This window comes from Dactylosporangium sp. NPDC051541 (genome assembly GCF_044454505.1).
Taxonomy (GTDB): Bacteria; Actinomycetota; Actinomycetes; order Mycobacteriales; family Micromonosporaceae; genus Dactylosporangium.
Window position 1 is genome coordinate 175489 of sequence record NZ_JBITDU010000008.1, and the last position, 56248, is coordinate 231736.

The 56248-nt window shown below is 71.8% G+C and carries 53 protein-coding genes and 1 pseudogene (2 of these 54 running past the window's edge); 28 read left to right on the top strand and 26 right to left on the bottom strand.

Annotated features, from left to right (window positions below; translation table 11 throughout):
• A protein-coding gene (locus ACIA8L_RS32545; protein ID WP_395910423.1) for a nicotinamide riboside transporter PnuC crosses the window boundary here: on the top strand, positions 1 to 294 show its end. The gene continues 426 nt to the left of window position 1, outside the view; 294 of the gene's 720 nt are visible here — the last part of the coding sequence; its start codon lies off the left edge, out of view; its stop codon occupies positions 292 to 294.
• A 16-nt stretch (positions 295 to 310) separates the two neighbouring features.
• Here the strand turns inward: ACIA8L_RS32545 and ACIA8L_RS32550 are convergent, their stop codons facing one another.
• Positions 311 to 1789: a cellulase family glycosylhydrolase gene (locus ACIA8L_RS32550; RefSeq protein WP_395910424.1), complete on the bottom strand. Its 1479-nt coding sequence runs from the start codon at positions 1787 to 1789 to the stop codon at positions 311 to 313.
• Between the two features lie 277 nt (positions 1790 to 2066).
• On the opposite strand from ACIA8L_RS32550, the gene ACIA8L_RS32555 reads away from it, so the two are divergent.
• The gene (locus ACIA8L_RS32555) at positions 2067 to 2525 is read left to right on the top strand and encodes a hypothetical protein (RefSeq protein WP_395910425.1); all 459 of its coding nucleotides are present in this window, start codon (positions 2067 to 2069) and stop codon (positions 2523 to 2525) included.
• Here the strand turns inward: ACIA8L_RS32555 and ACIA8L_RS32560 are convergent.
• Both ACIA8L_RS32560 and ACIA8L_RS32565 read right to left on the bottom strand, forming a co-directional pair.
• Positions 2519 to 3040 (bottom strand): GNAT family N-acetyltransferase, encoded by a 522-nt coding sequence (locus tag ACIA8L_RS32560; RefSeq protein WP_395910426.1) that lies wholly within the window; start codon positions 3038 to 3040, stop codon positions 2519 to 2521. The genes ACIA8L_RS32555 and ACIA8L_RS32560 overlap by 7 nt on opposite strands.
• 10 nt (positions 3041 to 3050) lie before the next feature.
• Positions 3051 to 3539, bottom strand: coding sequence for a molybdenum cofactor biosysynthesis protein (locus ACIA8L_RS32565; RefSeq protein WP_395910427.1), 489 nt, complete (start codon positions 3537 to 3539; stop codon positions 3051 to 3053).
• A 71-nt stretch (positions 3540 to 3610) separates the two neighbouring features.
• On the opposite strand from ACIA8L_RS32565, the gene ACIA8L_RS32570 reads away from it, so the two are divergent.
• Positions 3611 to 4483: a DMT family transporter gene (locus tag ACIA8L_RS32570; RefSeq protein WP_395910428.1), complete on the top strand. Its 873-nt coding sequence runs from the start codon at positions 3611 to 3613 to the stop codon at positions 4481 to 4483.
• Here the strand turns inward: ACIA8L_RS32570 and ACIA8L_RS32575 are convergent.
• From ACIA8L_RS32575 to ACIA8L_RS32585, 3 genes are all read right to left on the bottom strand, one after another.
• Positions 4480 to 5595, bottom strand: a complete 1116-nt coding sequence (locus ACIA8L_RS32575) for a glycosyltransferase (protein ID WP_395910429.1) — start codon at positions 5593 to 5595, stop codon at positions 4480 to 4482. The two genes, ACIA8L_RS32570 and ACIA8L_RS32575, sit on opposite strands and share 4 nt — an antisense overlap.
• Entirely contained in the window at positions 5592 to 6326 is a 735-nt protein-coding gene (locus ACIA8L_RS32580) for a DUF2334 domain-containing protein (protein ID WP_395910430.1), read from the bottom strand. Before ACIA8L_RS32580 ends, ACIA8L_RS32575 begins: the two co-directional genes overlap by 4 nt.
• Positions 6327 to 6572: 246 nt before the next feature.
• Positions 6573 to 8120: a branched-chain amino acid ABC transporter substrate-binding protein gene (locus ACIA8L_RS32585; protein WP_395910431.1), complete on the bottom strand. Its 1548-nt coding sequence runs from the start codon at positions 8118 to 8120 to the stop codon at positions 6573 to 6575.
• Between the two features lie 102 nt (positions 8121 to 8222).
• Between ACIA8L_RS32585 and ACIA8L_RS32590 the strand changes: the two genes are divergently transcribed.
• Positions 8223 to 9080 carry a fumarylacetoacetate hydrolase family protein gene (locus ACIA8L_RS32590; RefSeq protein WP_395910432.1) on the top strand — a complete coding sequence of 286 codons (858 nt, stop codon included), beginning with the start codon at positions 8223 to 8225 and terminating at the stop codon, positions 9078 to 9080.
• Between the two features lie 230 nt (positions 9081 to 9310).
• Here the strand turns inward: ACIA8L_RS32590 and ACIA8L_RS32595 are convergent, their stop codons facing one another.
• Positions 9311 to 9799, bottom strand: a complete 489-nt coding sequence (locus tag ACIA8L_RS32595) for a TetR/AcrR family transcriptional regulator (RefSeq protein WP_395910433.1) — start codon at positions 9797 to 9799, stop codon at positions 9311 to 9313.
• 128 nt (positions 9800 to 9927) lie between these two features.
• Here ACIA8L_RS32595 and ACIA8L_RS32600 point away from each other — a divergent pair, with 128 nt between their 5' ends.
• From ACIA8L_RS32600 to ACIA8L_RS32615, 4 genes are all read left to right on the top strand, one after another.
• Positions 9928 to 11487 carry a CocE/NonD family hydrolase gene (locus ACIA8L_RS32600; protein WP_395910434.1) on the top strand — a complete coding sequence of 520 codons (1560 nt, stop codon included), beginning with the start codon at positions 9928 to 9930 and terminating at the stop codon, positions 11485 to 11487.
• Positions 11488 to 11497: 10 nt separating this feature from the next.
• Positions 11498 to 12766, top strand: a complete 1269-nt coding sequence (locus tag ACIA8L_RS32605; protein ID WP_395910435.1) for an alpha/beta fold hydrolase — start codon at positions 11498 to 11500, stop codon at positions 12764 to 12766.
• A gap of 131 nt (positions 12767 to 12897) precedes the next feature.
• Positions 12898 to 13122, top strand: coding sequence for a hypothetical protein (locus tag ACIA8L_RS32610; protein WP_395910436.1), 225 nt, complete (start codon positions 12898 to 12900; stop codon positions 13120 to 13122).
• Positions 13123 to 13478: 356 nt separating this feature from the next.
• Complete coding sequence (locus ACIA8L_RS32615) at positions 13479 to 14963, top strand: sensor histidine kinase (RefSeq protein WP_395910437.1); 1485 nt, start codon at positions 13479 to 13481, stop codon at positions 14961 to 14963.
• Between the two features lie 91 nt (positions 14964 to 15054).
• Here the strand turns inward: ACIA8L_RS32615 and ACIA8L_RS32620 are convergent, their stop codons facing one another.
• The 5 genes from ACIA8L_RS32620 to chvE all read right to left on the bottom strand — a co-directional run bounded on the left by ACIA8L_RS32620 (position 15055) and on the right by chvE (position 21077).
• Positions 15055 to 15702, bottom strand: coding sequence for a response regulator (locus ACIA8L_RS32620; protein WP_395910933.1), 648 nt, complete (start codon positions 15700 to 15702; stop codon positions 15055 to 15057).
• Positions 15703 to 15781: 79 nt separating this feature from the next.
• A complete protein-coding gene (locus ACIA8L_RS32625) occupies positions 15782 to 17008 on the bottom strand; it encodes an endo-1,4-beta-xylanase (RefSeq protein WP_395910438.1) in 1227 nt (408 codons plus the stop codon).
• 113 nt (positions 17009 to 17121) lie between these two features.
• Positions 17122 to 18342: a multiple monosaccharide ABC transporter permease gene (mmsB, locus tag ACIA8L_RS32630; RefSeq protein ID WP_395910439.1), complete on the bottom strand. Its 1221-nt coding sequence runs from the start codon at positions 18340 to 18342 to the stop codon at positions 17122 to 17124.
• On the bottom strand, positions 18339 to 19880 hold the full coding sequence (gene mmsA, locus ACIA8L_RS32635; RefSeq protein ID WP_395910440.1) for a multiple monosaccharide ABC transporter ATP-binding protein: 1542 nt from the start codon (positions 19878 to 19880) through the stop codon (positions 18339 to 18341). Before mmsA ends, mmsB begins: the two co-directional genes overlap by 4 nt.
• Before the next feature lie 75 nt (positions 19881 to 19955).
• Complete coding sequence (gene chvE / locus ACIA8L_RS32640) at positions 19956 to 21077, bottom strand: multiple monosaccharide ABC transporter substrate-binding protein (protein WP_395910441.1); 1122 nt, start codon at positions 21075 to 21077, stop codon at positions 19956 to 19958.
• Positions 21078 to 21263: 186 nt separating this feature from the next.
• On the opposite strand from chvE, the gene ACIA8L_RS32645 reads away from it, so the two are divergent.
• The 6 genes from ACIA8L_RS32645 to ACIA8L_RS32670 all read left to right on the top strand — a co-directional run bounded on the left by ACIA8L_RS32645 (position 21264) and on the right by ACIA8L_RS32670 (position 27014).
• The gene (locus ACIA8L_RS32645) at positions 21264 to 21704 is read left to right on the top strand and encodes a MarR family winged helix-turn-helix transcriptional regulator (protein ID WP_395910442.1); all 441 of its coding nucleotides are present in this window, start codon (positions 21264 to 21266) and stop codon (positions 21702 to 21704) included.
• Positions 21697 to 22635 (top strand): NADP-dependent oxidoreductase, encoded by a 939-nt coding sequence (locus tag ACIA8L_RS32650; protein WP_395910443.1) that lies wholly within the window; start codon positions 21697 to 21699, stop codon positions 22633 to 22635. Before ACIA8L_RS32645 ends, ACIA8L_RS32650 begins: the two co-directional genes overlap by 8 nt.
• 9 nt (positions 22636 to 22644) lie before the next feature.
• Positions 22645 to 24864, top strand: a complete 2220-nt coding sequence (locus tag ACIA8L_RS32655) for an Hsp70 family protein (protein ID WP_395910444.1) — start codon at positions 22645 to 22647, stop codon at positions 24862 to 24864.
• A gap of 140 nt (positions 24865 to 25004) precedes the next feature.
• A complete protein-coding gene (locus ACIA8L_RS32660; RefSeq protein WP_395910445.1) occupies positions 25005 to 25439 on the top strand; it encodes a DUF6069 family protein in 435 nt (144 codons plus the stop codon).
• Positions 25440 to 25467: 28 nt separating this feature from the next.
• The gene (locus ACIA8L_RS32665; RefSeq protein WP_395910446.1) at positions 25468 to 25827 is read left to right on the top strand and encodes a YciI family protein; all 360 of its coding nucleotides are present in this window, start codon (positions 25468 to 25470) and stop codon (positions 25825 to 25827) included.
• Positions 25828 to 25829: 2 nt separating this feature from the next.
• The gene (locus ACIA8L_RS32670; RefSeq protein WP_395910447.1) at positions 25830 to 27014 is read left to right on the top strand and encodes an RNA polymerase sigma factor; all 1185 of its coding nucleotides are present in this window, start codon (positions 25830 to 25832) and stop codon (positions 27012 to 27014) included.
• Between the two features lie 286 nt (positions 27015 to 27300).
• Here the strand turns inward: ACIA8L_RS32670 and ACIA8L_RS32675 are convergent, their stop codons facing one another.
• Complete coding sequence (locus ACIA8L_RS32675; protein ID WP_395910448.1) at positions 27301 to 27672, bottom strand: DUF4267 domain-containing protein; 372 nt, start codon at positions 27670 to 27672, stop codon at positions 27301 to 27303.
• Positions 27673 to 27748: 76 nt separating this feature from the next.
• Here ACIA8L_RS32675 and ACIA8L_RS32680 point away from each other — a divergent pair, with 76 nt between their 5' ends.
• Positions 27749 to 28336: a TetR/AcrR family transcriptional regulator gene (locus tag ACIA8L_RS32680; protein ID WP_395910449.1), complete on the top strand. Its 588-nt coding sequence runs from the start codon at positions 27749 to 27751 to the stop codon at positions 28334 to 28336.
• A gap of 156 nt (positions 28337 to 28492) precedes the next feature.
• On the opposite strand, the gene ACIA8L_RS32685 is transcribed toward ACIA8L_RS32680, so the two are convergent.
• A complete protein-coding gene (locus ACIA8L_RS32685; protein ID WP_395910450.1) occupies positions 28493 to 29890 on the bottom strand; it encodes a pyridoxal phosphate-dependent decarboxylase family protein in 1398 nt (465 codons plus the stop codon).
• 122 nt (positions 29891 to 30012) lie between these two features.
• Here ACIA8L_RS32685 and ACIA8L_RS32690 point away from each other — a divergent pair, with 122 nt between their 5' ends.
• The 6 genes and pseudogenes from ACIA8L_RS32690 (at position 30013) to ACIA8L_RS32715 (ending at position 37952) form a co-directional block, all read left to right on the top strand.
• Positions 30013 to 30432 (top strand): hemerythrin domain-containing protein, encoded by a 420-nt coding sequence (locus ACIA8L_RS32690; RefSeq protein WP_395910451.1) that lies wholly within the window; start codon positions 30013 to 30015, stop codon positions 30430 to 30432.
• Positions 30433 to 30518: 86 nt separating this feature from the next.
• Positions 30519 to 31214, top strand: a complete 696-nt coding sequence (locus ACIA8L_RS32695) for a hypothetical protein (protein ID WP_395910452.1) — start codon at positions 30519 to 30521, stop codon at positions 31212 to 31214.
• A gap of 149 nt (positions 31215 to 31363) precedes the next feature.
• On the top strand, positions 31364 to 31483 hold the full coding sequence (locus tag ACIA8L_RS32700) for a hypothetical protein (RefSeq protein WP_395910453.1): 120 nt from the start codon (positions 31364 to 31366) through the stop codon (positions 31481 to 31483).
• A gap of 267 nt (positions 31484 to 31750) precedes the next feature.
• Positions 31751 to 33377, top strand: a pseudogene (locus ACIA8L_RS32705) (FAD-binding dehydrogenase).
• Between the two features lie 1707 nt (positions 33378 to 35084).
• Complete coding sequence (locus ACIA8L_RS32710; protein ID WP_395910454.1) at positions 35085 to 36419, top strand: sodium:proton exchanger; 1335 nt, start codon at positions 35085 to 35087, stop codon at positions 36417 to 36419.
• A 27-nt stretch (positions 36420 to 36446) separates the two neighbouring features.
• Positions 36447 to 37952, top strand: a complete 1506-nt coding sequence (locus ACIA8L_RS32715; RefSeq protein ID WP_395910455.1) for an ATP-binding protein — start codon at positions 36447 to 36449, stop codon at positions 37950 to 37952.
• Here the strand turns inward: ACIA8L_RS32715 and ACIA8L_RS32720 are convergent.
• On the bottom strand, positions 37942 to 38859 hold the full coding sequence (locus ACIA8L_RS32720; RefSeq protein WP_395910456.1) for an NADP-dependent oxidoreductase: 918 nt from the start codon (positions 38857 to 38859) through the stop codon (positions 37942 to 37944). The genes ACIA8L_RS32715 and ACIA8L_RS32720 overlap by 11 nt on opposite strands.
• Before the next feature lie 51 nt (positions 38860 to 38910).
• Between ACIA8L_RS32720 and ACIA8L_RS32725 the strand changes: the two genes are divergently transcribed.
• Positions 38911 to 39477, top strand: coding sequence for a helix-turn-helix domain-containing protein (locus ACIA8L_RS32725; protein ID WP_395910457.1), 567 nt, complete (start codon positions 38911 to 38913; stop codon positions 39475 to 39477).
• A gap of 37 nt (positions 39478 to 39514) precedes the next feature.
• Entirely contained in the window at positions 39515 to 40480 is a 966-nt protein-coding gene (locus ACIA8L_RS32730) for a LuxR C-terminal-related transcriptional regulator (protein WP_395910458.1), read from the top strand.
• Positions 40481 to 40483: 3 nt separating this feature from the next.
• Here ACIA8L_RS32730 and ACIA8L_RS32735 read toward each other — a convergent pair whose 3' ends face one another.
• The 3 genes from ACIA8L_RS32735 to ACIA8L_RS32745 form a co-directional block, all read right to left on the bottom strand.
• Positions 40484 to 41407: a hypothetical protein gene (locus ACIA8L_RS32735; RefSeq protein WP_395910459.1), complete on the bottom strand. Its 924-nt coding sequence runs from the start codon at positions 41405 to 41407 to the stop codon at positions 40484 to 40486.
• A gap of 169 nt (positions 41408 to 41576) precedes the next feature.
• Positions 41577 to 42521, bottom strand: coding sequence for an NADPH:quinone oxidoreductase family protein (locus ACIA8L_RS32740; protein ID WP_395910460.1), 945 nt, complete (start codon positions 42519 to 42521; stop codon positions 41577 to 41579).
• A gap of 9 nt (positions 42522 to 42530) precedes the next feature.
• Complete coding sequence (locus ACIA8L_RS32745) at positions 42531 to 42698, bottom strand: hypothetical protein (protein ID WP_395910462.1); 168 nt, start codon at positions 42696 to 42698, stop codon at positions 42531 to 42533.
• Positions 42699 to 42724: 26 nt separating this feature from the next.
• Here ACIA8L_RS32745 and ACIA8L_RS32750 point away from each other — a divergent pair, with 26 nt between their 5' ends.
• Both ACIA8L_RS32750 and ACIA8L_RS32755 read left to right on the top strand, forming a co-directional pair.
• On the top strand, positions 42725 to 43258 hold the full coding sequence (locus ACIA8L_RS32750) for a CGNR zinc finger domain-containing protein (protein WP_395910464.1): 534 nt from the start codon (positions 42725 to 42727) through the stop codon (positions 43256 to 43258).
• Between the two features lies 1 nt (position 43259).
• Positions 43260 to 43406: a hypothetical protein gene (locus tag ACIA8L_RS32755; protein WP_395910465.1), complete on the top strand. Its 147-nt coding sequence runs from the start codon at positions 43260 to 43262 to the stop codon at positions 43404 to 43406.
• A gap of 225 nt (positions 43407 to 43631) precedes the next feature.
• On the opposite strand, the gene ACIA8L_RS32760 is transcribed toward ACIA8L_RS32755, so the two are convergent.
• Both ACIA8L_RS32760 and ACIA8L_RS32765 read right to left on the bottom strand, forming a co-directional pair.
• Positions 43632 to 45101: a M20/M25/M40 family metallo-hydrolase gene (locus ACIA8L_RS32760; RefSeq protein WP_395910467.1), complete on the bottom strand. Its 1470-nt coding sequence runs from the start codon at positions 45099 to 45101 to the stop codon at positions 43632 to 43634.
• 82 nt (positions 45102 to 45183) lie between these two features.
• Positions 45184 to 46572, bottom strand: coding sequence for a serine hydrolase domain-containing protein (locus ACIA8L_RS32765; RefSeq protein ID WP_395910469.1), 1389 nt, complete (start codon positions 46570 to 46572; stop codon positions 45184 to 45186).
• A gap of 78 nt (positions 46573 to 46650) precedes the next feature.
• On the opposite strand from ACIA8L_RS32765, the gene ACIA8L_RS32770 reads away from it, so the two are divergent.
• Positions 46651 to 47637 (top strand): sensor histidine kinase, encoded by a 987-nt coding sequence (locus ACIA8L_RS32770; protein WP_395910471.1) that lies wholly within the window; start codon positions 46651 to 46653, stop codon positions 47635 to 47637.
• Positions 47634 to 48338: a response regulator gene (locus tag ACIA8L_RS32775; RefSeq protein ID WP_395910472.1), complete on the top strand. Its 705-nt coding sequence runs from the start codon at positions 47634 to 47636 to the stop codon at positions 48336 to 48338. The genes ACIA8L_RS32770 and ACIA8L_RS32775 overlap by 4 nt, the downstream gene beginning before the upstream one ends.
• Before the next feature lie 12 nt (positions 48339 to 48350).
• Here the strand turns inward: ACIA8L_RS32775 and ACIA8L_RS32780 are convergent, their stop codons facing one another.
• The 6 genes from ACIA8L_RS32780 to kdpF are packed head-to-tail and all read right to left on the bottom strand — an operon-like array spanning position 48351 to position 55507.
• Positions 48351 to 50807 (bottom strand): ATP-binding protein, encoded by a 2457-nt coding sequence (locus ACIA8L_RS32780; RefSeq protein WP_395910474.1) that lies wholly within the window; start codon positions 50805 to 50807, stop codon positions 48351 to 48353.
• 57 nt (positions 50808 to 50864) lie between these two features.
• Positions 50865 to 51557, bottom strand: coding sequence for a potassium-transporting ATPase subunit C (locus ACIA8L_RS32785; RefSeq protein ID WP_395910476.1), 693 nt, complete (start codon positions 51555 to 51557; stop codon positions 50865 to 50867).
• Positions 51557 to 53569, bottom strand: a complete 2013-nt coding sequence (gene kdpB / locus ACIA8L_RS32790; protein WP_395910478.1) for a potassium-transporting ATPase subunit KdpB — start codon at positions 53567 to 53569, stop codon at positions 51557 to 51559. The genes ACIA8L_RS32785 and kdpB overlap by 1 nt, the downstream gene beginning before the upstream one ends.
• Positions 53566 to 53757 carry a hypothetical protein gene (locus ACIA8L_RS32795; RefSeq protein ID WP_395910480.1) on the bottom strand — a complete coding sequence of 64 codons (192 nt, stop codon included), beginning with the start codon at positions 53755 to 53757 and terminating at the stop codon, positions 53566 to 53568. Before ACIA8L_RS32795 ends, kdpB begins: the two co-directional genes overlap by 4 nt.
• The gene (kdpA, locus tag ACIA8L_RS32800) at positions 53754 to 55418 is read right to left on the bottom strand and encodes a potassium-transporting ATPase subunit KdpA (RefSeq protein ID WP_395910482.1); all 1665 of its coding nucleotides are present in this window, start codon (positions 55416 to 55418) and stop codon (positions 53754 to 53756) included. The genes ACIA8L_RS32795 and kdpA overlap by 4 nt, the downstream gene beginning before the upstream one ends.
• A complete protein-coding gene (kdpF, locus tag ACIA8L_RS32805; RefSeq protein ID WP_395910484.1) occupies positions 55418 to 55507 on the bottom strand; it encodes a K(+)-transporting ATPase subunit F in 90 nt (29 codons plus the stop codon). Before kdpF ends, kdpA begins: the two co-directional genes overlap by 1 nt.
• A 630-nt stretch (positions 55508 to 56137) precedes the next feature.
• Here kdpF and ACIA8L_RS32810 point away from each other — a divergent pair.
• On the top strand, positions 56138 to 56248 hold the 5' portion of the coding sequence (locus ACIA8L_RS32810) for an alpha/beta hydrolase (protein WP_395910486.1). Its footprint extends 657 nt past the window's final position; only the first 111 of its 768 coding nucleotides appear in the window; the start codon lies at positions 56138 to 56140; its stop codon lies beyond the right edge, outside the window.

Consider the following 56248-nt stretch of genomic DNA (forward strand, 5'->3'; position numbering starts at 1 on the left):
GGGGCCGGGTTCCCGGTGCCGTGGTGGTACTACCTGGCCGACTCCTGGATCTTCGTCGGCTCGATCGCGGCGACGTATGCGATGGCCCGGGGCTGGGTCGACTTCTGGCTCTGCTGGATCGCGGTCGACCTGGTCGGCGTGCCGGAGCTGCTGCACTTCCGCTACTACCCGTCGGCGGTGCTGTACGCCGTGTACGCCGGCTTCGTGATCTGGGGGTTCGTGGTCTGGCTGCGGATCTCTCGCCGGGAGCGGCCCCAGCGCCGGCTGGCGGAGCCGGCGCTGGGGCCTGCGTGACGACTTCCTGAGCGGCTCAGCCGGTCGGGAAGTTGTCCGCGGTGCGGACGCGGTTGCGCAGGTAGGTGCCGGACTCGCTCAGCGAGTTGGCGTTGGTGTACGAACCGGCCGCGCACGTGCCCGGCTTGAACGCCGCGCTGCTCTCGTTCGCGTCGGAGTATGTCCAGTTCGCGTAGCTGATCTTGTTCTGGTCGAGCAGGTCGAGCCACGCGGTGGTGCTGGACAGGTCGAGCGCGCCGCCGCCGGTGGCGCTGACGGTGCCGAACTCGGTGACGAACAGCGGCAGCGTGCGGGCCGCGCGGGCCACGACGGTGCGGTAGTTGTCCTTGTGCGACGCCGCGTAGAAGTGGAACGTGTACATGATGTTCGTCGCGTTCACCGGGTTGCTGACGATCTCCTGCTCGCTGGAGCCGTCGGACACGCCGAGCGAGGACCAGCCGCGGGTGCCCACGATGACGATCGCGTCCGGGTCGGCCGCCCGGATGACGGGGATGACCTGCTCCGCGTAGCTCTTGATGCCCTGCCAGCTCACGCCGTTGGGCTCGTTGGCGATCTCGTAGATGACGTTCTTCTTGTTCGCGTTGCGCTGCGCGACGGACGCGAAGAACGTCTTGGCCCGGTCGAGGTTGTAGTTCGGGTCACCGGGGGTCAGCGTGTGGAAGTCGATGATCGCGTACATGCCGCGGGCCTCGGCCAGGTCGACGTAGTTGTTGACCTGGGCCGTGAAGCCCGACGGGTTGGTCTCGTAGCCCTGCTCCTGCACATACATGGCGATGCGCAGCAGGTCGGCCTTCCAGTCGTTGGCGAGGGCGTCCAGCGAGCTGCCGTTGACGCAGGACGCGAACCACTGGATGCCGTGCGTGCTCATGCCGCGCAGCTGGATGGCCTTGTTGTACTGGTTGCAGAGATTCACGCCGCACACGTGCAGCTGCCCGTTGATGGCGAGGGGGGTCGTACCCTGCGGCGGGGTGCTCGGGCTCTTGGTCGGCGTCGGCGACGTGCTGGGCGACGTGCTGGGCGACTTGCTCGGCGTCGGCGACTGGGTGGTCGGCGTGGGCGTGCTGACCGAGCCGGTGCAGGTGACGCCGTTGAGCGTGAACGCCGACGGGCTGGGGTTGGCGCTCGTCCAGCTGCCGTTGAAGCCGATGCTCGTGGACGCGTTGGTGGCCAGGCTGCCGTTGTAGTCCAGGCTCTTGGCGGTGACGGCGGAACCGCTCTGCGCGAACGTCGCCGACCAGCCCTGCACGACCTTCTGCCCGGCGTCGGGGAACGTCCACCCGAGCGTCCACGAGCTGACCGGGTCGCCGAGGTTGGTGACCGCGATGCTCCCGGTGAAGCCGCCGGGCCACTGGTTGGCGGTGTACGTGACGCGGCAGCCCGCGGCGGCGGACGCGTTCACCATCGGCGCGAGAATCAGGCCGCCGGCCACGAGGGCCCCGACAGCGCCGGCGACCCCGAGGGTCCGGCCGCGCGGCAGGCGTTTGAGCAGGCTCATGTCGATTGTTTCCTCCGGGTACGACGAACCCGGACGGCTGGCTCGCCCGGGGTCAGGATCGTCACGCGCCACGACGCACCCGCTCAAATGCCACGAACTTGACCGCGCCAGAGAACACACCTTGACCAGCGACTTCATCAAGCACACAGACTGAAATATTCAGCTCGAAGCGCTTCGACCGTTTGTGCGCCATTCGCCACGCCGCGCCGGCGCCGACCCGGAATGGGGCGGCCGAACGTCGATGTGATGCCGGAGTCAGCTCTGCGCACAATGAGCCGTGTCCGATGAGCTCCTCGTCCTGCGCGAAGCCATCCGCCGGCGCGGGCCCGCCGACGTCGAGGCGGCCGGCCTGGTCGTGGCCGAGTACCTGGCCGGTGTCCTGCGCGACGCCGGAGCGGCCGGGAACGTGGCCGCGCTGCGCTGGGCCCGCGACCGGCTGCGGCTGTTCATGGTGGTCAGCTGGGGCAACTGGTTCGGGGTGCTGGAGCGGCTGCCGCAGGAGTACCCGATGCTGCGGGCCGAGTGGCGCGACCTGCTGGCGGAGCCGGCCCGCTACGGCCCCGAGCACCTGATCGCCTGGTGGTGGCGCCTCCAACCGGCCATGTTCGAGCCCCTCGTCGCGACCCAGCTGCGCGAGATGAGCACCCCGCTGCGCGACGGCGTGGCCGGCGTGCTCAAGGACGGCGGCGACTTCGAGGGCCGCCTCGTCGACTGGGCCGCCTTCGCCGCCTACTGAGCGGCCCGGTGCGCGGCCTGCTCGGTCATGAACTGCGGCGGGGGTACCAGCGAGAGGTCGAACGCGTAGTGGAGCAGCCCGTCGCCGTAGGAGGGCGACTGGTCCTCCCCCGCGAGCGCCCGGATCAGGCCGTGGCTGGCCGCGTTGGCGCCGGACACGTCGGCCTCGATGGTGCGGACCCCGGCCGCGATCATGCGGTGCACCAGGGCCCGGATGAGCACGGTGGCCAGGCCGGTGCGCTGCCACGGGTCGGCGACGAGCACGGCCAGGTCGGCGGCCGGTGAGCCGGCGGGGCGGCGGCCGTACTCGGCCCACCCGCACAGCTCCCCGCCCTCGACCGCGACCTGCGCGTCCCACTCGGGGCGGGCGCCGGCGGCGATGTGGCGCAGGTAGAACGCGGGCAGGCGGCCGCCGCTGCCGACGAGGAAGCGCCGGTCGATGCTGCGCGCAGACAGGTGCCGTTCGGCCCCCGCGACCAGGTGCTCGTCGCCCGTCTGCCATGGCCGGATGAGCATGGAGCTGAGTCTAAGACTGAGACCCAGTGCTTGTGACCGTGTACGTGACCGGGCCCACACGCAACAATCCGTCATCGAGCGGCGTACACCTGACCCCGCCGTGGCCCCGCAGCGCCTTGAACGCCCCCGGCCCGATCGTGTTATCCATCCACGCGCACGGATTGGCCCGGCGCTTGACCTGCAACCGGACCGGACCGTCACCGGAGTCGAGGGTGAGGATCGTCCCCACCAGATCGTCCACCGCGATGCCGGCGACCAGAATGTTCCGTCGGGAATGCGCCAGCCCCGCGCCGGGCGGCAGCCACTCCCGCGCCATGACGGTCACACTGGCGTCGCGGTGGGCGGGCTTGCCGAAGTAGCGGTCGCCGACGACGCCCAGGCCGGCCCGCAGCCGGATGTGGTCGACCAGCTCCCCCGGCGGGGCCGGCGCGGGCCCGTCCTGCGGCCGCCCTTCGAGGCGGTGCACGGGCGAGGCGAGCAGTTCGACGATCGCGGCCACGCGACGATTGAACACCGCCGGCCACACCCCGGTCGCCGGGGCGTCGCCGGGCTCGGGTAGAAAGCCTGATCATGTCTGCCGTCGTGCTGTCGGTCATCGCCGCCGCCATGTTCGCCACCTCGGCGGCGATGCAGCAGCGCGCGGCCCGGCGGGCCAACCCCGACGTTCACGACCGGGCACTGCCGGTGCGGCTGTTCCTGCTGCTGCGCCGGCTGGTGAAGGACCGCTGGTGGCTGGCCGGCTGGGTGCTCAACGTGTTCGCGTTCGCCGCGCACGCCGTCGCGCTGCACCTCGGCTCGCTCACGGTCGTGCAGGCGCTGCTGGTGTCGCAGCTGCTGTTCGCGATGCTCACCATCCGCCACCCGCCGGCCAAGGCCTGGATCGGCACCGGCCTGGTCTGCTCCGGGCTGGCGCTGCTGGTCGTGGCCCGCCCGTCGGTGCCGCACACCCTCGCCCGGGACGACGTCGGCCCCGCCGTCGGGATCGCCGCGGGCGTGATGGTGCTGTTCATCGCCCTCGCGCACCTGCTGCCGACCCGGGCCGAGGCCAAGGTCCGCGGCGCGCTCGCGGGCGTCGCGGCCGGGGTGTGCACGTGCCTGACCGCCGTGTTCGTCGTCCTGGTCGCCGACACCCTGTCCAACGACGGCGTCTGGGGCCTCACCGGCGACTGGGCCACCCTCGGCCTGATCGCGTCGACGACGGCGAGCGGCCTGCTGACCCAGGACGCGTTCGCGGCCGGCTCGCTGCCGACGGCGCTGACCGCGATCAGCATCGCCGACCCCCTGGCCAGTGCCGTGTTCGACGCGAGCGTGTTCCACGCGGGCTGGCGTGGCGCCCTGTGGTTCCCGTGGAGCCAGCTCGTGGTCATCGCCCTGCTCATCGCCGGCGTGGCGCTCCTGGCCGCCGCCCGGGTTCAGGACCGTACCCCCGCCGCGGTTGTCTAAGGCACTTTCTGCCGGTTGGTGGCGGTGGCGAACACCTCCAGCAGGCCGTTGACGGTGGCCGACCACGGGAACTGCTCGGCGACGGCCCGGGCGTCGGCCCGGCGGCGTTCGGCCGGGGCGCTCAGCAGCGACTCCACGCCGTCGGCGAGGCCCCGCGGGGTGCCGTCGGTGACCCGGCCCGACTCCGGCTTCATGATCAGCTCGCGGGCCGCGCCCTCGGACGGGACGACCACCGGCACGCCGCAGGCCAGGGACTCGAGGGTGGCCAGCCCGAACGTCTCGGCGGGCGACGGGGACAGCGACACGTCGGCGGAGGAGACGAGCTCGGCCAGCCGGTTGCGCTCGGCGACGTGGCCGTGGAAGCGGACCGGGAGGCCGTCGGCGAGCTTGGCCAGGCGGCGCTGGAGCGGACCGGTGCCGATGACGTCGAGGGAGGCCGGGATGCCGCGGCGGCGCAGCTCCCGGACGGCCTCGATGGACAGGTCGGGGTGCTTCTCCGTCGACAGGCGGGTGACGGTGACGAGGCGGACGTCGTCGCGGGCCGGTGTTGCCGCCGAAACCGGCCGGAAGGTCTCCAGGTCGACGCCGAGCGGCACGCGGTGGATCTTCTCCCGGCCGAAGACCTCGAACTCGGCGGCGGAGAAGGCCGAGGCCAGCACGATGTGGTCGACGAGGCGGTGCAGGCGGCGGTTGGCGGCGGTGGCGGCCGAGTCGAGCGGGAACCAGCGCGGCACCCGGGTGCGCAGGATGGCGTTGATGCGCTCGTGCGAGACCAGGATCAGCGGTACTCCACGGCTGCGCGCCCACGGCGACAGCCAGGCGATGCTCAGCTTGTCGTTGGCCTCGAGCACGTCCGGCTCGACCTTGTCCAGGAGCGCGCACACCCGGGCCCGGGCGGTGAGGACGCGGTAGCCGCCGGAGCCGGGCAGCAGCGGGCTGCGGACCGTGAGGTGCCGGCCGTCGGGGAAGGTGATGTCGCGGTCCTCGGTGCCGGGCACCAGCGTGACGCGCTCGTGGCCGGCCGCGATGTAGCCGCGCCCGGTCTGCTCGACGCAGGTGCGCAGGCCACCGGAGACCGGCGTGTAGAAGTTGGCGAGCTGGACGATCTTCACGATGCCGCCGCGTCGAGGACGGCGCCGTAGGTGGTGGCGCGGGCCCCGGCCTTGAGCGCGCCCTCGATGGCCCGCAGCGTGTCGTCGCGCAGGCCGGGGCGGTGCAGATCATCGGGGTGCAGGGCGACCCGGACCAGGCCGCGGCGGCGGGTGGCCCAGGCCGCGCCGGCCCGCAGGACGGCCGCGCCGAGCCGCTCGCCGGTGCCGCCGGGGCGGTGGGAGAGCGCGAAGCCGCGGCGGGCGCGGGCGGCCCGGGCGCCGCGCAGGTCCTTCACGCCGAAGTGGTCCGTGGTGTATCGGAACCCGGCGCCGGCCAGGGCCCGTTCGGCGGCCGGCGAGGCGAGCCAGCCCGGCGGGGTGAAGCCGGCGGTCCGCAGCCCGAGGCTGTCCAGGACGGCCTTGGCATCGGTGAGGCGCCGCCCGGCCTGCTGCTCGTCGAGCGCGGCGAACTCGGCGGCGCCGCGGGCCACGGCCTTCCCGACGGCCCGGCGCACCGCCCGCCCCTCGGGTCCGGCCTGGTGGCACCAGCCGTGCAGGACGAGTTCGTCGCCGTGCTGGGCGCGGGCGTGCAGTACCTCCGCGTAGTCACCGTGCTCGGCGAGGGACATGCCGCGCCAGGGTCCGGGGATCACCAGGAGTGACACCGGAATGCCGAGCGTGTCGGCGTCGGCACACCACCGCGCGGTCTCCTCGGCGGTCGCCGGAGCGACGTCGTGGATGCTGACCACCATCAACGGCTCTCGTGGTCCGCCAGAGTCGTCCGCGGACGGTTCACCAGTCGTCATCTACGCCCATCACACCTGGTCAAGGCGGCGGTGCCGCGCCGAGTCGGGGTACCTGTCGCCGGACGTTAGCACGTGCCGCACACCGCCCTGGGACCGCGACCACCCGCCACGGAACAATGCGGCGCACGTCACGATCGGATCGATGAACATCCGCGATCGCATTCGTGAACCAGACATGTCCTCGTCCGTCGCCTAGACCAGCCGGATCGCGGTCAGTGGCAGCATCGCGGGCTTGCCGATGCTGCCGGTGCCGGGGCGGTACACGTTGACGGAAACTGACGCCGGTTCGAGGTCCCCGGTGGCCGTGAACGCGAACTGGCCCTGGGTCAGCGTGAACGGTCCGTGATGGAGTGACTCCTGCACGCCACCGCGGGTCATGACGCGCTGGCCGATGATGCCGAGCAGGAGGTTGGCCGCGTCGTACGCCCCCGCCGCGTATCGGCCCGGTGACTCCTGGTGCTTCGCCAGGAACGCCTTCGCGAACACGGCGTCGCGGGGCTCACCGCAGCCGCACAGCGCGAACGTGTTGTCACCCGCCGCGCCGACCGGCACCGCGTAGTCCTCGTCCAGCAGCGCGTCGCCCCCGACCAGCGGGCCGGTGAACCCGGCCTGCCGCAGGGCCTTCGCGAGATCGGCGGCCTCGGTGGCGTACCCCGTGAAGAACACCGAATCGACGTCGAGCTCCTCGGCCTCGCGCGCCACCGCGCCGAAGTCGGTGGTGCCGACGTCGATCGACACGGTCGCGACGACGGACACCTCGCCGCTCGCGCGCATCCGCTCGGCCATCTTCAGCTCACCCTCGGCCGCGTGCCGCACGATCAGCACCCGGCGCGCGTTCAGCCGGGTGCCGAGCAGGCGGGCGGCGGCGTCGGTAACGTCGAGGTCGCTCGGGTACAGCCGATGGAACGTCTTGAGGTTGCGGGTCGACACGGCCGGGTCGCCCGCCGACGGGGTGACGAACGGCAGGCCCGCCGAGTCCAGGTCGTAGCCGGCGAGGGCCACGTCGGCGGAGCGCAGCGGCCCGACGACACCCACGATGTCGTCGCTGGTGAACTTCGCGACGGCGGCCCGGAGCTCGGCCTGACTGCCGTGGCCGGCATCGGCCTCGATGAGCCGGACCTTGCACGAGGAGTTGGTGCGGGAGTTGTGCTCCTCCACCGCCATCCGCACCGCCCGCACCGCGTCGCTGCCGTCCTTGCCGAGCACGTTCGCGCCGATGAAGCCGAGCGCCGGGCAGCCGGCCCCGGCCGCCAGCTCGGCCGCCCGCGAGGGCGGGACGGCGGTGTCGGTTTCGCCGTTCTCGCGCTCCTGCCGCGTGAAGTACGACGCGACGGAGCAGATCACGGCCAGCACGAGAGCCACCGCGAAGCCGATCGACGTGGTCCTCGAGTCGGCCTCGCGCCGCGCCGGGGGCCGGACCGGCTTGGCGGCCGGCTTCGGGACCCGCTTCGCGGGCGGCTTCGGGACCGGCTTCGCGGGCGGCCGGATCGGGCCGCGCGGGCCCGGCTTGGCCGGCGCCTTCTCCGGGGCCGGCTTGGCCGGCAGCTTCTCCGGGGCCGGCTTGGCCGGCGCCTTCTTCCGGGCTGGCTTCATGGCCGGATCGGCCGCCGGCTCGGGCACCGGTTCGGCCGGCGGTTCGGCGGTGGGCGGTGCGGCGGGGGCCGGGATCTCGAAGGGCTTCGGCTCGGGGAAGGGCTGCTTGCCGAACGACTCCGGCAACCGACCGTCGGGCAGCTCCATGCGACCACGGTAGATGCCGGCCTCAAGGCCCATGACCGGCGCTCGATTCGTCCGATCGCTGCGGCTTGACCAATTTCTCGCGGGCGACATAGCTTGGCCGCCATGAGACTTGCGCGACTCGGGGCCGTCGGTGCCGAGCGGCCCGTGGTGGTCGCCGACGACGGCTCGTACCTCGACCTCACCGGCATCACCGGGGACATCGACGGGGCGTTCCTCGGCGGGGGCGGGATCGAGCGGGTCCGCGCGGCGCTCGACACGCTGCCGCGGCTCGACGTGCCGGCCGGGACCCGGGTCGGGGCGCCGGTCGCGGGCATCGGCAAGGTCGTCTGCATCGGGCAGAACTACGCCAAGCACGCGCGGGAGTCGGGGGCCGAGCCGCCGACCGAGCCGATCATCTTCCTCAAGGCGGCCGACACCGTCGTGGGGCCCGACGACGACGTGCGCATCCCGAAGGACAGCGTCAAGACCGACTGGGAGGTCGAGCTCGCGATCGTCATCGGGCGCACGGCGCGCTACCTCGAGAGCTCCGACGACGCCAAGGACTTCATCGCCGGCTACGCGGTCAGCAACGACGTCTCCGAGCGGGCGTTCCAGCTCGAGCGGCTCGGCCAGTGGGACAAGGGCAAGAACTGCGAGACGTTCAACCCGCTCGGCCCGTGGCTGGTGACCGGCGACGCCGTCGACGTGCCGAAGCTGCGGCTGCGGTCCTGGGTCAACGGGGAGGCCCGCCAGGACGAGGTCGCGGCCGACATGATCTTCGGGGTCGAGCACCTGGTCTGGTACGTCAGCCAGTTCATGGTGCTGTACCCGGGCGACGTCATTAACACCGGGACGCCGGCCGGGGTGGCGCTGGGCCTGCCGGGCCAGCCGTACCTGCGGGCCGGGGACGTCATGGAGATGGAGATCGAGGGCCTCGGCCGGCAGCGGCAGACGCTAGCGTCTGTTTCACAGCTGGGGTAGGAGCGAGGCGGAGTCCAGATTTCTCGCCCAGGCTGGCCCGACAGTGCTTCGCCGGTCGGCCCAGCCAAGGCGCTGCGTGCGCAGCGTGGGAGGCCGGATACCGGGTTGTATCCGGCCTTTCGCGATGTGGGCGCAGCGCCTGGGGCGGGCCGGCCGGCGCAGCGTCGCCGGACCGGCCTGGGCGAGGGATCTGGGCCCGCCGCAGCCCTGCCTTAGCTGTGAAACAGGCGCTAACGACATACTCCGTCGAGTAGGAGCGCGATCGAGCGCTCGGGGTCCGCTGCGGACAGCATCGCGAAGAGCAGGGTCAGGTCGGCCGGGGTCAGATCCGGGCGGACCTGGCCCTGTTCCTGTGCGCGGCGCAGCACCGGGGCCAGGGCCAGGCCGAGCCGGTGATCGAGCCGGTCGCGGCCGCCGAGCAGTGGGCGGACTCCGGCGTACATGCGCAGGGCCGCGACCAGGACCTCGCGAAAGGTGCACGAGCCGGCGTCGATCACGGCCGCGAGCCGCTCCACCTGGTCGTCGACGACGGCCGCGATCAGGGCCGGCCGGTCGCGGAAGTGGCGATACAGGGTGGCCTGCCCGACCCCGGCCCGGCGGGCGATCTCCGGCATCAGCACACCGGTGTGGCGCAACATCAGCTCACTGGCCACGCGCACGATCGCCGTGCGGTTGCGCTGGGCGTCGCGTCGCCGCGGCGTCGGGGCTCCGTAGAGCACGGCACCCTCCTCAACCAGGGCATGTTACCGGCCGGTAATGATAATGTCACGAGCTTCAAATTCTCGGAACGGGCTCCTACGCTGCCGCCACCCAACTTGCGCGCGCCACCCCCGCCAGGAGAGTGCGTATGAAAGCCCTTTCCGCCATCGCCGTGGCCGTGCTGGCCGCGGTCACCCTCCAAGCCCCCGCCCAGGCCCAGGCCGCCGCCGCCCCGATGACGAGGTTCGTCGACATCACCGGAGATGGTGGCGTCGACCTCAAGGCCAACGTCGTCGCCCCCGCCACGGCCGGCCGGCATCCCGCGATCGTCTTCCCGTCCAGCTGGGGTCTTAACGACCTCGAGTACCTCGCCCAGGCCAACACCCTCGCCAACCGCGGGTACGTCGTCGTCTCCTACACCCCGCGCGGCTGGTGGGCCTCCGGCGGGGAGATCGACACCGCCGGGCCGCAGGACCTGGCCGACCTGTCCAAGGTCATCGACTGGACCATCGCCAACACCGCCGCCGACCCGGCCCGCATCGGTGCGGCCGGGGTCTCCTACGGTGCCGGGATCAGCCTGCTCGGCTCCGCGTTCGACCGCCGCATCCGCGCGGTCGTCATGATGAGCGGCTGGACCGACCTCGTCTACAGCCTGTATGGCGACAACACCCGCCACCAGCAGTCGGCCGGCCTGCTCAGCCTGGCCGCGACCCTGCTCGGCCACCCCGGCACCGACCTGAGCGGCAAGCTGGCCGACTTCAACGCCAACCGCAACGTCGAGCAGGTGCAGGCCTGGGCCCGGGCGCGCTCCGCGGCCACGTACCTCGACGCCATCAACGCCAACCGCCCCGCGGTCATGATCGCGAACGCGTGGGGCGACTCGTTCTTCCCACCGGACCAGCTCGTCGACTTCTTCGGCCGCCTCACGACGCCGAAGCGCCTCGAGCTCCGCCCGGGCGACCACGCGATCGCCGAGTTCACCGGCATTCTGGGACTGCCGAACGACGCCTGGACCAGTTTGTACCGCTGGTTCGACCAGTATCTCGCCGGAGTCGACACCGGCATCGGGGCGGAGCCGCCGGTCCAGCTGCAGCCGCTGAACGCGGGGGCGGAGCGCTATGCGAACTGGTCCGCGCTCAACACCGCCACGAAGCGCTACGGCCTCGGCTCGATCCGCTGGCTGGACGGCACCGGCCTGCTCGGCGGCAACCCCGGCACCGGCTGGAGCAAGACGCTCCCGGGCGACCTGGACACCGTCGCGAACGGCGGTGTCGTCCTGCTGACCAACGGCGTCGGCGCGTTCACCGGCCAGCAACCGCAGATCTGGCTGCCCGCCGTCGACCGGCTGCGGGCGGGCGTGTGGGCGGCGGAGCGGCCGTCGACGCCGACGAAGATCCGCGGCATCCCGAAGCTCCACCTGAACCTGACCGGCACCGCGGCGAAGGGGACGGTCGTCGCGTACCTCTACGACCTCGATACCCTCGGCAACGCCAAGCTCATCACCCACGCCCCCGTCACCTGGCTGGGCACGGCCGGCGGCAGCCGGACGGTGGACGTGAACCTGTCGGCGACCGCGTACGACGTCCCGGCCGGGCACTCGCTGACCCTCGTCGTCGACACCGCCGACCCGCTGTACTACGACGAGAACACCCTCGGCGGGACCGTCACCGTCGCCGGCGGGTCCTACGTGGACGTGCCGATCCGATAGAAATGGTGGCATGGCGACGTTCCGGCATCCCGGCACCGTGCTCACCGACCACTTCCTGACGGTGCCGCTCGACCACGACGACCCCGCGGGTGAGACCATCCAGGTATACGCCCGCGAGGTCGTCGCTCCCAGTACCACGGGAAAGCCCTGGCTCGTGTTCTTGCAAGGCGGCCCCGGCAGCGCGGCACCGCGACCGATCGGCCGCGACTCGTGGATCGACCGCGCCCTCGACGACTACCGCGTGCTCCTGCTCGACCAGCGCGGCACCGGCCGTTCGACCCGGATCAGCCGCCAGTCCCTGGCCGGGCGCGGTTCCCCGCCGGCCCAGGCCGAGTACCTGGCACACTTCCGCGCCGACAGCATCGTCCGCGACGCCGAAATCCTGCGCCGCCACCTCCTCGGCGCCGGCACGAAGTGGACGGTGCTCGGCCAGAGCTTCGGCGGCTTCTGCGCCGTGACCTACCTGTCGTTCGCCCCCGAAGGACTCCGCGAGGCCCTCATCACCGGCGGCCTGCCCGGCCTCTCGGCCCGAGCCGAGGACGTGTACCGGGCGACATATCCGCGGGTCGCGGCCAAGAACGACGCCCACTACGCCCGCTACCCCGAGGACGTCGACGCGGTCCGCGCGATCGCCGCCCACCTGCGCGAGCACGACGTCCGCCTCCCCGGCGGCGGCCGCCTCACCCTGCCGGCGTTCCAGGCGCTGGGCCTGGCGCTCGGCTCCAGCACCGGCTCCCACGAGCTGCACTACTTGACCGAGGACGCTTTCGAGTCGGCGGGGGTACTGTCCGACGCGTGGCTGTCCACTGTGGAGCACAGGTTGAGCTTCGTCACCAACCCGGCGTACCCGCTGCTCCACGAGGCCACCTACGGCCAGGGCGACGGCGCCACGAACTGGGCCGCCCACCGGGTCCGCGCCGAGCACCCGCAGTTCGACACCGGCGACCGCATCCTGTTCACCGGCGAGATGCACTACCCGTGGCAGTTCGAAACCGACCCGGCCCTCGCGCCGATGCGCGAGGCGGCCGAACTGCTCGCCGCCCGGCCGCACTGGCCCCGGCTCTACGACGCCGCCCGTCTGGGCACGAACGAGGTCCCGGTCGCGGCGGCGGTGTACTACGACGACATGTACGTGGACCGCGACCTTTCGCTCGGCACCGCCGCGAAGATCGCCGGCGCCCGGGTCTGGATCACCAACGAGTACGAGCACGACGCCCTGCGGGTCACGTCCGGCGCGGTCCTCGACCGGCTCATCGCGATGAACCGCGGCGAGGTCTGAGGGCTTCGGCCGGGATATCCTCGATTCGGGATCTCCTCGATGTGGGATCTCCTTGTGGTGTGGATATCCGTACCTCGGTTTCGGGTGGCACCACGATCGCCCGGACCGCCGATGGCACCGACGATGAGACCGTGACACGCCACGAGAACGAGATCCGGGTGCGGGACCCGCACCGCGAGTACCGCCGCGGCATCGCGTTCGCACTGCCGGTCAGCGGCGACCCGGTACCGTACCTCTCCGTGGGCACCTACGCACCGATCCTCGTCGGCGCGCTGATCCTCGCCGTGACCACACAGCTCGGCGCCGGTTCGCGGACCATCGCGCTCGACCTCGCCACCACCCGGGCCGCGCCGTGACCGAGCCACCACAACCCGCAGAGACCACGCCGTCGCAGCCCGCCGCGACCGAACCGCCGCGGGACGCCGTAGCCGAACCGCTGCCAGCCGCTGAAGACAAGCCGTCGCAGCCCGCCGCGACCGAACCGCCGCGGGACGCCGTAGCCGAACCGCTGCCAGCCGCTGAAGACAAGCCGTCGCAGCCCGCCGCGACCAAGCCAATACAGCCCGGCGTCGCCAAGCCGCCGCAGTCCGCCGCGACGAAGCCGTCGTGGCCCGCCGTGACGACGCCGCCGTGGGGCGGTGTGACGACGCCGCCGCGGAGCACTGCGACCACGCCGCCGCGGAGCGCTGCGACCACGCCGCCGCGGAGCGCTGTGACCACGCCGGCGTGGGGCGGTGTGGTCAGTCCGCCGCGGGTGCGGGTTGGTGAGTTCTTGTTCGCGCTGCTCGGGTTTCCGCTCGCGGTGGTGGGGCTGCTGCTGGGGCTGATCGGGGCGTACGCCGGGGGTGTGCTCGCCCTGACCGTGCTCGGGCTGCCCGTGCTCGCGGCCGAGGTGCGGGGGGCGCGGGTCGCCGGGGGGCTGCATCGGTGGCTGCTGCGGCTGCTCGGGGTGCGGATCGAGCCGCCGGGGCGGATCGCGGCGGCGGCGAACGTGTTCGGCTGGGTGCGGGCCGGCCTGACCGACTCGGCCGGGTGGCGGGCGGTCGCGTACCTGTTCATCCGGTTTCCACTAGCAGTGCTCGGTTTGCTAGCGGCGCTCGTCATGCCTGCGCTCGGCGCCGTTTCGATCGGGATGAGCTTGTACCTGATGCTGGCCCGGCCCGATGGTGAACCGCCGGGCGCGCAGACCGCCATCGCCGTCCCGGCCGGGCTGCTGCTCATCCTGGCGACGCCCTGGGCGGTGCGCGGCAACACCAACGCCAACGTGTGGGCGGGGCGGCTGCTGCTGGGCCAGAGCCGGGCCCAGCAGGAGCTGACCGACCTGCGCCGGGCCCGCAGCACGATGATCGCCGAGCACACCCGCAGCCTGCGCCAGATCGAGCAGGACCTCCACGACGGCACCCAGGCCCAGCTGGTCGCACTCGCGATACTGCTCACGCTCGTCGAGGATGCGGTGCCGCCGGACGATGACCGGGTCCGGCACCTCGTCGGACGGGCCCGAACGCAGACCGACGACACCATCGCCGAGCTGCGCCGCCTGATCCACGGCATCGACCCCACGGCACTGCAGGACGGCCTGCCCACGGCCCTGCGCACCCTCGCCGCCGACGCGCCCCTGCCGGTCGAACTGTCCATGCGGATGCCGGAGCGCGCCCAGGCCGGCATCGAGCGCATCGCCTACTTCTGCACCGCCGAACTCCTCACCAACGCGATCAAGCACAACCGCCCCACCCCGGCATCACGGGCAGATGCACAGTCGGCCCGGGCAGATGCACAGTCAGCCCGGGCAGATGCACAGTCGGCTGGAGGCGAGGGCGGAGGCGCAGACCAGGGCGGAGGCGGAGGCCGAGGCGGAGGCGAGGGCGGCGGCGGAGGCGGAGGCGAGGGCGGGGTCGGAGGCCAGGGCGGGGTCGGAGGCCAGGGCGGCGGCGGAGGCCAGGGCGGAGGCGCAGACCAGGGCGGCGGCGGAGGCGTGGGCGGCGGTGGAGCGGTGCGGGTCCGGATCGACGCGACGGCCGAAGAGGGACGGCTGCGGATCGCGGTGACGGACGACGGCCGCGGCGGTGCGGAGATCGGCGCCGGCACCGGGCTGGCCGGCCTGCGCGAACGCCTCGCCGCGGTCGACGGCACGCTGACCATCGACAGCCCACCCGGCGGGCCCACCCGAGCCGAGATCACCCTGCCGACCAGCATCTGAGCCACGAGAAGACCTCGGCCCGGCCGATCATCGCCGACCGGCGCCGGGCCCAGATCCCGGCCCGGTTCGACGAAAGCGGCCGGACGAGTGGTTAGCCCCCGGTCTCCGTCAGGTAGGTCACGACGGCCTTGACGCGGCGGTTGTCCTCGTCGGTCAGCGGGAGGTCGAACTTGCCGAAGATGGCGGCCGCGTGCTTCTCCACCGCCCGTTCGGTGACGACGAGCCGGGCCGCGATCGCCTTGTTCGAGAAGCCCTGCGCCATCAGGTCGAGGACCTCCCGCTCGCGGGCGGTCAGCCGGTCGAGCCGCGGCCGGCCGCCGCGCAGCATCCGGTCGACGATCTCCGGGTCGAGGGCCGTGCCACCGCCGGCGACGCGGTGCAGGGCGTCGACGAATTCGGAGACGGCCGCGACCCGCTCCTTCAGCAGGTATCCGACGCCGCGGGCGCCGGTCGCGAGGAGCCGGGTGGCGAGGGAGGAGTCGGCGTGCTGGGAGAAGATCAGTATGCCCAGGGCCGGGTGGTCGGCGCGGAGCTGTTCCGCGGCCCGGATGCCCTCGTCGGTGAAGGTCGGCGGCAGGCGGATGTCCACAATGGCCACGTCCGGGGTGTGCTCGGCGGCCGCGGCGCGGAGGCCCTCCGGCGTGCCGGCCGTGGCGACGACCTGGCAGCCGCGGGTGCTCAGCAGTTCCACCATCCCGTCGCGGAGGATGACCGAGTCCTCGGCGATGACTACCCGCAGGTCCATCCGTGCAGCGTACGGACGCCGGGGCGGGCGCCGGTCGGGCGCCCGCCCCAGTTCCTAACCCCCAGTAAAGCTTCTAGCGGCGCGGCCTCTGCGGGATGCGGGGCAGCACCAGCGGCGGGCCGGCCGCGGCGAGGTCGCCCTGGACCGTGCGCAGCGACTTCTTCGGCTGGTAGTTCGCGTCCCACAGGCAGCCCGCGCCCTCGGGCGGGTTCGTGAACCAGGTGGGGATCCACGAGTGCTTGTCGGTGAAGCCCCAGACCGTGAACGACAGGCAGTGCCGGTTCATGAGGCAGGCCTGCAGCAGCACGTGGTAGTTGTACGCGGAGGCCTGGTCGCGAGCGGTCAGGTCGGCGCTCGCCGCGTCCTGCGTCGGGTCCTTCGCGTCCTTCATGAGGCTGCGGGCATCCACCTCGGTCATGGCCACGGCCAGGTCGAGGTCCGTGAACCGCTGCAGCGTGTCGGCCACCTGGAACACATCGTAGTTGCCGTACTGCGTTGCGAGGTGGCCCTGGCTGCCGACGCCGTCGATCGGGACGCCCTGGGACCGCAGCTTCTTGACCATGTTGTAGACGAACTGGGTCTTGTCGCCGGGGCCGCCGTCGCCGAAGGCATCGATGTTGTAGTCGTTGTAGAACAGCAGGGCCTTGGCGTCGGCGGCGCGGGCCCAGCGGAACGCGTCGGCGAGGTAGTCGGGGCCGAGCAGGTCGGCGAACTTCTGCTTCAGCGAGCCGGCGTTGCCGCCGAGGTGGATCGCCGACGGGGTCTCCCACGGGTCGGAGACGGCCTCGTTGACGACGTCCCACTGCCAGATCTTGCCGCGGAAGTGGGTCGCGACGTCGGTGATGTGCTTCTTCAACAATGCGCGCAGCTGCGGACCGTCGATGGTGCCGTCCTGGATGCCGGTGCTGAGCCAGCCGGGGAGCTGGCTGTACCAGACCAGGACGTGGCCGCGGACGAGCTGATGGTTCTTCTCGGCCATGGCGACGAACGCGTCGGCGGCGGCCCAGTTGTATGTGCCCCGGGTCGGCTCCAGGCTCTCCCACTTCATGGCGTTCTCGGCGGTGACCGTCGAGAACTGCTTGTCCACAAAGGTTTTGTACTGTGGGTCGGCCGGATCGGCATAGGCGGCGGGATCGACCGCGGTGCCGAAGGACAGCCCGTGCCGGGCCGCGAGGCCGCGCAGGCTCTGGTCCTGCGTCGCCGGTGGGCGGGGACCACCGGCGGACGCTGTGATGCCACCGGTTGAAGCTGCGACTACGGCCGCCAGAAGGCCCGCGGTGGCCATTCTGCGTAATGTCATGAGCGTGGCTCCCGATTGTTTCGAAACAATTCCGGAAATCGCCTTGAGACATCGACGCTATTGGCTCACCAAACCGGCCGTCAATAACCCTCCGTTATCGAAACAAGGCCAAATCACTGGGCGGAGTTCGAGACCCGCTTGCTGATGATGTCGAAAGCGACCGCGGCGATCAGGACGAGGCCCTTGATGGCCTGTTGCCAGGCCGCGTCGACGCCGAGGATGGACAGGCCCATGTTCAGCACGCCCATGATCAGCGCGCCGATCACGGCCCCCGTGACCTTGCCGATACCGCCGGTCACGGCCGTGCCGCCGATGAACGCGGCGGCGATCGCGTCCAATTCGTAGTTGGTGCCGGCACCGGCGACACCGGCTCCGGCGCGCGAGGTGGTGACGACCGCGGCGACGCCCGCGAGGATGCCCATGTTGACGAAAATCAGGAAAGTTACACGCTTGGTCTTCACGCCGGAAAGTTTCGCCGCGGCGAGATTTCCGCCCATCGCGTAGATGTGCCGGCCGAACACGGTGTTGCCCATAATATACGTATACAAAATGACGAGCGCGCCGACGATGATGAGCACGTTGGGGGTGCCGTCGGTGCTCTCGGCGAGCAGATAGGTGATGTAGGCGATGAGCGCCGTGAACACGACGAGCTTGCCGATGAACGCGCCCCGCGGCTCCAGGCGCAGGTCGTAGCGGATCAGCTCGCGGCGGGTCCGCAGCTGCGAGAGCGCGAGGCCGCCGATGGCCACGATGCCGACCAGCAGCGTCATGCCGTCGAGGTTGCCGAGGAAGCCCAGCGCGTTGGGCAGCGACTTGGCCGCGATCGCGCCGAAGCCCTTGTCCTGCACCGGCACGGTCTGGCTCACGGCGAGCACGGCGAGGCCGCGGAAGAGCAGCATGCCGCCGAGCGTGACGATGAAGGCCGGGATGCCGACGTAGGCGATGAAGAAGCCCTGCCAGCAGCCGACGACGATGCCGATCGCGATCGACGCGGCCACGGCCAGGGGCCACGGCCAGCCCCACTCGGTGATCATGAGGGCGCAGACGCCACCGATGAACGCCACGATGGAGCCGACGGACAGGTCGATGTGCTGGGCGACGATGACCATGACCATGCCGATGGCCAGGATCAGCACGTACGCGTTCTGCTGCACGAGCGCGGCGACGTTGTCGGGGTACAGCAGCCGCCCGTCGGTCAGGATCTGGAACGTGATGACGATGGCGATGAGCACCGTCAGCATGCCGTACTGCCAGAGGTTCTGACCCAGGTATCCGCGCAGCGACGAGACCTCCGTGGGCTTCGTCTCCGGCTGCAGTGTTTCCGTCGTGCTCATCGGGAGACCCCACTCTTGTCCATCGTCATGTATCGCATCAGGCCCTCCTGGGTGGCCGCGGCCCGGTCCATCTCGCCGGTGATCCGGCCCTGGCTCATCGCGTAGATCCGGTCGCAGATCCCGAGCAGCTCCGGCAGCTCCGAGGAGATGACGATGACCGCCTTGCCCGCGTCCGCGAGGGCGTTGATGATTTCGTAGATCTCGTACTTGGCGCCGACGTCGATGCCGCGCGTCGGCTCGTCGAGGATGAGCACCTCGGGCTCGGTGAAGAGCCACTTGCTCAGCACGACCTTCTGCTGGTTACCGCCGGAGAGCTTGCCGGTGAGCACGGCGACGGAGTCGGCCTTGACCCGCATCTCCTTGCGCAGCCGCTCGGCCCGGTGCACCTCCTCGGCGTTGTTGACCACGCCGAGTTTCGCGACGGCCGCGAGCTTGGCCGCGGTGATGTTGCGCTTGATGTCCTCGATGAGGTTGAGGCCGTAGCGCTTGCGGTCCTCCGTGGCGTAGGCGATCCCGTGGCCGATGGCCTCGTCGACCGAGCGGACCCGGATCTCCTTGCCGTGCAGGTACAGCCGCCCGGAGATGCCGGTGCCGTAGCTGTGCCCGAACACGCTCATCGCCAGCTCGGTGCGGCCGGCGCCCATGAGCCCGGCGATGCCGACGATCTCGCCGCCGCGCACGCGCAGGGCGGCGTTGTCGACGACGACCCGGCCGCGGTCGATCGGGTGGTGCACGGTCCAGTCCTCGATCCGCAGCACCTCCTCGCCGATGCGCGGGGTGTGCTCGGGGTAGCGGTGCGCGAGGTCGCGGCCGACCATGGCCCGGATGATCTGCTCCTCGGACACCGGTTCGGCGCCGTGCATGTCGAACGTGGCGACGGTCCGGCCGTCGCGGATGACGGTCGTCGTGTCGGCGATCGCGGCGATCTCGTTGAGCTTGTGCGAAATGATGATCGACGTGATCCCCTGGCCCTTGAGCTGGCGGATCAGGCCGAGCAGGTGCTCGGAGTCGGCGTCGTTGAGCGCGGCCGTCGGTTCGTCGAGGATCAGCAGCCGGACCCGCTTCGACAGGGCCTTGGCGATCTCGACCAGTTGCTGCTTGCCGACGCCGATGTCGAGGATCTTGGTGTCCGGCTGCTCGGCCAGGCCGACCCGGGCGAGGAGCTCGGCGGCCCGCTTGTTGGTCTGGGGCCAGTTCACGATCCCGCGCGCGGCCTGCTCGTTGCCGAGGAAGATGTTCTCGGCGATCGACAGGAATGGGCTGAGGGCCAGCTCCTGGTGGATGATCACGATCCCGCGCTGCTCGGAGTCGCGGATCGAGCGGAAGTGGCACGGCTCGCCGTCGAAGACGATGTCGCCGTCGTAGGAGCCGTGGGAGTACACCCCGGAAAGAATCTTCATCAGGGTCGACTTGCCGGCGCCGTTCTCGCCGCAGATCGCGTGGACCTCGCCCTCCGTCACGCTCATCGTGACGTCCTGCAGGGCTTTCACGCCCGGAAACGTTTTGGTGATGCCGTGCATCTCGAGCAACAAGGGCATTGGGGGCTTCCCTCTACAAAGTCGCGTGTGGGCCGGGCCCGCTGTTCGCGGACCCGGCCCCGGTGGCGCTATGGGTTACAGACCCAGGTCAGAGGCCTTGAAGAAGCCGGAGTCGACCAGCTTCGACTTCACGTCGTCCTTCGTGACGACGACCGGCGGGAGCAGGTAGGACGGCACGACCTTGACGCCGTTGTTGTACGTCTTGGTGTCGTTGGTCTCCACCGTGGAGCCCTTGGAGATCGCGTCGACCATCTTGGCGACCTGGTCGCCGAGGGTCCGGGTGTCCTTCCAGACCGTCATCGACTGCTTGCCGGCCAGGATGTTCTTGGTGTTGGCCAGGTCGGCGTCCTGCCCGGTGAGCAGCGGCCAGTCCCCGCCCGGCTTGTAGCCGTGCGAGTCCAGCGACTGCGCGATACCCAGGGCCAGGGAGTCGTTCGGCGACAGGACGACCTCGACCTTCTTGCCGCCGGTGTAGAAGGAGTTGAGCCGGTTGTCCATCTCGGCCTGCGCCGTCTCCGTCTTCCAGCCGTTGATCGAGACCGTCTTCCAGTCGTCGTTGCTGGCCAGCTTCTTGCCCGACGGGATCACCAGCTTGCCGCTGTCGACGTACTGCTTGAGCACGTCCCAGGCGCCGGCGAAGAAGAACTTGGCGTTGTTGTCGTCCGAGGAGCCCGCGAACGGCTCGAGGTTGAACGGGCCCTTGCCGCTGTCGAGGCCCAGCTTGGACACGATGAACTGGCCCTGGAGCTGGCCGACCTTGTAGTTGTCGAAGGTCGCGTAGTAGTCGACGTTGGGGCTCTGGTTGATCAGCCGGTCATAGGCGATGACCTTGACCTTCTTGTCGGCCGCCTGCTGCAGCACCGGAGCCAGGGCCGTGCCGTCGATCGAGGCGATGACCAGGACCTTCGCCTTGTCGTTGATCATGTTCTGGAGCTGGGTGATCTGCTGGTCGACCTTGTTGTCGGCGTACTGCAGCGACGTCTTGTAGCCCGCCTTCTTGAGCAGGTCCTCGAGGTGGGCGCCGTCGTTGTTCCAGCGCTCCAGGCTGCGGGTCGGCATGGCGATGCCAACCAGCGCGGGACCGCTGTCGCCACCGCCGGCGTTGTCGTCCTTGCGGGTCTCGCTGCACGCGGAGGTCGTGGCGAGCAGGGCGGCCAGGGCGGTGGCGGCCAGGACCCGGAACGGCTTGAACTGCATCCTCGGCGCCTCCTTTCTATCGGAGGTGGGGTGTGCGCAGAGGTTTGTTATGGCCGCGAACATACCTCCCCCGACGGAAGATCATGGGTCACAGATCGGTAACACCATGGTCAACTCCGTTGTCCGGCAAGTGTTTCGAAACACTTGTTACCTTAGCTCTAATATAATTAGTGCTATGGTACTGCCGTGACTGCGGAACTCCGGCAGGTCTTCGACGACCTCGTCCGATTCGAAACTGCTCTATGGAACGGCATCGACGCGCGACTGCGGGCGGCCGGCGCCGTCCCCCTCGGCAGCCTCAACGTGCTGCAGGTCGTGGCCCGCACCTCGCCGTGCCGCGTGAACGAGGTCGCCGACGCGCTGGCCATCACCATCGGTGGCGCCAGCCAGGCGGTCGACCGCCTGGTGGCCCGCGAGCTGCTGGCCCGGCGGCCCAACCCGGGCGACCGGCGATCGTCCATTGTGGAGCTCACCGGGGCCGGATCCGACGCTCTGGCCGCCGCCGAGGCCGTGTTCGACGCGGAACTCGCCCGGTGGTTCGAGGGCGCCCTGACGGGTAGCGCCCTGCGGAGCTTCGCCCGCACCCTGTCGGCGCTGCGTGCCTTTTCCGGAGGACAACATGACTAGTGGTACTGCGCGAGCCGTGCGCTTCGACGCCTTCGGCGGACCGGAAGTGCTGTATGTGACCGACATCCCGATGCCGTCACCCGGACCCGGTGAGGTGGTGGTCGCGGTGCGCGCGGCCGGCATCAACCCGGGCGAGAGCGGCATTCGCACCGGAGCACTGGAGTTCCGGTACCGGACCAGCTTCCCGTGTGGCGAGGGCAGCGATCTGGCCGGCGTCGTCACCGCCCTCGGGCCCGGGGTGACCGGGTTCGCGGTCGGCGACGAGGTGCTCGGGTTCTCCTGGACCCGCTCCAGTCACGCCACCCACACCGCCGTCCCCGTCACCCAGCTCATCCCGAAGCCGCCGGCGCTGTCGTGGGAGGTCGCCGGGGCCCTGTACGTGGTGGCCTGCACCGCCTTCGCGGCCGTGCGCGCGATCCACTTCGAGGCGGGCGAGACGGTCGCGGTGTCGGCCGCGGCCGGTGGCGTCGGCACGCTGACCGTCCAGCTGCTGCGGCACAAGGGCGTCAACGTGCTCGGCATCGCGTCACCGTCCAATCAGGACTGGCTCGCGGCCCACGGCGCCGTGCAGGTGTCCTACGGCCCCGGTTTGACGCAACGGCTGCGGGCGGCGGCGCCGGACGGGATCGACGCGTTCATCGACCTGTTCGGGCCGCAGTACGTCGACCTCGCCCTCGAGCTCGGCATCCCGAAGGACCGCATCAACACCATCATCGCCTTCCAGGCCGCCGAGCGCCTCGGGGTGAAGGCCGAGGGCAGCGAGCAGGCGTCCACAGTGGACGTGCTGACGTACATGGCCGGGTTGGTCGCCGACGGCACCCTGGAGATCCCGATCGCCGCCACCTACGCCCTCGACGACGTGGTGAAGGCGTTCGAAGAGCTCGACCACCGGCACACCCGCGGCAAGATCGTGCTGGTGCCCGCTCCGTAAAGTGGGCTGGTGACCTTCCGGCTCGGGATCGACTTGGGCACCTCCACCACGGTGGCCGTTTTATCCAGCTCGGGGACGATCCGTCCGCTCCTGTTCGACGCCTCGCCCCTGCTGTCCTCGGCGGTCTTCGCCGGGTCGGGGCCGGCCGCCGGCTCGGGGCCGGTGTTGCTCACCGGGCAGGACGCCGAGCGGGCCGCGGGAAGCCGGCCGGACGGGCTGGAGGCCAACCCGAAGCGGCGCATCGACGAGGGGACCGTGTGGCTCGGCGAGCGGGAGTACCCGGTCGCCGAGGTCCTCGCGGCCGTCCTGCGCCGGGTCGCCGACGAGGCCCGCCGGGTCGCCGGGGCCCCGATCGCCGAGGTCGTCCTGACCCACCCGGCGGCCTGGGGCCGGACCCGGCTGACCGTGCTCGCCGACGCCGCCGCGCGGGCCGGATTCGGTGAGGTCGGGCTGGTCCCGGAGCCCGTGGCGGCCGCGGCCTACTTCGCCACCGTCCGCGATCTGCGGCCCGGGCAGTGCGTGGTCGTGTACGACCTCGGCGCCGGCACCTTCGACGTGAGCGTCGTGCGGGTCGGGCCGCCGTTCGAGGTTGTCGCGGCGGCCGGGCTGGCCGATGTGGGCGGTCTGGACCTCGACGCCGCCGTCGTCGAGCACGCCCGCGGGCTCACCACCGGCTCGGCCGAGGCGTGGGGCCGGCTGAGCTGGCCGCAGAACACCGAGGACCAGCAGGCCCGCCGGGCGCTGTGGACCGCGGCCCGGGCCACGAAGGAGCAGCTGACCCGGCACACGACCGCCGACCTGCACCTGCCCCTCGTCGGGACCGACCTGCACCTGACCCGCGACGAGTTCGAGCACGCCGCCCGGCCGCACCTCGACCGGACGGTCGCACTGACGGTGCGGGTGCTGCGCGAGTCCGGCGTCGCCCCCGAGCACATCGGCGGCGTCTTCCTGGTCGGCGGCTCCTCCCGCATCCCCCTGGCGGCCACGTTGCTGCACCGGGCTCTCCGCATGCCCCCGACGATCGTGGATCAGCCGGAGCTCGTGGTGGCCGAGGGCAGCCTCCTCGCACCGGCGATCCACGCCGCCGTCGCCCCACCGACCGAGGAGCTGCAACCGGATCCGGCTCCCCCGCCACCGGTTGCCCCGGTTGCCCCGGTTGCCCCGGTTGCCATGGTTGCCCCGGTTGCCATGGTTGCCCCGGTTGCACCGCCCCCGGTCGCTCGGCGGCGCGGCGGCCGGCGCTGGGTGGCGGCGCTGGTCGTGATCGTGCTGCTCACCTTCGGCGGGGCGGGGGTGAAGGTGTGGCTGGACGGTCGCGGTCCGCTGCTGGCCGAGCTCAAGGGGCACAGCGGCAACGTGTTCGCCGTCGCCTTCAACCACCGGGGTGACCTGGTCGCCAGCGCCGGTGCGGACAAGACCGTGCGGCTGTGGAACCCCAACACCCGGGCCGCCGCCGGCCAGCACCCCCTGGAGACGAGCACCGAACTGCGGGCGGTCGCGTTCAGCCCGGACGACACGCTGCTCGCCGCGGCCGGCGCCGACGAACGCATCCACCTGTGGGACCTGCCGTCGCTCAGCCCGCGTACGGTGCCGGACGGTTCGGCCCGGCGGTTCCCGATCCAGACGCTCGCGTTCGACAAGACCGGCTCGCGGATCGCGGTCGGCGGCGACGGCGGCATCGGGGTGGTGCTCGACGTCAGGACCGGTGCGCAGCTGGCCGAGTTCGACGCGCTGAGCGGCGGGTTCATCCGGGCGATCGCGTTCAACCCGCAGGAGCCGGACGACGTCATCGTCGGCGGGAACCGGGCTTCGATCGTGCGGTACACCACGGCGGATCGTGGCCGCGAGATCGAGGTGCCGGCCGGGACGAAGCACGGCTTCAACGAGGTCCGCGCGGTCGCGTACAGCCCGGACGGTACCGTCGCGGCCAGTGCCGGCGCCGACGGCAGTATCCTGGAGTGGCCGCTCGACCAGGCCGGCATCGCCGCCACCACGCTCGGGCGGCACAGCCAGGCCGCGAACGCGGTCGCCTTCGACCGCACCGGCGCGACGATCGCCAGCGGCGGCAACGACCGGCGGCTGCGGTTCTGGAACGCCGCCACGCACGCCGCGCTCACCGACCTCGACGCGGGCGGCAACGTCCTCGCCCTCGCCTACAGCCCGGCCGCGGACCGCCTCGTCACCGGCTCCGACGACGGGTCCGTCCGCCTCTGGTCGGCCCCCGAATAGCGGAACTTTCCCACGTCACGGGCCGCTCCAAAAAAATCTTGGAAAGAATCCGGGCGATGGTGTCGATCGGGGGCGGTGCGATTCGTAGCCCTGGTGAGAGCCCGGCACGGAGCCGGACCACCGAACCGCTGGAGGACACGATGACCACCACCGCGAACCCGACCCGGACCGCCACCACCTCCTCCACCACCGCGCGCCCCGGCATCCGCGCCGTCCTCGGCCACGGCGCCCTGGCCACGGTCGCCGCGAGCGCCGCCACGATGGCCGTCGCCGCCGCCGGTCACGCCGCCGGGATCAGCCTCGACATGGCCGGCGCCCCCATCCCGGTCAGCGGGTTCGGCGTGCTGACCGCGGTGTTCTCGCTGGTCGGCGTGGTCCTGGCGGCCGCGCTGGCCCGGTTCGCCCGCCGCCCGCGGCGCGCGTTCGTCCGCACGACCGTGATCCTGACCGTGCTGTCGCTGGTGCCGGACGTGATCGCGGACGCCGCGCCGGGTACGAAGGCGCTGCTGATGCTCACCCACCTGGTCGCCGCCGCGATCGTCATCCCCGTCGTCGCCCGCCGCCTGTCCGCCTGAGGCTCGTCACAACAGAAGGAGAACCGCCATGAAGCAGTACCTGCTGTCCGTGCATTACGTCGAGGGCGAACCGGCGATGACGGACGAGGAGATGCAGACCATGTTCCGGGAGACCGGCCGGGTCAACGACGAGATGCAGGCCGCGGGCGCGTGGGTGTTCGGCGGCGGGCTCACGATGCCCGACAGCGCCACCGTCGTGCGGATCGACAACGGCGCCACCACGATGACCGACGGCCCGTTCGCCGAGGCGAAGGAGCACATCGCCGGCTTCTGGGTCATCAAGTGCGAGGACCTCGACGCGGCCCTGGCCTGGGCCGAGAAGTGCGCGGCGGCCTGCGGCGGCCCGATCGAGGTGCGCCCCTTCGACGAGCTCTCCCAGCCCGCCTGAGCATGGACCTGACCAGCGTCTACCGGGCCGAGTACGGCCGCTGCGTCGCCACCTTGACCCGCCTCCTCGGCGACATCAACCTCGCGGAGGAGGCGGTCCAGGACGCCTTCACCACGGCGCTGCAGAAGTGGGAGACGCTGCCGCCGAACCCGGGCGCCTGGATCGTGACCACGGCCCGCAACCGGGCCATCGACCGGCTCCGCCGGGAGACGACCCGCGAGGCCCGGCACGCCGAAGCACTGCTCCTGCGACAACCGGACGAGCCCCAGGAGGTGGGACCCGTGCACGACGACCAGCTGCGCCTCATCTTCACCTGCTGCCACCCGGCGCTCGCCCCCGACGCCCGCACCGCCCTCACGCTCCGCCTGCTCGGCGGCCTCGAGGTCCCGGAGATCGCCCGCGCCTACCTGGTCCAGGAGGCGACGATCGCCCAGCGGATCGTGCGGGCCAAGCGAAAGATCCGCGACGCCGGCATCCCCTACCGGGTGCCGCACGAGCACGAACTCCCCGACCGCCTGCCCCCGGTTCTGACCGTCCTGTACCTGATGTTCAACGAGGGCTACACGGCCACCGCCGGCCCGCTGATCCGCACCGACCTGTGCGCGGAGGCGATCCGCCTGGCCCGCGAACTGGCGTCGCTGATGCCCGACGAGCCCGAGGTGCTCGGCCTCCTGGCGCTCCTCCTGCTCACCGAGGCCCGCCGCCCCGCCCGCCAGGACCCGTCCGGCAACCTGGTACTCCTGGCCGACCAGGACCGCTCCCGGTGGAACCGCCCCCTGATCGCCGAGGGCCACGACCTGGTCCGCCGCTGCCTGCGCCGCAACCGCCCCGGCCCCTACCAGATCCAGGCCGCCATCAGCGCCGTCCACACCGACGGCGACGCGACCGACTGGCCGCAGGTCCTGGCCCTGTACGACCAGCTCCTGGCCCTGGTCCCGACCCCGATCGTGGCCCTGAACCGCGCGGTCGCCGTCGCCGAGGTCCACGGCCCGGCGCTGGCCCTGGCCGCGCTGGAGGATCTGGACCTGCCGGGCTTCCACCGCCTCCCCGCCACCCGGGCCCACCTCCTGACCCAGCTCGGCCGGCTCGAGGAGGCGAGCGCGGCCTATTCGGAGGCGATCGCGCTGGCCACCAACGAGACGGAGCGCGCCTTCCTGCAGACCCGCAGGGCCGAACTGCCGAGGTAGGCCGCTCACGTTTCTGGGCCGGCCCGTCTGGGCCGCTTTCGGAGCCGGCACGCCTGATCGCGCCCGCTGCTCAGGCCGAACCCCTCAGCCCGCTCGGCCGCGTCTGGGCCAGCCCGTCTGGGGCCGCATTCGGAGCCGGCACACCTGATCGCGGCCGCTGCTCAGGTCGAACCCCCTCGGCCCGCTCGGCCGTGCGAGAGGCGATATGTCGGGCGCTTCGCGCCACGACATATCGGATTTATCGCCCGGCGGGGTATTCGCGCACTTACGGGGGATCCGGCCGGGTTCAGAGCGCGAACAGCAGGCCCGCGCTCAGCAGGACGACCAGCGCGGTCGCGAAGTGAATGCCGAAAGCGGTCGCCTTGGTACCGCCATTGCGCAGCACGATCACCGTGTCGCCGAACGGGGCCAGGGCGACCACCAGCATGAACCAGGCCTCAGCGGTTGCTCCGGCGAACGCCAGCAGCGCCAGGCCGACCAGGCCGTAGGTGGCATCGCGGACGCCCTTGACCGACAGGTAGGCCGCGGCACCGCCGCCCTCGACGGCCACCCCGTAGCCGGCCGCCGCCAGCCTGGGCTGCAGCAGGAAACGGCCGCCGATGAACAGGATGAACAGGTTCAGGACGATGGCCAGCCCGTAGGCGATGGGGGTGAGCATGTCGCATCTCCGCTTCATTTCTAGCATTGCTAGGATTCCTGTCAACGCTAATCCTAGCAGTGCTAGGATTGCAAGCATGACTAGCGAGGGCCGGCGGGAGCGCGATCGGGCAGTGCGGGAGCGGCTGATCATCGCCGCGGCGCGGGAGCTGGCGGAGACGCAGGGCTGGGAGGCGGTGACCACCCGGCGCCTGGCCGAGCGGGTCGAATACAGCCAGCCGGTGCTGTACAGCCACTTCAAGAGCAAGGACGCGATCATGGCGGCGGTCGCCATCGAGGGGTTCGCGGACCTGGCCTCGGAGCTGGTCGAGGCTCGCAACGGCGCCGACACCGGCCGCAACCGCGCCGCACTCGACGCCCTGACCGCCGTGGCCACGGCCTACCTCGACTTCGCGGAGCGCCGCCCGGCCCTGTACGACGCGATGTTCTCCCAGGCCATCGCCATCCCGTTCGCCAAGCCCGAGACCCCCGAGCCGTTGCGGGCCGGGTTCGGCGCGCTGGCCGACGTCCTCGCCCCGTTCGCGACCCCGGACGAGCTGGGCCTGCTCACCGAGACGCTGTGGGCCACCCTGCACGGCCTGGTCACCCTGACCCGCGGCGACCGCCTGCCCCGCGAACTGCAGGACCGCCGCCTGGCCATCCTGCTGTCCCGCTTCACGAAATAGCCCGCCCATCAGGCGGCGAACCAACCACCCCGCCCATCAGGCGGCGAACCAACCCACCCGCCCATCAGGCGGCGCACGAACCAACCAGCCCGCCCATCAGGCGGCGCACGAATTAACCAGCCCGCCCGCCAGGCGGCGCACGAACCAACCAGCCCGTCAGGCGGCGGTCGTGGCGACGGCTCGGCGGACGGCGGCCAGAGACTCCTCGATGTCGGTGGCGTCGGTCGACCAGTTGCTGACCGAGATGCGCAGGATCGTGCGGCCGCGCCAGCGGGAGCCGGACATCCACGCGCGGCCCTCGGCGAGCAGCGCGCGGGTCACGGCGGCCGTGCGGTCGTCGTCGCCGAAGGCCACGCACACCTGCGTGAACACCACGTCGTTGAGGACTTCGGCGCCCTCGATCCCGGCCATGCCCTCGGCCAGGCGGCGGGCGTTGCCGGCGAAGCCCTCGACCATCTCCGCCACCCCGCGCCGGCCCAGGGATCGCAGGGCCGCCCAGGCCGGGACGCCGCGGGCCCGGCGGGACAGTTCCGGTACCTTCTCGAACGGGTCGGCCGGGCCGCCGGGTCCGGCCGGTTCGATCAGGTAGCTGGCCTCGACGCCCATCGCGGCCCGCAGCGCGGCCGGGTCCCGCACGATCACGATGCCGCAGTCGTACGGGACGTTGAGCGTCTTGTGGCCGTCCGTCGCCCACGAGTCGGCGCGGTCCAGGCCCGGCACCAGGTGGCGCAGGGACGGGGCGGCGGCCGCCCACAGGCCGAAGGCGCCGTCGACGTGGACCCAGGCGCCGTGGCGGTGGGCCAGGTCGGCGGCGGCGCCGATCGGGTCGAAGGCTCCACTGTGGACGTTGCCGGCCTGCAGGCACACGATCGCCGGCTCGCCGCTGCCCGCCTCGAGGGCCTCGGCCAGGGCGTCCAGGCGGAGGCGGCCCTGGTCGTCGGCGGCGACCGGGGTCGGCGCGCCCAGGCCCAGGTACCGCAGCGCCAGGTCCAGGGTGTCGTGGCGTTCGTCGCCGACGAGCACGCGGATGCGGGGTGCGCCGAACAGGCCGTCGAAGTCCACGTCCCAGCCGCGGCGGGCCAGCACGTGCCGGCGGGCGGCCGCGAGGCCGGTGAAGTTGGCCATCGTGGCGCCGGTGACGAAGCCGACGTCGGAGCCGGTGGGCAGGCCGAGCAGGTCGACGATCCAGGCGCCGGCCGCCTCCTCGAGGGCGGCGGTGGCCGGGGTCGGGTAGCGCATCGCCGCGTTCTGGTCCCAGGCGCTCACCAGCCAGTCGGCCCCGAGCGCGGCCGGCAGGGTCCCGCCGATGACCCAGCCGAAGAACCGTCCCGCCGGCATCGCCATCAGGCCGGGCTCGGCCGACCGGGCCAGCAGCTCGACCACCGCCGCCGGGTCCATCGGCTCGTCGGGCAGCGGGCCGCCGACGATCGGGGCCAGGGAGTCGGCGTCGGCAGTGGGTGGTACGGCCCGCGTGGCCAGCGAGCTCAGCCACGAGCGGGCGTGCGTGTCGGCCGCGGTCAGGGCGGCGTCGTAGGCGTCCTTGTTCGCGCTCATGCCCCATACTGTGCGCCTCCGGGCGGCGGCCGCGTCGAGGTCCACCTCCGATCCGGCGGACCGGCTGCGGTTATGCTGGCCGGCAGCGTCGCGGTGTACCCGGCTCGAAGATCGCCGAGGGCATGGAGGCGCGGGACCTTCAGGACCTGACATTGTCCGAGTTCAGCCCGCCGCGCCTCGCGGCACTTGGCAACCAGCTCATCGAGATCCACCAGCACCTGCGCTCGCTGCTGGCCGACAGCGCCGACCTGCCCGACTTCAGCCGTTCACTGCGCGCGCACTGCCTGGCGTTCTGCGGCGCGCTGGACCGCCATCACACGGGTGAGGAGCGCGGCGCGTTCCGGGCCCTGGCCGCGAGTCATCCATCGCTCCGCCCGGTCCTCGACGAGCTGCGCCGCGACCATGAGCAGCTCGCCGCCCTCCTGCGCCGGGTCGAGGCCAACCCCACCAAGGCCGAGCTGGCCGGCCTGGCCGCGGTGATGGAGTCGCACTTCACGTTCGAGGAGAAGCGTTTGGCGGCGGTACTGAACGAGCTGCCCTAACCGTCCGGGACCGAACGGTCGGTGACGGAACGTGATGGAACGCCGGTTGGGATGCACAGACCGTTCGGCATCTCATGGAGGTAGTCATGAAGCACAGAACAGGTCAGCTCGCCGTCACCCTCGCCGCGGTGACAGCCGCCGCGCTCCTCGCCGCACCGGCGCAGGCGGCCGCGCCGACGTTCACGATCTCGCCGGGTGGCACCTGGTCCGGGACCCGGGCCGCGGGCTCGACGGTCGGCATCCGCGACGCCGTGTCCAACCAGGTGACGCTGTGCTCGGGCCTGACGGTGTCGGGTTCGTTCACGGCGGGCGCGGGTCAGAGCGGTACCAACGCCGGATCTTTGACCGGAATCTCGTTCACCGGCTGCAAGGCCGCGGGCGTCGACGTCACGGTCACGGTGCACACGTCGGCCGCGAACCCGGCCCCGATCAACCTGAGCCAGGTCTTCCCGGTGGGCTCCGACGTCGTCGTCGGCCAGGCCACCAACATCTCGCTGACCCTGGACGACGCCAACGGCTGCCACGCCGAGGTGGGCGCCCGCACGACCAGCGGCGGCGGCCCCGGCTTCACCGGCCTGGCCTACCGCAGCGGCGACGCCCGGCTCTCGTTCGCCGCGGGCGGCAAGGGCCTGTTCGTGCAGTCCGCGACGGAGCGGTGCGCCAGCGCGTACCACGGCCTGGCGGTCAAGCAGTTCGACCGCATCTCGCTGGGCGGCTTCGGCGACTCGATCGAGGACTCCTCGGTCACCCTCACCCCGGCCCAGACGATCACGTCACCCTGATCGCGGCCCGGCCGGCTCCCGCACGCGGGGGGAGCCGGCCGGGTTCGCCTCAGAAGTGGTACGGCGTGCACCCGGGCGTGTAGTACCCGGTCACGACGGCGGCGTCGCCGGGCGCGGAACGGTCGCCGGCGGCGTCGACGGCCCGGACGGTGACCCGGTTCGGGATCGACGGCCTCCTGACCGCCCGGCCCGCCGACCCGGACGTCCGCGACAACGCGCTGCGGGCCCTGGCCCGGATCGGGGACCCGCGGGCGCTGCCCACGCTCTAGCACGTCTTCCGGACGGCACCGGACCGCCGCACCCGCCACACCGCCGGGCGGGGCATCGCCGCGATGGACGGGCCGCCGGGCCCCGACCTGCTCCAGCCGCACGTGCCGATCCCGGTGCAGCGGGCGTGCGTGTGGCTGCTCGGGCAGAAACCCGCATGGAAGCCGCACGACCGGCGGCGGCGCGGGTTGCGTAGTGGGGAGGCTACTGTGCGTGCGAATGCGGCCACCGCGCTGAGGCGGGTCGGGGATTTGGCTTAGCCTGTGCGCGTGGACGCGGATGTGATCGTGATCGGGGCCGGTCTGGCCGGGCTCGTGGCGGCGGCTGAAGTGGCGGACGCCGGGAAGCGGGTGATCCTGCTCGACCAGGAGGGGAAGCAGAGCCTCGGCGGGCAGGCGCACTGGTCGTTCGGCGGGCTGTTCTTCGTCGACTCGCCCGAGCAGCGGCGGCTGGGCATCCGCGACTCGGTCGAGCTGGCCTGGCAGGACTGGCTCGGCAGCGCGCAGTTCGACCGGGCCGAGGACGAATGGCCGCGCAAATGGGCGGAGGCCTACGTGCATTTCGCCGCCGGGGAGAAGCGGGCCTGGCTGCGCGCCATGGGACACCGCGTGTTCCCGGTCGCTTTGGTGGGCCGAGCGCGGCGGCGGGCCGGCGGACGGGCACGGCAACTCGGTGCCGCGGTTCCACATCACGTGGGGCACCGGGCCGGGGATCGTCGAACCGTTCGAGAAGCGGGTCCGGGCCAGCGCCAACGTCGAGCTGCGCTTCCGCCACCAGGTCGACGAGCTGCTGCCCGGCGGCGTGGTGCGCGGCACGATCCTGGAGCCGACCACCGTCCTGCGTGGACAGTCGAGCTCGCGCGCGAGGGCCGGCGAGTTCGAGCTCACCGCCGGCGCCGTCATCGTCACCTCCGGTGGCATCGGCGGCAACCACGAGCTGGTGCGCAAGGCCTGGCCGGAGCGGCTCGGTCCACCGCCGAAGACCATGGTTTCGGGGGTACCGGCACACGTCGACGGCCGCATGCTCGGCATCACCGAGGCCGCCGGCGGCCGCGTCATCAACCCCGACCGGATGTGGCACTACACCGAGGGCCTGCGCAACTGGGACCCGATCTGGCCCGACCACGGCATCCGCATCCTGCCGGGGCCGTCGTCACTGTGGCTCGACGCGACCGGCAAGCGCCTGCCGGCACCGTGCTTCCCGGGCTTCGACACGCTCGGCACGCTGCGGCACATCACCGCCACCGGCTACGACTACAGCTGGTTCATCCTCACGCAGAAAATCATCGAGAAGGAGTTCGCGCTGTCGGGCTCCGAGCAGAACCCGGACCTCACCAACCGCAGCGTCCGCCAGGTCCTGCAGCGGGTGAAGAAGGGCGCGCCCGCCCCCGTGGAGGCGTTCAAACAGCACGGGGCCGACTTCGCGGTCGCCGCCACGCTGGACGAGCTGATCGCCAAAATGCAACACATGGCTCCGGGGGTACCGCTGGACGCCGCCGAAATCACGAGAACCGTAGAAGCCAGGGACCGCGAGCTGGCCAACGCGTTCACGAAGGACGCGCAGATCACCGCCCTCCGCGGCGCCCGCAACTACCGCGGCGACAAGCTGATCCGCGTAGCCACCCCGCACCGCCTCCTGGACCCGAAGGCCGGCCCGCTCATCGCGGTCCACCTCAACATCCTGACCCGCAAAACCCTGGGCGGCCTCGAGACCGACCTCTCCGGCCGCGTCCTGCAGTCCGACGGCACCCCCCTCCCGGGCGTCTACGCGGCCGGCGAGGTAGCCGGCTTCGGCGGCGGCGGCATGCACGGCTACAACTCCCTGGAAGGCACCTTCCTGGGCGGCTGCCTCTTCTCCGGCCGCACCGCGGGAAGGGCCGCCGCCGCAGCGGTCTGACACCCGGAGAACTCCCACCACCCGGCGAGGACGAGAGAGACGGCCGCCTAGACCGTCGGCAACAGCGGCGCGCAACAATTCGAGCAGCACAACCGAGCCGCATCGACGACAACGCTCGAGTCCGGCCCGACGACAACGCCAGGCCGGGCCCGACGACAACGCCAGGCCAGGCCCGACGACAACGCCCGAGCCCGAGCCGACGACGCCCGGTCCGGACACGGTCCCATGCTTCGCCGCCTCCAAAACCACCGCCCACTCGACGAGCCCTCAACGATTCCCAATCGCCAACCGACCGCTCACCGCCCCCACCAAAACCCATAACGAACCGCAATTTGCTTTTGAATCGCCGCAGGCGCCACGGATCGTTACCACCGAAAGACGACCACAACGAACCCGCCGCATCATCTACGGACCGCAACCAACAAACCGCAACCAAACTACGGTATGGACCACGCTACCCGGTAGTTACCATCGGCCGAGCCCACAGCGCGGTGCCCCTCCAACCGGTGTAATGGGCGTCACACGGACAGCGGCAAGAAGGCCGATGTGCATGATCTTCAAACTTGCGATAATCAATATATGCGGGGGCAGATCAGCATTTTCGGCAAGCGCGAAGAGGCAACAATGCGCGACCGGACCCGATCGCGGAAATACAGCCCTATGGCCGAAGAGTTCCGCCGCGTACATAAAGAACAGCGCGACTGGGGTCTCGAACAACGGTACGCAGCCAAGCTCCGCCGAATCTACGGCGACAACGTGCCGTCGACCAAGGAGGAATGGCTGCAGGCGCGGCGGGCACAGCTCGCCGAACCGCCAACACAGCTCGCCGAACTGCCAACACAGCCCGTCGAACCCCCAGCACAGCCCCTCGAACCCTCAGCACAACCCCTCGAACCGCTAGTGCGACGCGTCGAACCCCTCGCGGAGGCGGAGGAGCCGGCGCAGGAAGAAGAGCCGGCGCAGGCGGAAGAGTTTGGGCGGGTGGAGGAGCTGGAGCCGGAGTCGGTTGAGGAGTCAGAGCCGGTCGAGGAGGGGGCGAGGAGCGCGTCGGTCGCTTCTGACGTTGACGAATTTGAGGGCTCCTGCGCTGCGGAGTCGGGTGTGGTGGAGGATGTTGGGCGGTATCGGTCTCCTTGCTTGGCCTCGCTGTCGCGTTGGCGGGGTGGCTTGGGTGATGGCCGTGTTTGGGTGTTCGCTGGGTGTCGTGCGCATGGGCCGCCGGGTTCGGGATTTTCCGGTTGGAGGGGCACCGCTATGTGGGCTCGGCCGATGGTAACTACCGGGTAGCGTGGTCCATACCGTAGTTTGGTTGCGGTTTGTTCGTTGCGGTCCGTAGATGATGCGGCGGGTTCGTTGTGGTCGTCTTTCGGTGGTAACGATCCGTGGCGCCTGCGGCGACGGGAAAGAGATTGCGGTTCGTTGTGGGTTTTCGTGGTGGCGATTCTTGGCGCCTGCGGCTCCGGCAAGCGGATTGCGATTCGTTGTTGGTTTTTGTGGTTGCGATTTGTGGTGCCTGCGGCTCCGGGAGGCGTTTTGGTTGATTGATTGTGCTCTGAGGGACTTTCGCTCTGCGGTGGTGTGATCGCGGGGTATGTCGTGTCGGTGTGGTGGCTGTTGACTGTGCGCGGCCGGTTCCTGGGCGGGGGGTTCGGATGGGCTTCGTGGCTGAGCGGCGGTTGTCGCGCGGCGCCGGTAGAGTGCGCTGGCATGCGACTACCGCCCCTCTCGGGACTGCTGGCGCTCGCGGCGACCGTTCCCGGGGTGGTTGTCGCGCTGGCCGGGATCGAATTGGCTGCGCCCTTGGCTGCGCTCGTGTTCGGTGGGGCGATCATCGGGGCGGCGTTCGTGCTCGCCTGGGCGGCTGAGGCGGCTCAGGTTGATGTGTCGGCGGGGCTGGCGGTGGCGGTGCTGGCGCTGATCGCGGTGCTGCCCGAGTACTCCGTCGACTTCGTGTTCACGTGGCGCGGCGGTGAGGCGGCGGCCCAGTACGGCGCGGAGTGTGCTCCTGCGGGCGGTGACAGTACCCCCGCATGCTCTTTGGCTTTGGCCAACATGACCGGGGCCAACCGGATCCTGGTCGGAATCGGCTGGTGCGTGGTTGTGCTCATCGCCTGGCGGCGGTCGAAGGAGCGCGGGATCACGCTCGGGCGCGCGGACGCGGTGCCGCTGGCGTTCCTGACCATCGCGTCGCTGTACTGCCTGATCCTGCCGTTCAAACGCACGCTGACGCTGTGGGACACCGCCGTGCTGGTCGCCATCTTCGTCGCGTACAGCTGGCGGGTGTCGCGGGCGCCGGCCGGGGAGCCGGACCTGATCGGGCCGTCGGCGTGGGTCGGCGGGCTGGGCAAGGTGCCGCGGAGGGCCACCGTCATCGGGCTGTTCCTGGTGTCGGCGGTGGTCATCCTGCTCGCCGCCGAGCCGTTCGCGGAGTCCCTGGTCGACACCGGCCAGGAGCTCGGAATCAGCGAGTTTCTGCTGGTGCAGTGGGTGGCGCCGCTCGCCTCGGAGGCGCCGGAGCTGCTCGTCGCCGGCCTCTACGCGTACCGCCTGCACACCACCGAGGCCCTCGGCGCCCTGGTGTCCTCGAAGGTCAACCAGTGGACGCTGCTGGTCGGCACGCTGCCGGTGGTGTTCGCGGTGTCCAGCCGCGGCTGGTCGGGGCTGCCGATCGAGCCGGCCCAGCGCGGCGAGCTGCTGCTGACCGCGTCGCAGTCGCTCCTCGCGATCGCGTTGCTGCTCGGGCTGACGCTGAGCCTGCGGGCGGCGCTCGTGCTGCTGGGGCTGTTCCTGGTGCAGTTCGTGCTGGGGGCGGTGCTGCCGGCGGACTGGCATGACCGTGAGCTCGTGGGCCTGAGCGGGGTGTATCTGCTGCTGGCCGTCATCACCGTCGTGCGCAAGCGCGCGTGCCTCGTGCCGATGCTGCGCGACGGGCTGCTGAGCCGCTACAGCGACCTCGGCGGCGACCTGCGCTGCACCACGACCGGCGGCGGGCGGTTGCGGCTGCGGACGCGCCTCAAAGAAGTGCTGCCCATCGGGCGGTAGGGCGCGGGCTGCCGTAATCTGCCACGCGTGACGGAACGACGGCGGCTCACCAGCCAGCGGCTCTTCGCCCTGACGATCGGGGCGATGACGCTGCTCATCGTGCTCGGGTCGTGGGCCGGCTACGCCTCGCTGGCCGACACCACCCGGGTCTCCGACCGGCTGCAGCTGAAGATCTCCCCCGCCGCCACGGCCGTCGTCGAGCTCGGCGCCGCCCTGGTCGACCAGGAGACGGCGGTGCGCGGCTTCGTCCTCGCCCGCGAGCAGCAGTTCCTCGCCCCCTACAACGAGGGTGTCACCACCGAGCAGCGCATCGCCAACCGGCTGCGCACCCTGCTCGCCGACGAGCCGGCCGCGCTGCGGGGCCTCGAGGACGTCGAGCGGGCCGCGACCGCCTGGCGCGCACAGTTCGCCCAGCCGCTCATCGCCGACCCCGACCCGCGGTCGCCGCTGGTCGTGACCAGCAAGACGGCGTTCGACGGCATCCGCGGCGGGGTCACCGCGCTGCAGCAGCGGGTCGACGAGGCCCGCGCGGCCGGCCGCAAGGCCCTCGACAGCTCACGGCGCAGCCGGGACACCATCTTCGCCATCATCGTCGCCGGCCTGCTCGCCGGGCTGTTCGTCATCGCGCTGCTGCTGCAGCGGCTGATCTTCCGCCCGCTGGACCGGCTGCAGTCGGCGGTGCGGCGGGTCGCCGACGGTGACTTCGAGCACCGGGTGCCGGCCGCCGGCCCCGCCGATCTCGCGCAGCTGGGCGCGTCGGTGGAGGCGATGCGGGAGCGGGTGGTGACCGCCCTCGCCGAGAGCCGTGCGCAGGAGGAGCGGCTGCGGCGCTCCAACTCCGACCTGGAGCAGTTCGCCTACGTCGCCAGCCACGACCTCCAGGAACCCCTGCGCAAGATCGCTTCCTTCTGTCAAATGCTGCAGCGTCGGTACTCCGAGCAGCTCGACGATCGCGCCCGCCAGTACATCGCCTTCGCCGTCGACGGCGCGACCCGCATGCAGGCGCTGATCAACGACCTGCTCGCGTTCTCGCGGGTCGGCCGCGTCTACGACAACGTCACCGACGTCGACCTGTCCGCCACCATGCGCCGCGTCCGCAACGACCTCGCCGTCCGCCTGGAGGACACCGACGCGACCGTCGAAACGCCGGACCTTCCCGTGGTACAGGGTGATCCGACCCTCCTGGCGATGCTGTGGCAGAACCTGATCAGCAACGCCGTCAAGTTCCGCAAGCCCGACGAGCCCCCGAAGATCACCGTCGAGCTCGGCCAGGCGGACGGCTTCTACGAGTTCGCGGTCCAGGACAACGGTATCGGCATCGAACCGCAGTTCGCGGACAAGATCTTCGTCATCTTCCAGCGCCTGCACCCCCGCGACGTCTACCCGGGGACGGGCATCGGCCTGGCCATCTGCAAGCGCATCGTGGAGCACCACGGCGGCCGGATCTGGCTGGACCCGACCAGCACCGACGGTGCCCGCATCTGCTTCACCCTGCCGGTGCCGGCGCCGATCCCGGAGCCCGCTACAGCGTGACCACGACCTTCCCGTGCACGTGCCGGTCCGCCTGCAGTGCCACGGCGTCGCGGACCCGCTCGACCGGGAAGCTCGCCGCGATCGGCACGGTGAGCCGCTTGCCGAGGACGGCGTCGAGGAGCCGCCCCATCTCGTCCGGCCCGGCCTGAGCGCCGCCGGTCGCGCGCACGCCGCCGGGCGGGTTGGGCCCGGCCGCGACCGTGACGATCCGCTCCGGCCGCACGCCGAGCTCCAGCGCGGCCAGGGCCGTCTCGGTCCCGAACAGGTCGGCCGCGGCCGTCACGCCCGCCGGCACCCGCCCGGCCAGCCCCGGCCCGTAGGCGACCGCCTCGGCTCCCAGCTCCCGCAGGAACGGGAACGTGCTCTCGGCCGCGGTCCCGATCACGCGGGCCCCGGCCAGGGTCGCGAGCTGCACGGCGAACACCCCGACCCCACCGGCCGCCCCGCCGATCAGCACCGTGTCGCCCTCGCGCAGCCCGATCGTGGCGAGGGCGGCCGCCGCGGTCATCCCGGCCACCGGCAGCGTGGCCGCGACCTCATCGCTGATGCCGTCGGGCGTGCGCCAGAGCCCGTCCGGCGCCTCGGCCGGCGCCGCGAGCACGACGTGGTCGGCGACCGCCCGGGCGAGGGCGCCGCCGAACACCCGATCCCCCACGGCGAACCCTTCGACGCCGGGCCCGGCCTGGTCGACGACGCCGGCGAAGTCGTACCCGAACCCGGCCGGCACGGTGAGCCCGAACATGGCGGCCCGCTCGGGTGAGCGGACCAGCCCCCAGTCCATCGGGTTCAGCCCGGCGACGGTGACGCGGACCCGCACCTCCCCGGCCCCGGCCCGCGGCTCGGGAACGTCGAGCAATTCCAGGACCTCGGGCCCTCCGTACGACCGGTACACGACGGCACGACTCATGCGGCACCCCTCAAGTGATGGGACTTAGTCCCATCACCGTACACTCACACCATGGCCCGCTGGCAACCCAACGCCCCGCAGCGCCTCGCGCTGGCCGCGTTGGAGCTGTTCGAGGAGCGCGGCTACGACCAGACCTCGGTGATCGACATCGCGGAGCGCGCGGGCCTCACGAAGAGCACGTTCTTCCGCCACTTCCGCGACAAACGCGAGGTCCTCTTCGGCGGCGAGACCATGTCCGACCTCGTCACGGCGGCCATCGCGGGCGCCCCGGCGGCCGCCTCGCCGCTGGAGGCGGTGGCGGCCGCCATGGACGCCGCCGGCCGCGAGGCCTTCACCCCCGAACGCCGCGACTTCAGCCTCCGCCGCCGCGCCGTGATCGCCGCCCACCCGGAGCTCCAGGAGCGCGACGCCCTGAAGGGCCTCGCCATCACGGCCGCGATGACCACGGCCCTGGAACGCCGCGGCGTCGCCCCGCTGACCGCGACCGTGACGGCGCAGCTGGCGTCGCTGGCGGCGGCGATCGCGTATGAGCGCTGGAGCGCCCCGGCCAACACCGCCGACTACAGCACCACCGCGCGGCGGGCCCTGCACGAGGTGCGCAGCGCCGCCGCCGGCTGAGTATTCTGGGCGCACCATTGATGAGCGTGGAGGTGGCGTGCGAAGCGGGCTGACCGGCGTGCTCTCGGAGCCGGCCGCGAAACTCTACGAGCGCCTGGTGGTCAGTGGCGGGCTGTCCCTGGTCGACCATGCGGAGCTGGACGAGCGGGAGGAGGCGCGCGAGCTCATCGGGAAGGGTTTCGCACGCAAGCGGTACATCGGCGCGCCGCTGCTCGTGCCCGTGGAGCCGGCCCGCGCCCTCGACAACGCGCTGATCATGCGGCAGCGGCAGCTGCTCGACGAATACCAGCTGCTCGTCCGGCTCCGGGACGAGATGGACGCACTGCAGCAGGTGTACCGCACGACGTCGGCCCCCAGCGCGGAGATCGACGACCTCGTGCAGGTCATCACCGACCGCGCGGAGATCGGGGCGCTCTCGGTCGAGCTCGCCTTGTCGGCCCGCACCGACCTGCTGAGCCTGGAGACCGAGCACTTCAGCCGCCCGCCCGACCCCCGCTCGGCCCGGACCCTGCCGGCCGAGGTCGTCGAGCGGGGCGTGCGGTTCCGCAACATCTACAGCCGGGCCGTGCTCGAGATCGAGGGCGCCCGGGAGATGCTCCAGCGCTCGGTCGAGGCCGGTTGGGAGTGCCGGGTGTACCCGGAGCTGCCGATGAAGCTCGTGATCGTCGACGAGCGGGCGGCGCTGCTGCCGCTGAGCCCCACCGGGATGGAGGGCGCGCTGTTCGTCCGGGCCCCGGTCATCGTCGCCGCCCTCCGTGGCTACTTCGAGCTGCTGTGGTCGGCCGCCGTGCCCGTCGAGGGGGCCACGGTGAAGCTCACGCCGGAGCAGGACCAGGTGCTCCGGCTCGTGCTGACCGGCATGACCGACACCGCCATCGCCCGCCACCTCGGCATCAGCGAGCGCACCGTCCGCCGGCAGGTGAGCGCGCTGCAGGAGATCCTGCGGGCCGGCAACCGCGTAACGCTGGCCGCGACCGCCGTCCGCGACGGCTGGGTCGAGTGATCATCACTGCCACTCGTAGGGTGCGGTGCAGCCCTTGGGCACCCTGGTGATGGCTTCCGGGTCCACCCGGCCCGGCACCACCAGCCGGGTCCAGCCGGCGGCGGCCGCCGTCGCGTAGGACGTGAACGGGGCGGCGTTGGCCACGCAGGTCGGGGGCGAGGGCGGGACGTAGGCCTGCTGCCGTACCTCCGTGATCCGGCCCCGCACGTCGAGGCCGCCGAGGAAGTCCTCGCCGCCGGCGTACCCGCTCAGGAAGATCGGCAGCGTTCCGCTGTTCTTCGGCAGGTTGTCGGGGGCGGAGCCGCCGGACCGCCACGCCCGGCGGTGCTGCTGCCCGGAGATGACCTCGCCGTAGCCGTCGGAGACCGCCGACAGCGGCGGCCCGAGGTAGTGCTCGAACAGCGGCTTGTCCTCGACGAGCCCGCCGCCGACCGGCCGGAACACCTGAACCATGGTGTACGGCACCGGCGGCTGCGCCCCGCCCGTCGGGTCCTCCCCGACCGGCGGATAGTCGACCAGCAGCGCGTGCGGCGTCGCGAGCAGCAGCCGCACCGCGGACCAGTCCCGGGTGGCGTCGACGACCTCGGCCGGGCCGAGCATGGCGCCCGGCCCGGCCTGCACCCGCCGGACCAGCTGGCCGTCCCCCTCGACCGTCCAGAACGTGGTCGTGGTGCCGTCGGACGCGGCGGTCACCCGCGGCGTCCGCGCCCAGTCGCCGCGGTCGACCACCCCCAGGTCGTCGATGGTCGGCGTGGCGTCGGCGCAGCGGTACAGCTCGTGCAGCAGCCCGTCGGATGCGACCCCGAAGAGCCGCCGCTCGGCCGCGCCACAGCCGGAATCCGCGGCGGCCGGAGCACCCGGCACCACCACGACCACGGCGGCGACGGCCGCACCGGCGAGCACTCGCATCCAACGGCGATCACGCATACCGGCCAGGCTAGAGCCCCGGACCCCGCCACCGGGCACCCGCGGCGTGGCCGGACCCGGCCACTGGCCGGACCTGGCCGTCTCGAGCGGCCTGCATCAGGGACGCAGGACCACCTTGCCCGTCGCGCGGCGTTCGATCTTGCCCGTCCGCCCGCTCGAGCGGCCTTCATCAGGGGCGCAGGACCACCTTGCCCGTCGTGCGGCGTTCGATGAGGTCGGTGAAGGCCCGGGCGGCCTCGGCCAGGGGGTATTCGGCGCCGACCAGCGGGCGCAGGGCTCCGGCGGCGGTCAGGGTGAACAGCTCGCGCAGCGGCTCGGCGTAGGCGCCCGGCACCTCCAGAGCCGGACGGAGCCAGAAGCCGGCGACGGTGCGGTTGCGGTCGGCGAGCTCGCCCGGGTCGAGGGCGGGGCGGCCCTCGCGGGACGCGTTGCCGAACGTGACCAGGCGGCCGAACGGGGCCAGGACGTCCAGGCCGTCCGTGAACACCCGGCCGCCGATCGACTCGAGGACGACGTTGACGGGGCGGCCGTCGTTGGCGGCGCGGACACGGTCGGCGTATCCGTCGGGGGCGCCGTCGACGGCCGCGTCGGCACCCAGGGACAGGGCCAGCGCGCGGCGCTCGGGCGTCGAGGCGGCGGCGATGACCCGGCCGGCGCCGAAACTACGGGCCAGCTGCACGGCCAGGGACCCGACACCGCCGGCGGCCGCGTTCACCACGACGGTCTCCCCCGGAGCCAGCCGGGCACTGCTGCGCAGGACGTGCCAGGCGGTGAGCCCCTGGACGAGCAGGGCGAGCGCTTGGGTGTCGGTCACCTCGTCGGGTACCGTCGCCGCCGCGCCCGCCGCGACGACCGCCCGCTCGGCGAAGCCCCCGCCCGCGAAGGTGTGGGCGAGCACCCGGCGCCCGTCGGCGGTCCGGCCCACCACCTCGGTGCCGGGGATGAACGGCAGCGGGGGCGTGGGCTGGTAGCGGCCGGCGATCCGGCTCGTGTCGGCGAAGTTGACGCCGGCCGCGCTCACTTCGACCAGCAGCCCGTCCCCCACCGGCTCGGGCGCGTCCACGACCCGCAGGACCTCGGGGCCACCGAACCGCACGCACTGGATCGCTCGCACCGGGCCAGCCTAGCCACCGCGCAGCTCGGTGCGCTCGGCCACTATGAACGCGGCCAGTTCGATCCAGCGGTTGCCGCAGGCGCAGCGGCGGTATCGCACGATGCCCTCCGACGTGGAGTGCGCGGACTCGATCGCGGCCCGGGTCGCCGCCCGGCCGCAGGCGCTGCAGTGTTCCATGCCCCCAAGCGTGCTGTAATGGCCTTGTGCACTTCAACCATTACGGCGGCTCGGGGACGTTCCTGGCCGCCGATCTGCTCAACGTCGACGTGCTGGACGCGCCCGTGCTGCGGCGGCTGCTGACGTCACACGAGATGGCGTCCCGGGACGTCGACGCAGCTCAGGCCGCCGCTATCGGCTCCTGGCTGGAGGGGGTGCGGCCGCTGTTCGGGGAGCCGTCGGTGGAGCGGCAGATCACACTCGTGAACGGTCTGCTCGCCGCGGCCACGACGTCGGTGCGGGTGTCGATGCACGACGGCAACGGCCCGCACCTGCACTACATCACCGGCACCGACGACCCGGTCGCGCGGATCAGCGCCGCCATCGCCGGCGGCCTTGCCGTGGCCGTGTGCGGGGCGGGCGGGTCACGGCTGGGCCGGTGCTCCCGGGCCGGCTGCTCCGTGGTGTATGTCGACACGTCCCGCAACGGCCGCCGGCGCTTCTGCTCCACCGCCTGCGCCAACCGGGTCAACGTCGCCGCGCACCGCGCACGCGGGAAAAGTGTCGTACCCCGCGGGTAGCGTGAGCCTGGACGACCCGGATCCGAAGGTCCGCTTCTGGTGCGCGGAGCATCTCGCCGACGCCGGCCGGTCCGCCGACGCCGCCGACGCGCTGTGGGGTGTGGTCGATCGCAGTCCGGGCTCGACGCCACCGCGGCGCGAGCGTTGACGGCCCTGACCCTCCTCGCCGATCCACGCGCCGACGGCTACCTCGCCCGGGTCCGATCGCCCCGGCGGCCGACCCCGCAGCGGAGCCCTCGCCGGGCGACCAGATGGACGCGCTGCGGACCGCAACCGCCGGCCGGTCCGCAGCGATCACGAGACGAGCTGGGACTGGGAGACGAGCTGGGACTGGGAGACGAGTTGGGGCAGGTGGGGGACTGGCTCGGGTCGGTCAGGTGACCGGCTGGGGGTACGAGACCGGGCTGCGGTGGCCGGACTTGTCGAGCGCGCGGACGCCGAAGTGGACGTTGTCCTTGACCACGTCGATCGTGGCGGTCGTGACGTCGCCGACCGGGATCACGTGGGTCCAGTCGGGGGCGGTGGTCTCGCGCCACAGGATCTCGTAGCCGGCCAGGTCCGGTTCGGTGCCGCGGGTCCAGCGCAGCGTCGTGTCGTTGGTCAGGACCGCGGCCACGATGCCCACGCCGGCCGGGGCGGCCGGGGCCTGGGCCAGGGACCACAGGGTGGCCGCGTTGACCTTCGCCACCCGGGTCATGTAGGCGAAGTCGCAGAACTGGGGCAGGTCGCCGAACTGCTTGCCGTTCTCGACGCGGACGTCCTGGTGTTCGTGGTCGAAGTTCTCGCGGGGCTCGGTCAGGCGGGCCGCGGGGTAGCCCTGCTGCAGGAACGGGATGTGGTCGCTGCCGCGCAGGAACCGGTCGCGGCGCCACACGACGCGGACGCGCATGCCGGTCGCGTCGTTCTCGGCCACGTCGCGGACGAAGCGGCCCAGCTGGCGCGACGGGCCGTCGTCCTCGCCGCCCACGCTCTGGCGGGTCGCCGTCTGCGCGGGCGTCTCGCTGGTGGGGACGCCCTCGACGAAGAGGCGGACCGTGCGCGGGTCCGGTGCGGTGCCGTCCCAGGCCTGACTGGCGCCGACGATGTCGTTGCTGAACATCGCGGCCACCTTCGCGCCGGCCGCCTTGTACTGCGCGGCCAGGTAGGTCGAGCCGAACAGGCCCTGCTCCTCACCGGCGACGGCGGCGAACACGACCGTCGACTCCAGCGGGCGGCCGGCGAAGACGCGGGCCAGTTCCAGCACCACCGCCACCCCGGACGCGTCGTCGTCGGCGCCGGGGGCGTCGTCGGTGAAGTTCATGACGTCGGTGACCCGGGAATCGTAGTGGCCGGTGACGACGTGGATGCGCTCCGGCGACTGCGTGCCGCGCAGCGTGGCCACGATGTTCGTCACGGTCACCGGCTCCGGGTTGCGGGCGCCGGGCGGCTGGACGAACGACTGCCGCTCCACCGTCATCCGGCCGCCGGACCCGGCCGCGGCCGCCTGGAACTGCGCGTACAGCCAGTCCCGGGCCGCGCCGATGCCCCGCACCGGGTCGGTCTGGCTCGACAGGGTGTGCCGGGTGCCGAACGCCACGAGCCGGGTCACGGTGGCCCGGATGCGGTGCTCGTCCAGGTCGCCGAGCAGCCGCCGAAGGTCACGGTCGGGGGCCTGCGGCGTGGGCCGGCGCCCAGGGCCGCCGCTGTCGAAGTCGGCGGCCGGAGCGCCACCCGCCTCGGCCGCCTGCGCGGGTGCGGCCGCGGTCACGGCCAGGGCGGCGGCGGGCACGGCGGCGGTCGCCGCGGCCAGGATCGCGCGCCGTGTGGCGGCCGGCTGATCATGTCGTTCGCGATCGGTCTCCATACGACGCATCCTGGCCCGACGCCCACCGGAAGTACATGACGATCAATGTCCGGGGCGACGGGCGCGGGTGGTGACGAGGGGCCTAGACCGCGTCGGCCAGGACGTTGGCGATCGCCACCCGGGTCGGGTCGGGGTTGGCCCAGCTCCAGTTGGGGTGGGCGCGGTTGGTCAGCAGCACCAGCACGAGCCTGCGTTTCGGCTCGACGACGAGCTCGCAGCCGGTGAAGCCGGTGTGGCCGTAGGCGCCCGAGCCGGCCAGGCGGCCCATGAACCACGGCTGGTCGATCTCGAGGCCGATGCCGTGGGTGGAGCTGCGGTCGGGGCGGTCGACGTCGGTCGCCGGCAGGCCGCTGTTCTTGTTGGTCAGCGCGTTGCGGACGGTCGCCTCGGACAGGATGCGCTTGCCGTTGTACTGGCCGCCGCCGAGGAGCATCAGCCCGAGCACCGACAGGTCGGCCGCGGTGGTGAACATGCCGGCCGAGCCGGCCACGCCGCCGAGGACGTTGCAGATGTCGTCGTGGACGGTACCGCGCAGCAGGCCCCGCGAGGTGCGGGCGTCCGTGGCGACCAGCCGGGCGGCCCGGTCGGCGGCACTGAGCCAGCCGAGCGGTTTGAAGCCGGTGTCGCGCAGCCCCAGCGGGCCGGTGAGCTCGGTCTTGACCTGCTGCTCGAGCGGCTTGCCGGTGAGCTTCTCCAGGATCTGCTGGGTGAGCAGCAGGCCCAGGCTGGTGTAGCGGAACAGGGACCCGGGGGCGACGCCGGCGGCGAGGGGGGTCGACACGATGTACTCCCACCGCGCGGCCACGTCCGGCTTCTTCGACGTCTCCGGGATCGACGGGCCGACCGGCAGGCCGCTGGTGTGGGTGAGCAGCATCTGCACGGTGACGGCGGCCTTGCCCGGGCCGGTGAACGCCGGGAGGTACTGCGAGACGGGCGCGGCCAGGTCCAGCCGCCCACGGTCGGCCTGCTGCAGGGCGAGGATCGTGGTGTACACCTTCGTCACCGAGGCGACGTCGAAGATCGAGTCGGGGCGCATCGCCACCCGGGACTTGGCCGGCAGCTCGACCGGGCCGGCGCCCCAGTGCAGGGCGTCACCGACGGCGGCGTGGGTCGTCACCTTGCCGCCGACGTTGACCAGGACGACGGCGCCCGCGTAGCCGGGGTGTTTCGGGTTCTCGGCGGTCGGCACCAGGTAGTGCCGCATGGTGTCGACGAGCTTGGCGCTGTAGGGCGCGCCGAGGATCTGGCCGTCAGCCGCTGCGGCCGAGCCGGACGGGTTCAGCCCGGCGACGCCGCCGGTGTCGGCGACCACCTCGGCCGCGACCGGGTCGTCCGCGGCGCCCGCCGAGGCCGACGGTCCGGCCCCGGAAGCGGGCGCGGCGTCGTCCCCGCAGCCGGCCAGACCGGCTACGGACGCGGCGAACCCGGCGCCGATCAGGGCACGCCGGCCGAGACGGCGACTTGGCAGCACGGCCGTGAGTCTCGCACGTGCGCAAGCGCGGGGCGTACCAGCCGAACAGCCGAGTCGCCGCCTGCCAAAATGGGAGCGGTGAGCAGCGTGCGGATCCGCGGGGCGGTCGTCGCGGTGGCCGGCCTGGCCGCCGCGACCGTCGCACTGGAGCCGCTGCGCACGCACGTGTCGCTGGCGACGGTCACGCTGCTGTACCTCATCCCGGTCGCCGCCACCGCCGCCGCCGGTGGGCTGCTGCCCGCCCTCGCCGCCGCGGTGGCCGCCGATCTGGCCCTGAATTTCTTTTTTGTCCCGCCGTTGCACACGTTGAGCGTGGCGAGCGTCGACAACGTGGTCGTCCTGATCGTCTACATCCTGGTGGCGGCGGCGGTCGCGGTCGCCATCAAGACGGTGGGCCGGGCCCGGGAACTGGCCGAGGTCGACCGGTTACGCACGGCGCTGCTCGACGCGGTGAGTCACGACCTGCGCACGCCCCTGGCCGGGATCAAGGCCGCGGCCTCCACCCTGCGGGACCCGGACCTCGACTTCGGCACCGAGGACCGGGCCGCGCTGCTCGCCACCGTCGAGGACTCGACGGACCGGATGACGGCCCTGGTCGAAAACCTGCTGTCGCTGAGCCGGCTGCGGGCCGGGGCGCTGGCCGTGCACCCGGAGCCGACGGCCCTCGATGCGGTGGTGGCGGAGGTGGTACTGCACCAGCCCGTCGACAACCAGGTGCCGGACGACCTGCCCCTCGCCGTGGCCGACCCGGGCCTGCTCCAGCGGGTCGTCGCCAACCTGGTCGCCAACGCGCTCGCGGCCGCGCCGCACGTCCGCGTCACCGGCGAGGCGGCCGGCGAGCGCGTCCGGCTCCGCGTGATCGACGACGGACCGGGAGTACCCCCGAATGATCTGGCTCGTGTCTTTGCGCCGTTTCAGCGCCTCGGCGATCGCGAGAACGACAAGGGCGTCGGGCTTGGGCTCGCGATCGTCCGGGGATTCGTGGAAGCGATGGGCGGTACCGTCGAAGCGTCCGAAACTCCCGGAGGCGGACTCACCATGACCGTGGAGCTGCCACGAGTATGAGCACAGTTCTCATCATCGACGACGACGAGCCGCTGCTGCGGGCGCTGCGGCTCAACTTCGCGGCCCGCGGCTACCAGGTGCGCACGGCCGGGACCGGGGCCGCGGGGCTCGCCGCCGCCGCCGATCACCCGCCGGACCTCGTCGTCGTGGACCTGGGCCTGCCCGACCTCGACGGGCTCGACGTGGTCGCGGGCATCCGGGGGTACAGTCGCGTGCCCATCATCGTGCTCTCCGCCCGGCACACCGGGCCGATGAAGGTCGCGGCGCTCGACGCGGGCGCCGACGACTACGTGACGAAGCCGTTCGGCATGGACGAGCTCCTGGCCCGGATGCGGGCGGCGCTGCGGCGGGCCGCGCCGACCAGCACGGACCCGGTCATCGCGACGCCCGCGTTCCGGCTCGACCTGTCGACGAAGCAGGCGACCGGCGCGGACGGCCGGCCGATCCGGCTCACCCCGACCGAGTGGCATCTCATCGAGGTCCTGGCCCGATACGAGGGGAAGCTGGTCGAACACAAGCGGCTGCTGCTGGAGGTGTGGGGGCCGCGGTACGAGACGGAGACCAACTACCTGCGCGTGCACTTCGCGAACCTGCGCCGGAAGCTGGAGCCGGACCCGTCGCGGCCGCGTTACTTCGTCACCGAGCCCGGCATCGGGTATCGCCTGGAGGTCACGCCCGCGGGCGGCATCACGCCGACGTGAGGCACGGAGGCATCACGCCCGCGGGAGGTTGAGGGTCATCGTCAGGCCGCCGCCGGGGGTGGGTTCCGGGGTGAGGGTGCCGCCCATGGCCTCGGCCAGGCCGCGGGACAGGGCCAGGCCGAGGCCGACGCCGGTGGAGTTGTCGCGGTCGCCGAGGCGCTGGAACGGCTGGAAGACCCGGTCGTGTGCGGCCGCCGGCAAGCCCGGACCGTGGTCGACGACGCGGATCTCGACCCGGTCGGCGTGGGCGCTGGCGGTCAGCGCCGGCGGCCGGTCCGGCGGGCTGTAGCGAAGGGCGTTGGCCAGCAGGTTGACCAGGATCCGCTCCAGCAAAGCCGGGTCGGCCATCACGAGCGGCACCGTAGGCGAGACGCTCATGGCGATAGCCGCATCGAGGTCGTCCGTAGCCTGCGGCAGCGCGTCGGCCAGGTCGACCGGTTCCAGGGTGAGGGCCAGCGCGCCGGCCTGGAGCCGGGACATGTCGAGGAGGTTCTCGACCAGGCGGGTGAGCCGGTCCAGGGACTCCTCGGCGGTCGCGAGGAGCTCGGCCTGGTCGGCGGCCGAGAACTCGATGTCGTCGCTGCGCAGGCTGCCGACCGCGGCTTTGGCCGATGCGAGCGGGGTGCGCAGGTCGTGACTGACGGCCGAGAGCAGGGCCGTGCGCAGCCGGTCGACCTCGGCGAGGGTGCCGGCCTCGGCGGCCCGCTCGGTCAGGCGGCGCTGGCGCAGGGCGATGGCGGCGTAGGCGGCGAACGCCTCGACCAGCCGGCGGTCGGCGGCCTGCAGGGGATGGCCGTAGAGGACCAGCTGCGTCTCGGCATCGGCGGCGACCACGGTCTCGCCGTCAGAGACAGAGCCAACCGCGGCGGCAATGGTACTGCCCTCACGCAGCACGACCCCGCTGAGCGCGAACGACTCCCGCACCCGGGCCAGCAGCGCGTCGACGGGGTTGGCACCGTGCAGGACGCTCCCGGCCAGGGCGGCCAGGGTCTGCGCCTCGGCGGACGCGCGGGCCGCGGCCCGGGCCCGGCGGGCGGCGCCGTCGACGACGGTGGCGACGGCCACGGCGACGAACACGAACGCGACGAGCGCGAAGACGTTCTCCCGCTCGGCGATCGTGAACCGGTTGACGGGCGGGGTGAAGAACCAGTTCAGGAGCAGGAAGCCGCCGACGGCACAGAGCAGCGCGGGCAGCAGGCCGCCGACGAGCGCGGCGCCGACGGCCAGGACCAGGTAGGCGAGGATCTCGGTGGGCAGCGCGAACTCGCCCCGCAGCGCGTGCAGGGCCACGGTCAGCAGCGGCAGGCCGGCCAGGGCGAGCAGCAGGCCGGCCAGGCGGCGGCCCCGGTCGAGGCCGGTGGTGCGGCGGGCCCGGAACGCGAACCGGCGGGCCTCCTCGTGGGTGACGAGGTGGACGTCGATGGAGCCGGAGTCGGCGGTGGTGGTGACGCCGACGCCCGGGGACAGGATCTGGGCCAGGCGGCCGCGGCGGCTGGCGCCGAGGACGAGCTGGGTGGCGTTGACGCCGCGGGCGAAGTCCAGCAGCGCCCGGGGTACGTCGGCGCCGAGGACCTGGTGGTAGGTGCCGCCCAGGGACTCGGTGAGCAGCCGCTGGCGGGCCAGGTTGGCCGGGTCGGCCCCGGCCAGGCCGTCGCCACGGACGATGTGCACGGCGAGCAGGTCGGCGCCCTTGGTGCGGGCGGCGACGCGGGCCGCGCGGCGGACCAGGGTGTCGCCCTCGGGGCCGCCGGTGAGCGCGACGACCACGCGTTCGCGGGCCTCCCAGGTGCGGCTGATGTCGTGCTCGGCCCGGTAGCGGTCGAGCTGCTCGTCGACCTTGTCGGCCAGCCACAGCAGGGCCAGCTCGCGCAGGGCGGTGAGGTTGCCGACGCGGAAGTAGTTGCCGAGCGCGGCGTCGACCTTGTCCGGCTGGTAGATGTTGCCGTGGGCCATCCGGCGGCGCAGCGCCTCCGGGGTCATGTCGACGAGCTCGATCTGCTCGGCCCGGCGCACGACGGCGTCCGGGACGGTCTCGCGTTGCGGTACCCCCGTAATGGACTCCACCACATCGTTGAGCGACTCGAGGTGCTGCACGTTGACCGTGGTGAGCACGTCGATGCCGGCGTCGAGGAGGCGTTCGATGTCCTGCCAGCGCTTGGTGTTGGCGCTGCCCGGGATGTTGGTGTGCGCGAGCTCGTCGATGAGCGCGATCTCGGGCCGGCGGGCGAGGACGGCGTCGAGGTCGAGCTCGGTGAAGGCCGCGCCGCGGTAGGTCAGCTCCCGGCGCGGCACGACTTCCAGGCCCTCGAGCATCGCGGCGGTGCTGGGGCGGGCGTGGGTCTCGACGAGCCCGACGACGACGTCGGTGCCGCGTTCCCGGCGCCGCTGCCCCTCCTCCAGCATCTTGTACGTCTTGCCGACGCCCGGGGCTGCGCCCAGGTACACGCGCAGCGTCCCGCGCGCCGTCATGTCAGCCCCGATCCTGTGCGACGTGCATGTCAGCTCCGATCCTGTGCGACGTTCACGTCAGTCCTGATCCAGTGCGACGTTCAGGTCCAGGACGTTGACCGCCGGTTCGCCCATGAAGCCGAGCGCGCGTGGTTGTGTGTGTGCACTCACAAACCTGCGGACCGCGTCCTCGCTCATGTTGCGCTCTCGGGCGACGCGTGGCACCTGCAGGTTGGCATAGGCGACGCTGATGTGCGGGTCGAGTCCGCTGCCGCTGGCCGTGACCGCGTCGGGCGGCACGACCGGGTGGTCGGGCGCGTCGCCGCGGACCGGGACCTCGACGCCGTCAACCTCCTGGAGCGCGGCGTGGCCGTCCTTGGTGCAGTAGGGGCGGGAGCCGTCCACGCCCTCGAGGTCGCCGACGGCCTTGCTGCGGGCGCAGATCAGCTCGAGCAGCTTCACGTTCGAGGGGCCGAGGTTGCTGGCCCCGGTCGCGGTCGGGTCGTAGCCGTCACCGGCGGCCGATGGGCGGGACTGGAAGTACCGTCGCAGCGGGTTGCCCTGGGCGTCGGTGAAGGACTGGCCGATGAGGGCGCTGCCGACGGGCTTGCCGTCGCGGTCGCGCAGCGAGCCGTCCGCGGGCCCGGCCAGGCCCGGGACGTGGGCCACGGCGACCAGGACCAGCGGGTAGGCCAGGCCGAGGATGAGGGTCAGGACGACGAGTGCGCGCAGGGCGGCGAGGTGCTGGGCGAGCCAGGCTGGGAGTCGCATCAGGAGATCCCCGGGATGGTCATGACGATGAGGTCGATGAGTTTGATGCCGATGAACGGCACGATGATGCCGCCGGCGCCGTAGACGAGCAGGTTGCGGCGCAGCATCGCGGCGGCCGAGCCGGGCCGGTAGCGCACGCCGCGCAGCGCGAGGGGGATCAGCGCGATGATGACGAGGGCGTTGAAGATGACCGCGGACAGGATCGCCGACTCGGGTGAGTGCAGCCGCATGATGTTGAGCCGGTCCAGGCCCGGGTAGACGGCGGCGAACATGGCCGGGATGATCGCGAAGTACTTGGCGATGTCGTTGGCGATGGAGAACGTCGTCAGCGCGCCGCGGGTGATGAGCAGCTGCTTGCCGATCTCGACGATCTCGATGAGCTTCGTCGGGTCGGAGTCGAGGTCGACCATGTTCCCGGCCTCTTTCGCGGCCGAGGTGCCGGTGTTCATGGCCACGCCGACGTCGGCCTGGGCCAGGGCGGGGGCGTCGTTGGTCCCGTCGCCGGTCATCGCGACGAGCTTGCCGCCCTGCTGCTCCTGCTTGATGAGGGCCATCTTGTCCTCGGGGGTGGCCTCGGCGAGGAAGTCGTCGACGCCCGCCTCGTCGGCGATGGCCTTCGCGGTGAGCGGGTTGTCCCCGGTGATCATGACGGTGCGGATGCCCATGCGGCGCATTTCGTCGAACCGCTCGCGCATGCCCTGCTTGACGACGTCCTTGAGGTGGATGACGCCCAGGGTGCGGGCCGGCGCACCCGGTTCCCTGGTCGCGACGACGAGGGGCGTGCCGCCGGAGGAGGAGACGGCGTCCACGATGGACCCGACCTCGTCCGTCGGGTGCCCGCCGTGTTCGCGCACCCACTGCATGACCGCGGTGGCCGCACCTTTGCGCACTTCCCGGTCGTCCACGTCGACGCCGGACATGCGCGTCTGCGCACTGAACGGCACCCAGGTCGCGCCGGCGAGCGCGCGTTCGCGCAGGCCGTGGTGCTCCTTCGCGTACACGACGATCGAGCGGCCCTCCGGGGTCTCGTCCGCCAGTGACGACAGCTGCGCGGCTTCGGCCAGTTCGCGCACGGTCACGCCGTCGACCGGCAGCAGATCGCCGGCCTGCCGGTTGCCGAGGGTGATCGTGCCGGTCTTGTCGAGCAGCAGTGTGTTCACGTCGCCGGCCGCCTCGACCGCCCGGCCCGACATCGCGAGGACATTGCGCTGCACGAGCCGGTCCATGCCGGCGATGCCGATCGCGGACAGCAGCGCACCGATCGTCGTCGGGATCAGGCAGACGAGCAGCGCGGCCAGGACGACCCCGGACACGGGCGCGCCGGAGTAGATGGCCAAGGGCTGCAGGGTGACGACGGCGAGCAGGAAGATGACGGTGAGCGAGGCCAGGAGGATGTTGAGGGCGATCTCGTTCGGGGTCTTCTGCCGGTTGGCCCCCTCGACCAGCCCGATCATCCGGTCGATGAACGACTCCCCCGGCTTCTGCGTGATCCTCACGACGATCCGGTCGGACAGCACCTTGGTGCCGCCCGTGACCGCCGACCGGTCCCCGCCGGACTCGCGGATGACCGGCGCCGACTCACCGGTGATCGCCGACTCGTCCACGGAGGCGATACCCTCGATGACGTCGCCGTCGCCCGGGATGATCTGGCCGGCCTCGACCACGACGATGTCGCCTTGTTTGAGCTCGCCCGCCGGGACGGTGCCGCCGTCGCGCAGATGCGCGACCGTGTCCTGTTTCGCGCGGCGCAGCGTGTCCGCCTGGGCCTTGCCGCGGCCCTCGGCGACGGCCTCGGCCAGGTTGGCGAACAGCACGGTCAGCCACAGCCAGGCCGCGATCGCCCACGCGAACACACTCGGGTGCACGATCGCGAGCACGGTCGTGTAGACCGAGCCGATCTCGACGATGAACATGACCGGGTTGCGCCACAGCGACGCCGGGTTGAGCTTGCGCAGCGCGTCGGGGACAGATTTCGACAGCTGCTTCGGATCGAGCAGGCCCGCGGCGATCATGCGGTGAGTCCTTCCGCGAGAGGGCCGAGCGCCACCGCCGGCAGGTAGGTGAGCAACACGACGATCACCGGCTTGCGCCACAGCGACGCCGGAATGCGCTTGCGCAGCGACGCCGGAATGCGCTTGCGCAGCACGCCGGGGACAGATTTCGACAGCTGCCTCGGATCGAGCACGCCCGCGGCGATCATGCGGTGAGTCCTTCCGCGAGAGGGCCGAGCGCCACCGCCGGCAGGTAGGTGAGCAACACGACGATCACCGTGACGGCCACGACCATGCCGATGAACAGGGGTTGGTACGTCCGCAGCGTCCCCGCCGACGCCGGCACCGGTGCCTGCTTGGCCAGCGAGCCGGCCAGGCCGAGGACGAAGATGATGGGCAGGAACCGGCCGAGCAGCATGCACAGGCCGAGCGCCGTGTTGTAGAACGTCGTGTTGACGCTGATGCCGGCGAACGCGGAGCCGTTGTTGTTCGACGCCGACGTGAACGCGTAGAGCACCTCGGACAGTCCGTGCGGGCCCGGGTTGGCCATCGACGCGCGGGCCGTCGCCGAGCCCATCGCGACCGCGGTGCCGACGAGCACCAGGGCCGGGGTCGTGAGGATGTACAGCGACGCGAACTTGATCTCGCGGGCGCCGATCTTCTTGCCGAGGTACTCCGGCGTCCGCCCGACCATGAGCCCGGCCACGAAGACGGTGATGACGGCCAGGACGAGCATGCCGTAGAGGCCCGAGCCGACGCCGCCGGGCGCGACCTCGCCCAGCATCATGTTCAGCATCGTGACCATCCCGCCGAGCGGGGTGTAGGAGTCGTGGAACGAGTTCACCGCCCCGGTCGAGGTGAGCGTGGTGGCGGCGGCGAACGTCGCCGACTGCGGCACCCCGAACCGGGTCTCGACGCCCTCCATGGCGGCGCCGGCCGCGGTGGGTGCGGCGCCGCCGTGGTTGATCTGCAGCACGTTGAGCGCGACGACGCTGCCGATGGCCAGGATCGCCATGATGCCCGCGATCGCCAGACCCTGCCGCTTGTCGCCGACCATCCGGCCGAAGACGCGCGGCAGGCTGAACGGGATGAGCAGGATCAGGAGGACCTCGAACCAGTTCGTCCAGCCGGTCGGGTTCTCGAACGGGTGCGCGCTGTTGGCGTTGTAGAAGCCGCCGCCGTTGGTGCCGAGCTCCTTGATGGCCTCCTGGGAGGCGACGGGGCCGCCGGTGATGTGCTGCGTCGCGCCGGCGAGCGTCGTGGCGGCGGTACCCCCGGACAGGTTCTGCACGACACCGCCGGCAATGAGCACCAATGCGCCGAGCATCGCCACCGGCAGCAGGATGCGCACGCACACGCGCACGAGATCGACCCAGAAGTTGCCGAGCTGGTCCGTCCGCGACCGCGCGAATCCGCGCACGAGCGCGACCGCCACGGACACGCCGACCGCCGCGGACACGAAGTTCTGCACGGCCAGTCCGGACATCTGCACGAAGTGGCCCATCGTCGACTCGCCCGAGTACGACTGCCAGTTCGTGTTCGTCACGAAACTCACGGCCGTGTTCCAGGCCTGGTCCGGCTTGACCGGGTCGAAGCCGAGGCTGAGCCACAGGTGGTTCTGGAAGCGCTGGAACAGGTACAGCAGCAGCACCGACACCGCTGAGAAGGCGAGCACGGAGCGGGCGTAGACGCCCCACGACTGCTCACCCTCCGGGTTGACGCCGACCGCGCGGTAGAGCACCCGCTCGCCGCGCAGATGCCGCTCGGACGTGATCGCGCGGAACATGTAGTCGCCGAACGGGCGGTACAGCAGCACGAGCACGGCGACCAGTGAACAAATGAACAGCACGCCGGCTGTCGTTGCGCTCATCAGAACCGTTCCGGGAAGAGTAGGGCGGCGATCAGGAACACGCACAAAGCGACGGCCAGGACGAGACCGGCGACGTTCTCGGCATTCACAGCCGCTCCACCGCCCGGACCGCCAAGCCGAGCACCGCGAACCCCGCGATCGTCAGCAACACGAACACCACGTCAGCCATGGGAGTACCTCCTCTCCGGCCAGTGAAGGCGCGAGCCGGAGCACTGCCCAGATGCGTTGACGCGATCCCTGCGCGGCCGCCCGATTTCTTGACGCGTTCTTAGCGCCGCCCACCTCCGCACGCCTCCGCACACTCGCCCGGTGATGCCGCTCGCTCCCGCCGTCACGCCGCACGTTTCGCGCAGCGAGGCCCGCACCTTCGCGCAGCCATGCCGCACGTTCGCGCGATGAGGCCCGCACGGTTCCGCGCGTTGACGCCGCACACTTCCGCACGGTGATGCCGCACGTTCGCGCACTCATGCCGCACGTTCGCGCAGTGAGGCCGCACACTCCCGCCGCGACGCCCCACGCCTCCGCGCAGTGACGGCGCACACTTCCGCCGCTAGGCCGCACGTTCGCGCAGTGAGGCCGCACGCTTCTGCGGGGTGACGCCGCACACTCCCGTCGCGACGCTCCACGCGTCCGCAGTGACGGCGCACACTTCCGCTGCGAGGCCGCACGTTCGCGCAGTGAGGCCGCACGCTTCTGCGGTGATGCCGTACGCTCGCGCGGTGATCAGGGACGGCCACGACACCCGCGTGCTGTCGCATGGTGCGAAACGTGCGCGATCTGTGCTCCTGCTGCACGGATACACGCACTCCCCCGCGCAGCTCGACCCACTC

Coding starts and splice junctions, on each gene's coding strand:
- ACIA8L_RS32605 (WP_395910435.1), top strand. CDS start 11,498: ATGGCGACGTTCCGGCATCCCGGCACCGTGCTCACCGACCACTTCCTG.
- kdpB (WP_395910478.1), bottom strand. CDS start 53,569: ATGATCGCCGCGGGCCTGCTCGATCCGAAGCAGCTGTCGAAATCTGTC.
- ACIA8L_RS32785 (WP_395910476.1), bottom strand. CDS start 51,557: ATGCGACTCCCAGCCTGGCTCGCCCAGCACCTCGCCGCCCTGCGCGCA.
- ACIA8L_RS32760 (WP_395910467.1), bottom strand. CDS start 45,101: ATGGAGACCGATCGCGAACGACATGATCAGCCGGCCGCCACACGGCGC.
- ACIA8L_RS32570 (WP_395910428.1), top strand. CDS start 3,611: ATGTCTGCCGTCGTGCTGTCGGTCATCGCCGCCGCCATGTTCGCCACC.
- ACIA8L_RS32720 (WP_395910456.1), bottom strand. CDS start 38,859: ATGAGTCGTGCCGTCGTGTACCGGTCGTACGGAGGGCCCGAGGTCCTG.
- ACIA8L_RS32665 (WP_395910446.1), top strand. CDS start 25,468: ATGAAGCAGTACCTGCTGTCCGTGCATTACGTCGAGGGCGAACCGGCG.
- ACIA8L_RS32735 (WP_395910459.1), bottom strand. CDS start 41,407: ATGCGTGATCGCCGTTGGATGCGAGTGCTCGCCGGTGCGGCCGTCGCC.
- ACIA8L_RS32690 (WP_395910451.1), top strand. CDS start 30,013: ATGGAGGCGCGGGACCTTCAGGACCTGACATTGTCCGAGTTCAGCCCG.
- ACIA8L_RS32725 (WP_395910457.1), top strand. CDS start 38,911: ATGGCCCGCTGGCAACCCAACGCCCCGCAGCGCCTCGCGCTGGCCGCG.
- ACIA8L_RS32745 (WP_395910462.1), bottom strand. CDS start 42,698: ATGGAACACTGCAGCGCCTGCGGCCGGGCGGCGACCCGGGCCGCGATC.
- ACIA8L_RS32650 (WP_395910443.1), top strand. CDS start 21,697: ATGACTAGTGGTACTGCGCGAGCCGTGCGCTTCGACGCCTTCGGCGGA.
- ACIA8L_RS32675 (WP_395910448.1), bottom strand. CDS start 27,672: ATGCTCACCCCCATCGCCTACGGGCTGGCCATCGTCCTGAACCTGTTC.
- kdpA (WP_395910482.1), bottom strand. CDS start 55,418: ATGAGCGCAACGACAGCCGGCGTGCTGTTCATTTGTTCACTGGTCGCC.
- ACIA8L_RS32775 (WP_395910472.1), top strand. CDS start 47,634: ATGAGCACAGTTCTCATCATCGACGACGACGAGCCGCTGCTGCGGGCG.
- ACIA8L_RS32560 (WP_395910426.1), bottom strand. CDS start 3,040: ATGCTCATCCGGCCATGGCAGACGGGCGACGAGCACCTGGTCGCGGGG.
- ACIA8L_RS32685 (WP_395910450.1), bottom strand. CDS start 29,890: ATGAGCGCGAACAAGGACGCCTACGACGCCGCCCTGACCGCGGCCGAC.
- ACIA8L_RS32670 (WP_395910447.1), top strand. CDS start 25,830: ATGGACCTGACCAGCGTCTACCGGGCCGAGTACGGCCGCTGCGTCGCC.
- ACIA8L_RS32550 (WP_395910424.1), bottom strand. CDS start 1,789: ATGAGCCTGCTCAAACGCCTGCCGCGCGGCCGGACCCTCGGGGTCGCC.
- ACIA8L_RS32625 (WP_395910438.1), bottom strand. CDS start 17,008: ATGACATTACGCAGAATGGCCACCGCGGGCCTTCTGGCGGCCGTAGTC.
- ACIA8L_RS32590 (WP_395910432.1), top strand. CDS start 8,223: ATGAGACTTGCGCGACTCGGGGCCGTCGGTGCCGAGCGGCCCGTGGTG.
- ACIA8L_RS32600 (WP_395910434.1), top strand. CDS start 9,928: ATGAAAGCCCTTTCCGCCATCGCCGTGGCCGTGCTGGCCGCGGTCACC.
- chvE (WP_395910441.1), bottom strand. CDS start 21,077: ATGCAGTTCAAGCCGTTCCGGGTCCTGGCCGCCACCGCCCTGGCCGCC.
- mmsA (WP_395910440.1), bottom strand. CDS start 19,880: ATGCCCTTGTTGCTCGAGATGCACGGCATCACCAAAACGTTTCCGGGC.
- ACIA8L_RS32585 (WP_395910431.1), bottom strand. CDS start 8,120: ATGGAGCTGCCCGACGGTCGGTTGCCGGAGTCGTTCGGCAAGCAGCCC.
- ACIA8L_RS32580 (WP_395910430.1), bottom strand. CDS start 6,326: ATGGTGGTCAGCATCCACGACGTCGCTCCGGCGACCGCCGAGGAGACC.
- ACIA8L_RS32710 (WP_395910454.1), top strand. CDS start 35,085: ATGCGACTACCGCCCCTCTCGGGACTGCTGGCGCTCGCGGCGACCGTT.
- mmsB (WP_395910439.1), bottom strand. CDS start 18,342: ATGAGCACGACGGAAACACTGCAGCCGGAGACGAAGCCCACGGAGGTC.
- ACIA8L_RS32660 (WP_395910445.1), top strand. CDS start 25,005: ATGACCACCACCGCGAACCCGACCCGGACCGCCACCACCTCCTCCACC.
- ACIA8L_RS32680 (WP_395910449.1), top strand. CDS start 27,749: ATGACTAGCGAGGGCCGGCGGGAGCGCGATCGGGCAGTGCGGGAGCGG.
- ACIA8L_RS32795 (WP_395910480.1), bottom strand. CDS start 53,757: ATGATCGCCGCGGGCGTGCTCGATCCGAGGCAGCTGTCGAAATCTGTC.
- ACIA8L_RS32780 (WP_395910474.1), bottom strand. CDS start 50,807: ATGACGGCGCGCGGGACGCTGCGCGTGTACCTGGGCGCAGCCCCGGGC.
- ACIA8L_RS32695 (WP_395910452.1), top strand. CDS start 30,519: ATGAAGCACAGAACAGGTCAGCTCGCCGTCACCCTCGCCGCGGTGACA.